Genomic DNA, 57671 nt, shown 5'->3' with positions numbered 1-57671 from the left:
GGCGGCCGTCATGGCCTCGAGCTGCACAACCAGCCGCCCTGCGACGTCACGTGCCCGCCGACGCTCACGCGAGATGCTTTTCAGCCCGCCATGCAGGCACAACAGATAGCAGCGTGTCTTGCCGCGGTCGCGCAACACGCTAGCTGCGAGCAGGCACCCTAGCCAAGGCGTGTGCTCGAGTGGTTCAATCGCGTCCCAAGCATCCGCGGCGATTGCAGCCGCCAGAGTCGGCGGCAAATTGCGGGTCGCATCGACGACGGCGCGCCAGTCATCGATGCGGCCGTCCTCGTCCCAGTCCGGATCGTAGACGAGCGAGTCCCGCTCTGGCCACGACCGAAGCTCGTCGGCAAGTCTGCGCTCCGCCTTGGCGTTGGCGGCGTCGACCGCGGCGAAGGCTGCGGCTAGATGGAGATCGGTGTTCATGACGCCAAGCGGTCCGTCGAAACCCACCGCGTCCCGCTCTGCGTCCTCGTTGAGCCCGAGACGTTCCTCAACCTCTTCTCGCTCACCCCGGCCCCGAAGGTCAGCCAGTCCGGAAACCGACAGCGCCCAATTGGGCTTTGCGTCGGCAATGCGCCGACGGGCGCGCAGCACGGCGTGAGCCCGGGTCAGCTCGTGGGTGGGGGCGCGGACGTCCATGCCGGCGTCGTGGAGCACGAGGTCATCGAGGTGGACAAGTTCGCCGTCAAGCCACAGAGTGGCGCAAGCGTCGGCGAAGTGCATTCGGCTGATCGCACCGTCACGGATTGGGCTTTTGGCCAGTCGCTCGTCGAGGCGGGCGACAGCATCCTCGGCCGCGGCAAGCGGCCCCGCGAGCTGAGCCCAAGGCATCGGATCGGAGATTTTGTAGCCCGAAGACAAGGCCTTAATAACCTTAAGAGGAAACGGCGAAACGGAACCTAACACACCTTTATGTTCCGTCACAGCGAGGCCTGTTCCCGCTCTCCTCTCGCTATCGATAAGCACGCCTTATCGGTAGGTGGCGCCGCAGTGCGATCAGCACGCGCAGCGCTGTAAATCACCAGCGTCAAGCTTCAAATCAACCACAAATCGCCACTCGTGCCAACCCTGCCCTGTTCCGGACCAGCCGCACCTTTCCGGTGACTGTGCCCTCCCGGCAAAGCAGGCCGCCCGCGAAAATCCGGCTTCGCGGAGGCAAGGTGAAGCGTAGGTAAAAACACCCCCGGAAATTGACGCCCGCCGGACCGCCCTTGCCCGAAGGGAGAATGGCGTCCAACGAGCCGTGCGGTCTCAGGCTGCACCGGGACTGCGGCAATGAGCATCAGCTAGCTAATCTTCGAGCCCCTCCGCGGTCGCGCTGACCCAAAGATTAGTGCCGACGCCACGACACCCCCTTCCCCACGGCCTGCGGCGACGTCAGACGCGTTCCGATTTGCTGCAGGCGAGCCAATAGCTCGCGTGCCTCGTCTCAGTCGCTGATGAGCGCGATGAAGGGCGATGCGCCGATGAATCTCCTCATACAGGCCGTCGCGGATTCCTTTTGGTGGGCCGTCCGCCGCGGAGTTGCCCCCCTTTTGGCACATCCGGGCAGAACTGGACGCCACGGTCGAGGAAAAACGACGTCGGCTCGATCTCGAGTTCATGAGCGCGTGCCGATGCACTGTTCGGGTGAGCGGACCTTTTTCCACCACCGTCAGTTCCCGCGCCATCGCCTCGGTCTGCGAATTCTCGATATGGCTATGGCATGCTCCTCTAGACGCAACCATCCCTAGGTGATTCCGATACAGGGAATACGGGAGCAGGCCCCGTTAGTAGGACCGCCAAGGTCGCTGGCCTTCCAGTGACGGGCGGCCTCAGGTCGACGTGCGGCTCTTTGTGGTGCTGACTGGAACTTTATGGTTAACGGCTGATAAACGCCTCCCCTATTCCTCCGTCCTTTCCGCTTCCCTACCCTGCCCTTTCCGTCTCCGGAACACGAGGCGCGCTTTGTTTCCATTGTTGCCGCCCTAGCTGACCTCGATCCGTCCCGGACGACCACAACCTCGCCGATGCCCTCGCCCGCGCCTGCGTGGTTTCAAGACAACCGAACCGAGACCCGCTGGGGCAAACCCTCGGCGCGGCGCGACCTGGATGCTGGAAGGCGCCAAGGAGGCGGAGCTGAGGAAGCCTCCGTCGACTACATCTGCATTCGCCCTCGGCTGCGAGCGGGAAATGGGCTGCACCGCCCCTGATCCGCATTGTGGCCCGTTCCGCGAAGATGAAGAGATGCCGTTCCTTCCGAACTGGATTGGCCGAGACCGGTTTCGGCGACACTGATCGCCAGACCGGCTCCGGTCTACCTCTTGCCCGTCGCGCCGCCATTCCCTGCTGCTTTCTTCGTCCCGCCAGTCGCGTGGAGCGTGGGACCCAGCAACCCGGGATGGCACGGCGGATGATCCGCATAGGACACCCGCGAGGGATAACAGGTCCTCAACCCCGTGCCTAAGCTCGAACGCCTGCCGCGCGAGGTCCACTGCTTCCGGGGTGTTGTGCCGCTTGGGAGCCGACCGTCCGCCAAAGCCCTTGATCGTCACGCTATGCGGGCTGACGTCGCGGTCGTGCTGTGCGAGCGCGACATGTTCGCAGCCGACGATCATGCGGCTTCGAGGGTGGAACGGCGGCTGGGAGCGCGCCGGCTTTAGCGGTGAAAGAGGGCACTTTCCCTCGCTGCAGCGCTCGCCGAGTCGGCTCGCCATTCCAAGCCAGCACGCGACGAATCGGTGCAAACGCAAGCGCCTGCATCTGGTGATGTGCTGGACGACTTGCTCGTGCGTGACGGTCGCGGGGCTCTCGACCTGCCATCCTTCCGACCTGCCATCCCCCGCGTCTGCACGGTCTCGACGCGGGCGCCGCGCAGCGGATGTTGCGGTTGCGGCTGAGCCGAGCGCGCCAGGGCTCAACGCTGAATTTTGATCCGAATGGGTCGGTGATAGAGTTCGAGCGCGAGTCGATTGTGGGAACTGCGTGGGGAGAAAGTTGACCGCGGTCAACTTCTGTTTAAGAGCGGCGCCTTCGGAACCGCAGCAGCCGCGCAGGCTACGTGCCGAGAGTTGACCGCGGTCAACTTCAGACCAACCCGCGGCCGATTCGGACCGTTAAGGATTGATTTACCCTTTAACTGTTGCGAGACCGGCCAGAATCGGGCGTAATAGCCACGCTTTGCGCATGCCGTGTACCCGAAATTCGTAACTACGCGAGAAAGCCGTGGCCCTGAACGACCAACAAGCGATGGCGTCAATCACGCCTGGCGCGCCGCAGGCGATCCACGACACGATCGCGGCAGACGCGCGGGAACTGTCGGCGAAGCTGCACGCCCACCGAACGAAGCTGTTCCCGCCAAAAGCACGCAAGCATCTGCGCCGCTTTACATCTGGCGAAGTCGCTAAGCTCGTCGGCATTAATGACGGCTACCTCCGCCAATTGTCGCTGGAGGGCAGGGGCCCTCAGCCGGACACCAGCCCATCGGGTCGAAGGTCGTACACATTCGACGATATTCAAAGTCTTCGTGCTTATCTCGATGAATCCGGCAAGGGTGCGCGCCGATACCGACCGTATCGCGTTGCGGGCGAACAGTTGCAAGTCATTGGCGTCGTTAATTTCAAGGGAGGGTCCGGTAAGACCACCACCGCCGCGCATCTCGCCCAACATCTCACGCTACAGGGCTATCGAGTGCTCGCGATCGATCTGGATCCGCAGGCCTCGCTCTCCGCGCTGCACGGCTATCAGCCCGAGTTTGATGTCGAGGAAAACGGAACTCTGTACGGCGCCATCCGCTACGACGATGCGCGTCGCGAACTGAATGAGATCATTCGGCAGACTTACTTTTCGGGGCTCGACATCGTTCCGGGCAACATCGAACTGATGGAATTCGAACATGAAACCCCGAAAGCGCTAGCTGCGCGCCAGTCGGGTGACCCGCTGTTCTTCGCCCGCGTTGCCCGTGCCCTCGCCACGGTCCAGGACCGCTACGATATTGTCGTGATCGATTGTCCGCCTCAACTCGGATTTCTCACGCTTTCTGCGCTCTGCGCAGCAACGGCAATTCTGATCCCTGTGCATCCGCAAATGCTCGATGTCATGTCGATGTGCCAATTTCTAATCATGACATCCGACCTCCTTGCCGTCGTGGCCAAAGCAGGCGGCAACATGAATTACGATTGGATGCGCTATCTCGTCACGCGTTATGAGCCCGGCGATGGACCGCAGGCCCAAATGGTCGGCTTTATGCGCTCGCTGTTTGGCGACCGCATGGTCACGAACATGATGCTGAAAAGTACGGCGATCTCGGACGCCGGCATCACGAAGCAAACGCTCTATGAGGTCAGCCGCGATCAGTTCACACGGGCTACCTACGACCGCGCCATGGAATCGCTGGACAGCGTCAATGGTGAAATCCAAAGCCTCATCCAGGCTGCGTGGGGGAGGGCCTAATGGGTCGAAAAAACCTGCTTGCGGACCTCATTGATGACAAGTTGACCGCGGTCAACGAACCCTCGTCAGGTGAGCCCAGCGACAATCGCAGACCAACCCAGCCAACACTCGGGTCGCGCGGAGCGGTCGGCGCCATGAGCCGTTCACTCGAGATGTTGTCCGCGGAGCGCGATGCCGCCAAGGCGTTGACCGAGCAACTCACCACCGGTCAAACCGTCGTCGAGATCGCCCCAGATTTGATTGACGCCTCGATCGTTCCCGATCGTATGACGAGCGTGGACGAGAAGCACTCCGCTCTCGTTGAATCGATCCGCGCCAATGGGCAGTTGGTTCCGATCCTCCTTCGCCCGCATCCGTCCAGCCCGGGCCGATTTCAGATTGCCTATGGCCATCGTCGCGTTCGTGCGCTCGCCGAACTTGGCCGCCCTGCGCGGGCCGTGGTCCGCGACCTTAGCGACGAAGACCTGGTGGTGGCACAAGGCAAGGAGAATGGTGAGCGGGAGGATCTGTCCTTTATTGAGCGGGCAACTTACGCCGCTGCGCTCGAGGATCGTGGATTCAAGCGCGAGATCATCATGGCGGCGCTCAGCGTCGACAAGACGGAGCTCTCCCGCCTCATCACGGTCGCGCGGGCCCTTCCCCGGAGCCTACTCGATGCAATCGGACCAGCGCCAAAAACCGGCCGCCGGCGCTGGATGGAGTTGGCGGAGCGGCTTGTAGGCCGCCACGACCAAAAGGTGTTGGCCGACAGCGTTGCCAGCGATCGGTTTGAGCGCGCTACTTCCGATGAACGGTTTGCGATAGCTTTCGCCGCGCTGGCGCCCCGCAAGCCCAAAGTTGCACGGCCGACAACCTGGGCGGACGACGGAGGCAAAAAGATCGTGAAGATTGAACGTCGCGCAGATCGCATCACGCTAGCTGTAGATGAAAAGGCCGCGCCTGCGTTTGGAGACTTTGTTATTTCGCGGCTGCCGGAACTCTACCGGGCATTTCTCGATGGAGGCACCGATGAGTGACATCGGGCGTCTTGCCGCTTTGGATATGGCGCTGCCTGGACCTCACACGGTCGGGCAGCGCGATGCGTACCCGCGTTTCCGTCCTCTCACCGTAGGAGCATAGCGGAAAAGAAAAAAGGCCCCCGGAACGTCTCCGTCCGAAAGCCTTCTCTCGTCACGTTTGGCGACTGACAGAGAATCACTTTCACGAATCGCAGTCAAGCGTCTTTAGCGACGGCACCGTTTTGGTGAGCGGATTTTCTTTGCCCGCATGAGGCAAAGACATGCAGTCACACTCCCCAACGACGCCCTTTGGGCGGCGATCGCTGACGCTTGCCCATGTGGCAAGCCAGATGGTCGCAACCGAACGTCCGCCCGAAAAGATCGTCCATAAGTGGAAGATCTTCCACGCCATCTGCACGGCACGGCCGCGCCTTGGCGTGTCGGAACGCTCGCTCTCGGTCTTGAACGCGCTCTTAACGTTCCATCCCGAGACCGCACTGACGGGGGCAGGCGATCTGATTGTCTTCCCGTCCAATCATCAACTCAGTCGGCGGGCGCACGGCATGCCAGCGTCAACGCTGCGACGTCACCTCTCCGTGCTGGTCGACGCGGGCCTGATCGTTCGGCGCGACAGTCCCAATGGCAAGCGGTATGCGCGGAAGGACAATGCCGGCGACATCGAGCTCGCCTTCGGCTTCGATCTGTCGCCGCTGGTCGTGCGCTCGGAGGAGTTCGAGAGCCTGGCAGCCGATATCGAAGCCGAGGCCCGCGCACTCAAGCTCGTACGAGAGCGCATCACGCTGTGCCGGCGCGACATTGCGAAGATGATTGCAACTGGCATCGAGGAAGCCGTTCCGACGCGAAGGGGAGGGCAGGGGCCTGCCGATTGGCAGGTTGTGCACGCCGCCTTCCGCGCGATCGTCGACCAGATTCCGCGCACGGCCACCCGCCAGCAGCTCGAGCCGATCGCCGACGAGTTGTCTCAGCTTGCCGACGACGTGCTCAATCTTCTGGAAGAACACATCAAATCCAAGAATCCGAGCGCCAATGAGTCCCACCCTGAGCGCCACATACAGACTTCAAATCCAGATACCCCAATTGATCTTGAACCTGTCTTCCGAGAAGGCAGGGCGACGGGAGCTGAGCCTAAACCTCAACCGTCGCGAGTCGGGGAGGGGGCCTATCCGTTGGGAATGGTCCTGAGTGCGTGTCCCGACATCGTCGATTATGCGAAGGGTGGGGTTTCGAACTGGCGCGATTTCCTCGCTACCGCGGCCGTTGTGCGATCGATGCTGGGCATCAGCCCGAGCGCCTGGGAGGAGGCGCAAAAAGTCATGGGCGAGGTGCCCGCAGCCATTGTCGTCGCGTGCATCCTGCAGCGCGGGACGGCGATCAATTCCGCCGGCGGTTATTTGCGCGGTTTGACGCGAAAAGCCGAGGTCGGCGAATTTTCGCTTGGCCCGATCCTGATGGCGCAGATCAATTCTCGCCGGCGAGACAAGCAGCGGGCGTGAGGCGATGAGGCGCCGCCCAAACCTTACGTTTCTCGTGGATCGAAGAGGCCAGTCCAACCGGCTGCTGCGGTGTCGACGCAAAGCTGTTCGCAGAGATCGTCATGGCAGAAACTCCCCCCAAATCCTCACTCTGTTTTTCCAGCCTCGTCATGGAGGCGCCGCTGAGCGGCTGATGGAGGTGGCGCGGTTCGCGGACGGGGGCCGAGCCCTGGGACACTACTCCCGTTGGATGGGAGATGGTCGAGCACGCCGTTCTGGGACAACAGACATTTCCGTCTGGTGCAACTCAGACGGTAGCATCCAGCCGCAGCCGAGCAGCGACAGTCTTTTTGAGGAGCTTCTGGAGAGAGGCCAATGACGAGATGAGATCGGTGCCGCGATCGACGGACCGTTCCGCTCGATGCGAGTGGGTGCGGTTTTCCTTCGACGGCCGGCAGCCAGGCCGGCAACGTTCTCAACAGCACCAGTAGTATCGATCTACGTACAGCCTCGCAGAAGATCAAGATCTCCAAGGCGAGGCGAGTACCTGTCTATCTTAAGCGGGACGATGCGACGCCTCAAGGAACGCACTTCCTCTCCATCGGATAGGGCGGGATTGACCAGCAGCATCGTGCTTGGAATGACAGCCCTTTTTCAAATGGACATGTTCGAGGGAGGAGTGATCGATGCTGCGCCGCTGCACCAGGGCGCTGACCTCTTCCTGCCGCTGCTCGAGAAGTGGACAGCCATGGAAGACTATGAACCGGTCGACGGGCTAAACTTGGCCGAGGGATTGGCGCGATTTGGATCCCAGGACGCGTTGTCGGCGATCGAGCGGAGATTGAAGCAGGTGCTTGGTTTGAACGATATCGATCTCTAGATTCTGACACGGCAGCACACGTTGGGCATGCACTGACGACATTGCGTGAAAGACAGCATCTTCTGCCGCTTTCATTTCTCGAGAGAGTGGTCGCCCGATGGTCCTACAACGAGGCATCCGGAGCCGTCTCTATGATCGCCGCGCACGGCACGCAAACCGCGCTAGATGTATTGCTGGAAATCCACACGGGCGCCACCATCTCGCTCAAGGGAGCGGTTATGGATTCGCTAGAAACGCTGGCGGGCCGGTTGGGCGTACGAATTCGGCTGACAAGCAAGGGCAGACTTGAATCAGCAACAATTGAAGTAGCGAGAATCGAAGATACTACTAGGAAGTGGGACGAACCTCCGCGTTAGTGGGCGCCACAAAGCAATACGTTCTAATCTTGATCCGAAGGCCCCTTATGGTCTACTGTCCTTAGTCCTAGGACAACGGACGAGAGCGAATCCGTATGAAAAGTCAAGACGTTGTTATATTGCTGAAGCTCGTGAGCCTTGAGCAGGCCAAAAATGAGGGCGACCCGCATCTTGGGGAGGCTGCGCATAACGATGACCCGTACTCAGTACGCAGCCTGGAATCAGCCCTTGGTATCAGCAAGACAGAGGTCAATGCGTCGATTAACCGGAGCGTTTCGTCGGGCCTTGCGGTCAAAGATCGGGAAACCGGCCAGGCAAAGCCCAACCGCCGCGATCTCTATAATTTCGTGGTGCACGGATTGAAGTTCGTTTTCCCGGCTAAACCGGGTGCGATGACCCGGGGCATCCCCACCGCCTTTGCGGCCGCCCCGCTTAAAAATCTTCTGATCAGCGCAGGAGAGTACATTTACGTCTGGCCGTACGCCAAAGGCAAGGACATGGGGCAGGCGGTAGACCCGCTGTTTAAAAGCGTACCCCAGGCCATTCAAAAAGACGATCGCCTGTACGAGTATCTGGCCCTTATCGATGGTGTCAGGCTTGGACATCAAAGGGAGGCTGGGCTCGCGGCCGAGCGTTTATCGGAAAGGCTTCTCAGAAAATGACCACCGTTAAAGGCCAGTTGCTTCATATGTTGCAAACGGTCGCGCAGTCTTTGGGAGATGAACTGCGCGAGCGGCTGGTGTTTGTTGGCGGTTGCACAACAGCCCTTTTCATTACGGACGAGATCGTGCTCGAAGGCGTTCGGGCAACCGATGACGTGGATCTGATCGTTGATCTCGTCGGACATGCGCAATGGGCTCAACTGCAAGACGAGTTGCGTCAGAAGGGGTTCGTGGAATCTCCGGAAGACGAGGTCATTTGCCGCATGCGGCTCGGCGACCTCAAAGTCGATTTCATGCCGGATGATGAAAGCATTCTCGGCTTTAGCAATCGCTGGTACGCCAAAGGCATCGAGACGGCGGTCACGTGTCACCTGAACGAGACATTGAACATCAAGCGCCTCACGCCGGAACTGTTCGTGGCGACAAAGTTGGAAGCATATCTCGGCCGCGGCAACGACGATCTCCTAGGCAGCCGTGACATCGAGGACATCCTTCTCGTCGTTGACGGGCGAGAGGAACTCGTGGCTGAAATCCAAAACGCAGACGATGATGTTCGCTGCTTCATTGCAGAGAAGTTCAAAGCGCTCTTAGGTCATGAGGATTTTGATCATTTTCTCGACGGCAATATCAAGGGACCTGAAGGCCGGGTCGATATTGTACGAGAGCGCTTTGTTGCCACAAGCCGGAGCGATGCTGGCGAGCAAGAGGGGAATGGAGATCAATAGGCACAGTGAGCAAGGAAAGAGGACGCGCGATAACCCGGATTGCGGCGGAGTCGGAGTGCGCGCCGATGCCGTGTTATGTCTCCTTCTCGACGCTTCAACCAACAAGCGGTGACCTTGCCCGTCAGATTATCCACGATGTCGTAGGCTGGTGCGTCGCCACAGACGAAGCCGCAATGGCAGAAAGCCTCAGCCGGCAATTGCGCCGCACTCATCGCAGTTTATCTCGGCTATTTCCGCGGGACAGCGTGAGCTACGTGCTCGCCCAACGTGGTGAACCAACGCCTGCGACTCGCCTCGGTTTCGCCCACGCTGCTCGAGGTCTATGCCGACGAGGGCATGTCGCTCGAGCAGTTGATGGCCTCCGCCGTCACCGCGGATCACGGCCGCCAGGAGCAGGTCTGGCAGACCATCTCCGGCTCTTGGCAGAAAGAGCCTTATCAGATCCGCCGCATGCTGACGGAGAAGTCGGTGCGCGCCTCCGACCGTCGCGCCATGTTTGTTGGCTAGATGCCTACGAGGCGGCCGGTGGCGTGGTGCTGCGCAACCCGTTCCAGTCCGACGACGGCGGCTGGCTCGAGGACGTCGCTCTGCTCGACGGTCTGGTCGCTGAGAAGCGAAAGGCAGAGGCGGAAACGATCGCCGCCGAAGGCTGGAAGTGGATCGAGCTCCCAGGGTGCGAAGCTCATAGGCCAGTACGACAGCTCAGCGCTTTGTCGCTGGGTGGCATCCGACCGCTCGCCTGGACCTGCGCAGCAACACGCGCTTAGCCCTACGTATCTTGCGGCCGAGAAGTCGATTGGATGACTCCAGTTCTCATGTGATCCATCGTGAAATCCGAACCTGCCATCGGATTACTTGATCTCCGTCACCAAACGATTGCGTCCCAACGATACTGCGTCGGCCGCACAAATGCTGACCTCCAGTGGATAGGGACAATGACACTCTCAGAAACGAACTTTCGCTTACTTCGAACAATCAAGAATGTTGTTTTGACTCTTGCGTCGGCGTCTCTCGCGTCGAGTGGGGCACAAGCTGCTGACCTGCCAGTCAAAGCCAGAGCAGTGGAGTACGTGAAGGTTTGCTCACTGTACGGCGCTGGCTTCTACTACATCCCTGGCTCGGACACTTGCATCAAGCTTGGCGGATATCTGCGCGCTGACGTTGTCGCGAATAGCAACAGCGATTTTGACCCGGCCGCCAATGGCGTAGCGGGAGCACGCAACCGTCTAGGCAATAGCTACACTTGGCGCGCGCGTGAAGGACTGAGCATCGACACGCGCACCGCGACTGAGTACGGCCTCGTTCGCACCTATTTCTCGGGCGTGTTCACCTGGACGTCAGGCGGCTATACTGGCGCCGGCACGAGTGCCGTCAATGGGGCGACCGCTTACACAACGTCGACAGCTTCACAGGTCGCTGGTGGTTCGCTCGGCGTCTACTCCGCCTTTATCCAGTTCGCAGGCTTTACGATGGGTAAGGCCGTCTCACAGTTCTCGGCGCCCTGGACCAACTATCCAGGCAACGAGTTCGATGATCTTCCGGGCGGCGGCGGATGGGTCACCGGCGTGAACCAGTTCACCTATACCGCTGACTTCGGACAAGGCATCACGGCCGCTTTCTCAGCCCAGGATCAGGTCGCCTACGGCACGACCAATCTCTGGAATGTAAGCGGAGCAACGGCGGCCGCTCTCGCCACCGGTGCGTACGGTACTAACAACATCGGCGGTTCATCGTCTCCAGACCTCATCGCGATGGTTCGTATTGACCAGGCGTGGGGTCTCTTCCAGGCGTCGTTCGCGGCGCACGACAACCATGCTGGGTACTACGGTGGCGACGAAGCGACCGGGCATCCGGACGACAAGTGGGGCTGGGCTGCTGCTTTGGCCTTGTCAATCAAGAACATCCCGACTGGAGCCGGTGACACGATCAACGTGTCAGGCGCTTATACCAACGGCGCGACCCGCTACAACTTCAACGATTTGATGCCAACCACTTACGCGATGTACGGCGGCACGGGGCTGGCAGGTGCTTATCAGAGCGTCGGCCTGGCGGGCTTGTCTGACTCCGTGTTCGTTGCCGGTGCGGGCCAGGAGCTAACCACGACGTACGGCTTCCATGCTGGTTACACACACAACTGGGATCCTCATTGGAATAGTGCCATCTACGGGGGCTGGGGCGCCGTTCGGTATAACAGCGCAGCCAAGGGCTACATCTGCGGTGCATTCGTAGCCAACCTTGCGCTGTCGAGCGGCAATGCTGGCTGTAATCCTGATTTCAACTATGGGGTTGTTGGCGTCGTCACGCGCTGGACGCCGGTCAAGAACCTGACCTTCACGGCAGATCTCGCCTACACCATGCTCGACCAAAAGTACGCGAGCGGAAGTACAGTGACACTGCCTGTGCAGTCTGCGGTCGCCAAGCCGGCGGCCCCCTACGAATTGAAAGATCAGAGCACGGTGACCCTGCTCTTGCGGGCTCAGCGGAACTGGTGAGGCTCTGTCTAAACCAGCGGAAGGAGAAAAGAGGGCTCAAAGAACGAAGAAAACCTCCAAGGAGGCCTCCGGCATGCCCGCCGGGGGCCTTCTGCAATTCGTATCTAAATCAGGGCTGAGTGATACGGCTGCTTTCAAACGACGTTGAAGGACCTTTTTCTTGGTCCAGAGGAAGGGCCGAGCTTCGCGTTGTGGGCTTTGCTCTCACGTTCAAGAAAAGCGGGCGCCAGGTGAGATGTTCAGCAAATTGGAATGCTGCTACGACAATGTTATGCCGTCTCCGCAAGGGCGGTCTTCTTACAAAGACGAACGAGCCACCGGCAAAAAGCGCGAGACATTTCGGGATTATCGCCTCGGTCGACAGCATAGGCGCGATACTGCATGCCGCTGGGAGTGCGCGATCGTGGAATCACATTGAGAGCTCCACCACGTACCAGGTCACTTACAATGATTTCGGGCGCGACGAGAAGACATTTGCCCGTCATCACCGCCGGCAGGGCCAGGTAATTGTGATCATATCGCGCTCCCGATTTTATATCCTTTGGGGTCAGGTTCATGGCCCGCAGCCATGTCGGCATTATGTCAGGCCGGGATGTGATGTTCAGGATGGGTACTGTGCGAACAACCGGGAGGCTTTTGCCATCGACGTGATTTGGTGAGCCCACACATACGAGTTGCTCGTTGTAGATTTCCCAATCATCTGCCGGCTCGATTACGGAAAGATCCCGTGTGATCAAAATGTCGTAATCGTCGGACGACGTCGGTTGCGAAAGTGAGCTAATCACATCCACAACTACGCCGCCCATTTCATTAGAAAAAGCTTGGAGATTTGGAATCAGAAAGGCGTAAGCGAAAGTCGAGAGTGACGTGCGGACTACAATCCGATTGGTGTCTCGACGATTCCGTCGGCGCATTCTCTTGGCGGTGAAGCAAACGGTATCTAGCGGTTCTGCAACCGTGTTCGCAAAAAGCCGTCCGAATTCCGTCAATTCGCTCCGCCGGCCGCGACGCTGCATGAGGTCACTGCCCAGATACTCCTGCAGCACGGCGAGGTAGCGGCTGACCGAACTCTGGGTCATTCTCAAGGCGCTAGCCGCGCGGGTTACGCTTCCCTCGCGCGCAATTGTGACGAATACCCGGATCGCATTGAGTGGCACTTCATCCGTTTCGGTAGCCATTTTGTGCTCCGGAATTTCGGGCATGCCCGTCAGTTCTCGCAGGAGGGCATTGCCCGAAATCAATAGTCCATCACATTATTCGATGTTCGTAGCCGGGTTACTAGATACCAACTGCAGGTCGCGCGCGAAAGCGATTTCGCTCAGACGCGGTGCAATCCGTGCGAACGAGCTCACTTCTAGGTGCGCACATTGGTTTCCAAAGGCGCGACGAAATCGTGCCGTTAAATCGGCTGGCGTGATCGCTCTTTGCGCGGTCCCCCTTCTGGAGGAGAGGGGCGTTTACGGCAATTGGCGAACAGCAAAAACTGCGCCCGAGCAGAGCTCAGACGCAATGACGCCCTGGACAAGAGATCTAGCGAAGGAAGCGAGCTTCGGCCGCCTTGACGCTATCCACGTTCTGGAGGTCGAAAATCTCCTCGACCGGCAGAATATCCTTGTGGACGTTCTGGACGCCGCCATCGGCAATGATTCGGCGGAAGGTCTCTCTCATCGCAGTTGCAGCAGCGCGGATACCGTAATTGCCGTAGATCATTACGCGGATATTCCCGAGTGCTTTGACCCGCTCGGCGTCCAGATCCGGGTAGGCGTTCGGCACGATCGCTAGCGGCACCGATCCGCCCCAGGCGCGCGAAAAGCTTTCGATCTCTGATGCATCCTTCTTTTTCGAATGGATTAGCACCATTCCGGCGCCGGCCTCTTCGTAAGCTTTTGCTCGGCGCAGAGCTTCAGTTTCGCCAAGACCCGCAATCAGGGCTTCGGTGCGGGCGATCACGAGAAAATTTGGGTCTCGTCTTGTCGCAACAGCGGCCTCGATCTTGCCCTGGAACTCCTCCACGCGAAGCAGTTCCTGGCGTCCGCCAGCCATAAGGCTCGTCACTTTCGGAAAGGTTTTGTCTTCGATCACCACAGCGCTGGCGCCAGCTCGCTCGTATTCCTGAACGGCGTGGATCACGTTGATTGCATTGCCATAACCGGTGTCAATGTCAGCGATGATCGGCAGCGTCGTGCGTCCAGCGATCGAGCGCAGCATGTCGAGATGCTGGGTCATCGAGATCAGGCTCATATCGGGCAGACCGTAAAGCGCGGAGAGTTCGAAGCCCGATGCCCACAAAGCATCGAACCCGGCCTCTTCGGCCAGCAGAGCCGAAAGAGGGCTATGGGCGGCCATGACATGGATGAGACTGGTCTCGTTCAGGCGAGTACGAAGGCGTTTGACGGAGGACATCGGGCAACCCTTCTTTCGCGGATTCGGCTGGCCTTCACTGAGCGGGGTCACCTCGGCGCCCTGATCGCGCAATTGGGCCGCGCCAGCGGTCATGATCTTGGCTTTTTGAGGGACGGACGACATCTGAGTCGGTCTAAAACGAGAGACAAGAGTCAGCACCTGAGTGAAAAGCGGAAATCTTGCCGGTTTCTAATTGCTCTTAAGCGGGCCAACCAATGGTGTGATCGCATTCCTACGATCTAGTGATCGAACATGTCGATGTTGGTCTCGTGGCTCGTTTCATCTCAGACTTGCCTCGAGCGTCAAAGGGGGGAACATCGCTCTGCGCCACGGTCGATCACTCGAGGTCATATTTGGTTGCGCTAACAGTGAGAGCGCTGACGTCTCTCTAGTTAGGCAGCTTCACTCACCCCAATGGGGAGCGAGCCAGTTCCGAGGAGGCACCTTTCTCTGCCCGGAAGCCTCATGTCATCTCATATGCGCACGTGAACATCGACTTACTCGATGAATGTCATCGCAGCGTAGTATTTCGCGGCTCTAACGTCGGACACGTTTGGCAAGCACGAGATCAGCGATCTTAGTTTTCGACCGCTGCGAGGATCTGCTGATCGCCGCAAGGTCAAGGCTGTGCGTTCCGTACTGATTGAAGCGAATTCCGGGAGACGGTGATGACCCGCAGCCATCTGACACGGCGAGAGGCTTTGACTGGTGCGGTCGCAGTAGGCTTGTTGCCGACCGCGAGCACCGCCTGGGCTGAGAGCGACGGCAAGAAACCAGCCCGGCGGCGATTAAGAGTTGGCATGTCCGGCTTTCCCCGCACGTTTGACCCAGTCATCGCAACCGACACCGCCATTCGGCGGATCATGCCACAGCTGTTTGATAGCCTCATTGGCTTTGACCACGCCAATGGGATGGCGCTGCGGCCGGCATTGGCCGAACGTTGGGAGCGAGTTGATGCGCAGTCGCTGCGGCTGTTCCTGCGCAAAGGCGTGGCGTTCCACGACGGAAGCCCGCTGTCTGCCGAAGATGTCGCCTTTAGCCTCGGGCCCGACCACCTCTTAGGACCGGGCCGCAGCGGAATGTCCGATGCGCTGCAGTCGCTGGACCGGATCGACAAAGTGGATGTCGTCGATCCCTATACGGTCATTGTCCACGCCAAAGGGAACGACGCACTGCTCGAGCAGCGTCTGGCTTCCTGGGGAGCGGAGATCGTCTGTAAGCGCGCGTTTACCGCCGCGGGCTCGTGGGAGCGCTGGACGGCAGCTCCTGTAGGGAGCGGTCCGTACAAGCTCGTCAATCACAAGCTCGACATCCATGTCACGTTGACTGCGCACGATGCATATTGGGGCGGGCGGCCACCATTTGAGGGCGTCGAATATCGCATTATTCCCGAGCTTTCCGCGCGCGTGAACGGCCTTCTTGCCAACGAGCTCGATCTCATCACTGACATCCCACCCGATCAATTCGAGCGTATCGAGAAGCGGGCCGATCTCCAGGTCTCGGGCGGGCGAGTACAGAATATCCGCTCGCTCGTGCTCGACCAGAACGATCCGGTGCTGAAAGACGTGCGGATCCGCCGCGCGATGAGCCTTGCGCTCGATCGCAAGCTCTTGATCGAGAGCCTGTGGGCGAACCGTCTGCCGATTCCGAATGGCTATCAACTCGCGAGTTATGGCCAGGGCTACATCGAGGATTTCCCCGCGCTGCTTTATGATCCTGATAAGGCGAAGGAGCTGGTCGCTGCGGCGGGCTACAAAGGAGAGCCGATCATTTATCGGCTCCTCAACAACTACTACCCCAATCAGATCTCTGGCGCGCAAACCATGATCGAGATGTGGCGTGCAGTCGGCCTGAACGTCAAAATCGAGATGATGGAAAACTTTGCCCAAGTTCAGCGCCAGCCGGTGCGGGCGATCTTCGACACCTCCAACACGGCGTTGTTTCTGGATCATCTCGGCCATCCCTGGCGTGAATACGGCCCCAGCGGCGCCCTGCCGAAGTCGGTCGGGGTCTGGAAGAACGAGGAGTATTTCGCCTTGGGCGCGCAGCTCCAGGAGACCGCTGAGCCCGAGCAGCGCCGTCCAATCGTCCGCCGCATGCTCGAGATTATCAATGACGTCGATCCACCCTGTGTGATTTTGCATGTGTCCGGCCAGTTCTATGGCAAGCGGCGCGACGTACCCTGGTTGCCGGGGCTGACGCTCGATCTCAATTTCGGCCCATTCAACAGCGCCCTGATCCGGACCTGAATCAGTATGAATGACGCGTTCCTCCGCTTGCGCGCAGCTCCACCACGTGGGCTGCCCGGCTCCCGCAATTCCTACGACGCCGCCCGCGAGGAGCAGCCGCGTCGACGCTGGCAGGACAGGGAGCTCAGATGACACCACTTCTTGAGATCACAAGGCTGCAGGTCGCTTTCGACCAGGTGCCGGTGCTGCGTGGAATAAATCTTAGTCTCCGCCGTGGCGAAGCGCTGGGCATGGTCGGCGAAAGTGGTTGCGGAAAGTCGGTGACTTGGCTTGCGGCGCTTGGCCTCTTGGGGGCACGCGCCCGGACGGCAGGCAGCGTACGCTTTGCTGGCGAAGAGCTTCTCCATGCTCCCGCCCGTCATCTGGAACAGGTGCGTGGTGGCCGAATTGCAATGATCTTTCAGGATCCGACCAGCGCGCTCAATCCCGTGCGTACCGTGGGCGATCAGATCGGCGAAGCTCTGCAGCTCCATCGTGGGATGGACAGGCGCAGCGCGCTCAACGAAGCGCGTCGTCTGCTGGATCAGGTCGGCATTCCCGATGCGGCGCGACGGCTTGGCGGCTATCCGCACGAGTTTTCCGGTGGGCAGAATCAGCGGGTCATGATTGCCATTGCGCTTGCGGGACAGCCCGACATCCTCATCGCCGATGAACCCACCACGGCTTTGGACGTCACTATTCAGGCGCAGATCCTTGAGCTTCTGCAAGAGATTCAACGCGAAAGAGGCATGGCGCTGGTCCTGATCTCACATGATCTGGGCGTTGTCGCCGAGATCTGCGAGCGCGTGCTGGTGCTTTACGCCGGGCACATCATTGAAGAAGCACCCGCCGTGCGTCTGTTCGACCATCCCACTCATCCATATACACGCGGGCTTGTTGGGGCCCTCCCGAATCTGGACGGGCCTCGGCAGCGCCTCGCCGCCATTCCCGGTGTCGTTCCGAGCCCGGCGGACCTTCCGCCAGGATGTCCCTTCGCGCCACGCTGCGACCTGCGCACGGACCGGTGTGGCGAATGCACTGTCGAATTGACGTCTGTGGAGGATAATGCCGACCACAGAATTGCCTGCTTGCATGTCACCGGCCAGCGGTGCCAGGACGAGACCGTCGCCGCATGACGATGACGGTCGCACCGCTTCTCCAAGCCGATGGGCTTGTCCGACGATATTCCTTGCGCCAGGGCCTGTTTCGGGGTCACTCGACGGTCCACGCCGTCAATGGACTGTCGCTGTCTCTGGCCAGCGGTGAGACGCTCGGACTTGTTGGCGAATCGGGCTGCGGAAAATCCACCGCCGGCCGGCTTCTCATTGGCCTGGAACGACCGGATGCGGGCACCGTCAGCTTCGGCGGAGAAGAGTTGCCGGCGATGGGCGATATCCGTTGGCGGCATCTCAGGATGCGAATCCAAATGGTATTTCAGGACCCGCTGGGGGCGCTCGATCGCCGGTTGACGATCGGGGCGCAAATCGCAGAACCGCTCGAAATTCATCAGATCGGCAGCAAGTCCGAAAGAGCGGACCTGATCAATAGGCTCCTCGCTGACGTTGGCCTCAGAACCGATCACGGGGCGCGCTATCCTCATGAACTCTCAGGTGGCCAACGCCAGCGTGCGGTGTTGGCACGGGCACTCGCGACTGATCCGGACCTCATCGTGTGCGACGAGCCGGTGTCCGCGCTCGACGTCTCGATCCAGGCTCAAGTGGTCAATCTTCTGCGTGACCTGCAGGAGCGGCGGCGCATGGCGATGATCTTCATCAGCCATGACCTGCGCGTCGTTCGGCAGATCAGTGATCGCATCGCCGTGATGTATCTCGGCTCGATCGTCGAAGAAGGCTCGCCCGATGCAGTTCTGCGCGCCCCCTTGCATCCGTATTCAAAAGCGCTGGTTTCTGCCGTACCCAGGCCTGGACGGCGTAGCGAGCGGACGATCCTGCAAGGTGATCCGCCCAATCCATCGGCGCGGCCCGCCGGCTGCGCCTTCCATCCACGTTGTCCGGCGGCTCTTCCGGCCTGCGCACGGATTGTGCCCGAGCTCACATCCGTAGGCGCAGGACGCAGGGTCGCTTGCCATTTGATCAACAGGGATGGTCTTCAACTTGGGAGCGTCGCCTGATGACCCGCTTCATCATGGTTCGGGTGGCTCGCGCCGTGCTCACCATAGCGATGGTAGTCACATTCGCCTTCGTGGTTCTGCGAGCCTCTGGCGATCCCGCTCGCGCGATGCTGTCGCCTGAAACGTCGGCCGACGCGGTCGAGGCGTTTCGCAAGGCTTGGGGGCTCGATGCACCACTCTGGGTCCAATACGTAAAATATCTTCTTGCGGTCGTCCACGGAGATCTCGGCCAATCCATGCGGGACGGGCGTACTGCCGCCACGGTTGTTGCCGAACGCATCCCGGTCACGCTGATGCTCACTGCTCCGGCACTCGCCCTCAATCTTCTCCTAGGCGTTCCGGCCGGCATCTATGCAGCCCTCAAGCGCGACAGTTTCACCGACCGCCTGGTGATGATGGTGACGGTAGCGGGCTTCACCGTGCCTTCATTCGTGCTCGGGCTCGTACTCGTGCTCGCCTTTGCGGTCGAGCTTCCCTGGTTTCCTTCAGGGGGCGCAGGCAGCGTGCGCCATATGGTCCTGCCGGTGGTCACGCTTGGCCTTGGCGGCGCGGCCGTTCTGGCTCGTTTCACCCGCAGCGCCATGCTCGAGGTGCTCGGGCAAGCCTATATCCGCACGGCGAGTGCCAAGGGTGTGCCATGGCGCAGAGTCGTGACGGGTCATGCCCTGCCCAATGCCGCCATACCAGTGTTGACCATCGTGGGTTTGATGGTAGGCAACTTAATCGCGGGGACGGTGCTCGTCGAAAGCGTCTTTTCCTGGCCGGGAATCGGCAGTCTGCTCGTCGTCTCCGTCGTAAGTCGCGATCTGGCTGTGGTCCAATGCATCTTGCTGCTGGTGGCAGCCGCCATGATCGCGACGAACCTCGCAGTCGATCTCCTTTACGGTATGTTCGATCCGCGTCTGCGCGATACGCGCTCTGCTGGAGGAGCGTAGATGGCGGAAATGTCTGCCGGACAGATGTCGTTTGCTCACGTTAAGAAGAAGAGAGTACTTCGTTGGCGCAATGTTGCTGTGCAAGGCGCCATCGCTTGGCTCGCGCTCATGCTCGTGATCGCGATCCTGGCAGATCGTCTCGCTCCCTATGATTATGCCGCACTTGATCTTCGGCATCGTCTCGCTGCGCCTATTGGCTTCGGGGGGCACGTATCGCATCTGTTCGGCACCGACGAGCTTGGCAGGGACCTGCTGGCTCGTTTACTGATATCGATCCGGATGAGCCTTTTCATTGCTTTTGGAGCCACGTTGATAGGCGCATGCCTGGGTACCACGCTCGGCTTTCTCGCCGCCCATCTCCGCGGCTGGGTCGAACAGGTCATCCTCGCATGTGTCGATTTCCAGGCCAGCATGCCGTTTCTCGTTCTAGCGCTCGCGGTACTTGCATTCGTGGGTAACTCTCTGCTGCTCTTCGTGGCCCTCCTTGGCCTTCATGGCTGGGAGCGCTACGCGCGCGTCACGCGCGCGCTCGCGATGAGCGCGAACACGCAAGGCTATGCGGTCGCCGTACGCCAGCTGGGCGCGGGACCTTGCCGCCTTTACCTGCGCCACATCCTACCGAACATCGCCTCAACCCTGATCGTCACCATGACTCTTGCCTTTCCGGACATTATTTTGCTCGAGAGTGGTCTGAGCTTCCTTGGTCTGGGCGTGCAGCCGCCGCTCACCTCTCTTGGCAATATGGTCGGCCATGGTCGTGACTATCTGACCCGCGCGCCCTGGATACTCGTGCCCTCTTCGCTGATCATCTCGCTCACCACACTGTCCATCTCGCTGGTCGGGGACTGGCTGCGCGATCGCATGGACAAGACATTATCGTGAAAGCCTCTGTGACCCACCCTGTTACCCGACGCGTCATCCTTGTCAGTTTCGATGGGCTCCGTCCCGATCTTATAAACGCTACAGCGACTCCTCATCTTCACAGGCTGCAGCGGCAGGGCGTGACCCTCGCCCGGAATGCCACGGTCTATCCGAGCGAAACGCGGGCAGCGATGCCTAGTCTTGTTACCGGCGCATCACCCGGGCGCCATGGCATGGTCGGGAACCAATACCTCGACCGCGCAGCGGTGCCGTCCCGCTACGTCGACACGGCGGATGACCAGCTGGTCGAAACCCTGGATACGTTGAGCGGCGGGCGTCTCATGGGCGTGCCATCGCTCGGTGAGGTTCTTGCCGCCCACGGCAAGACGCTCGCGGTGCTCGCCTCGAATTCTGCCGGGACAACCCGCTTGTTCAACCACAAGGCGCGCACGCTCGGTCATCCCACAATCTCGGGGCACTTCGCTCGGCTCGCGACTTCCCGATCTCTTCTCGAGGCGCTGAATGCTCGTATCGGTCCACCCCCGGCGCCCCCGCCTGCAGGAACGCCCGACCTCGCAGCGCAGAGCTATCTGACGGCGGCTTTGCTCGACATCGTCTGGCCACAGCTTCGGCCGGACGTCACCATTCTCTCCTTTGGCGAACCGGACAGCTCGTCTCATTACTGCGGCACGGCAGGGGTACGGACCTTGGAAGCGCTCGCCTGGGCCGACCAGCAATTCGGTCGCGTTCTGGACTGGTGGGAGGCTGAAGGTCGGCGGCAGGACGTCCACATCATTGCCGTCTCCGATCATGGGCACGTGAGCGTCCATGCGCAGGCTGACGTTCACCAAGTGCTCAGAGATGCCGGATTCCGTTGCGGCTCGGCGCCCGGACAAGACGTAGATGCGATACTCGTTCCCGGCCAGGTCGGAGCCATTTATCTGGCAGACCCCTCGGAGCTGAAGATCCGGCGGGCGGTCGCAGCAATGACCAAGGCGCCGTGGTGCGGACCGATCTTCACCGCTGGACGAAATGACGTCGACGGCATCGCGCCGGGCAGTTTTGCGCGACAGCTTGTGATGGCAGATCATGCCCGTTCCAGCGACATCCTGTTCTCCTATCGCGCCGATAGTGAATTCGATCCATTCGGCCTCATCGGCCGAACCTGGAGCAACGACGCGCCGATCGGACTGGGAGTACATGGCGGCTTGCATCCTAAAGAGTTGGCGGCGGTCGGCATTCTCGCCGGACCTGCCTTCCGCTCGGGCAGCCTTTCAGAAGTTCCGTCGGGAATCTGCGACATCGCGCCGACCATTCTGCATCTCTTGGGAATTGTCGCCCCTAGCCAGATGGATGGGCGCGTCCTCAACGAGACGTTTGCGACATTGCCCCAGGCTGCACCCGCTTCGGTCGTAGAGACCGTCTATGAAGCAAGCTCCTCCACTTACCACCAAGTCTTGCGCCGCATACAGGTAGGAGCCGCAGCCTATATCGAAGGCGGCTTTGCGGAGAGCGCCGCGTGAGTGTGGTGGCTCTTCCCGCCTCTTACAAGCGACGATCCAGAAGGTCTACTCTCATCGTAGGCTCGCCGCTCATTCCTGCCAGGCGTCGGCATCCAGAACATCATCTCGGGACAAGCGCGGAGCCAACGAAGCGCGCGCCTATGCGACCTCTGGCCTTGCCCTGCGCGGGATTCGAAAACTGGCGCGCTACGAGGTCGGCACGCTGCTTTCCCACCCGTTCGGCGCCGGCTGGCGAGATCAGCATGACAGCGCGGCTCGGCGCTAGCGGCAGGGCCCGCCTCAGGAGATTTGCGGCTTATCCGGGGGCGGAGTGAATCTGTAGACTGCCTTGCCGCCCATCTGCGGGTTCTCGTCGAGCTCGCTCGTGTCGTGCAGCGAGATGCGCGGCAAACGGCGCTTGATCCTGCGCCGGACTTCCGTCTCCGGGAATGTCAGCCTCTGAAAAAAGTCCAAGGTCCTGCCGCTCTTATCGGCGAGAGCCTGGGCCGCCTTCACCCACTCGCCCGCAATCCGCCTGCGCTCCATCTTGATGGCGACGTCGAGGTCGCCGAGATCACCGCTGTCGGTGAGGTAGGAGCCGAACACGCGCACCTCAGTGACATAGTGAAGGAGCTCGCCGTCATTGTTGATCCTGGCAACGCGCGCGAGGACCTCAGCGAGCAAAGCCTCAGCGGCCGCGCGGTTCATGCGAGGAACTAGGGATTTCATCCCGGTCGCGTGGCCCTCGTCGGTGACCCGATAGACCGTGCGGCCGTCGCTCTCCCGGCGGTCGTCGCAGATGAGCTCCTGCGCGAGCAACGCTCCGATCAGGCCGTGCGTCTGAAGGGTAAAATCCGGCACTTTGGGCAGGCGCACCCCGAAGATCTTGCCGCGGCTGCGTGCGGTCGTCCAAAGGCGCAGAGCGTGACCGCGATTGGATGCATCGAGCTTGCCGGTTTCAATCAACTCATTGATGGTTGCGCGCCACCATGTCCTGAAGAGGTGCTCGTTGACCAGATCGGAAAAAAAGCCATCGGAGTTCGTGGCATCGGCCAGCAGGTCGCGGACGAGCTTGGCCGGTTGCCCTCCGATCCGGGTGTTGCGGTCGAGTTTCGGCGCTTCCAGGTGCCCCGCGATGCCGGCTAGCTCTTTCGGAAACAACCTTGCCTCGATCTGCGTGTATTTCGCACCTGCGCATCGGGCGAAGCTAGAGGTCCATTGGCTCAAGCCGGTGAAGCCGACATAGACGGCTTCGTCCCCGTGCCGGTGCACAATCAGGCGCAGCCAGCCAGGCGTGCTAGTCTTCTCATAGAATCCTTGCTCGGACTGCGAGGCCTTGACGGGACAGCTCATGACTTCGTCGCCTCAGCGAAGCTTTCGATGGCCTCCTGGAGCCGCTTTCGGAATTTGCCGGGGACGTCGAGTGCGTAGCTGTCGAGCATATAGAAGGTGTTGGCGCGCCAATGCCGCGCCGTTTTCTTCGGGTTGGTGAGGCTTGTCACCTCGAATTCGATCTTGTTGGCGCCACGCGGATCGGCAAGGACAAGCCAGTCGTCCTGGACGAACCTGTAGGTCCGAACATTGCCCTCGATGATGATCTCGAAGCCGAGATCGTGTAGCCGCTGCTCGGCCTCACCTATCTTTGCTTCGCCTCGCGCGGGGCCGCGCCACTCGTTCTGGTACAGAAAGGCCGGAGGAGCTTGCGCGGCGTGTTGCACCATCGGTTCCAACTCCCGTCGCTTCTGCTCGCGCTCCTTTTCGGCGCGGTCACTGGCGAGCAACGTTTCGTGCAGGTAATCGGCCGCGAGCTTGAATGCCGTGCCGAGCACCGTGCATTGGTGCATATTGCCATAACCCCTCAGGTGACGTTCCAGCCCGCCTGGGTAGGCGAACCCGCCGCGCGCGCCGAATGCGGTCGTGCCATCCCCACATAACGGGCATGCCGCGCGCTCTTCGATGCCGGGATATGAGGCCTGCGCCGGATCGACCTTGGCGTGCTGGATCACGGCTCCGGCGGTATCGCGCTTCCATTTTTCCCACTCAGCCCTCGTTGTGCAGCCATAATAGCTGAACAGCAGGTCAGCAATCTCTTGAGGCTGCAGTCGGATCAGGTCATGGCGAAGGTCGGACAGCTCGCGTCGTAATGCCTTGATCTCTTGAGCCCGCGGGTCGATCGGCGGCGAATAGTTGGGTCGGTATGTCCTTTTGGGCATGATAATGCTCGCGCTCAAAACACTTTTACGCATCTAATAATAGCCGGAATCCTTTTTTCGCGCTGAGTAACTAAAAAAGGCTTCTCGAACCGAACGAAAACCAGAACGGGGCCGCGTTAGCTTCCTTGGCGGCGGCTCACCAAATGCTTGGTGGACCACGCTCATACCTGCTCGACCTCCCGGAGAGTAGTCGCACGTACTTTCGACCGATCGAATCCAAATGATACTGGGCGTATATCGGACGCGACGCTATCCCGAAGTTGCTTGTTGTAATTGCTAAAGAATTTTGCTACTACTTAAGGTGCGGATCCGAGGATACTTTCTTTAAGCTCTTTGCGTCTCCATACGGTGGTGGTTCTCTAAGAACTTCATAATTCCTCTTTTCGTATGGATGGAGTGGTCTTACATCTTGCTGTAGATGAGAGTCGCGACTTTCGAGAGACATGGCATCAAATGGCAGTGAAGAAATCTAGTAGAGCGGCGGCTAAAAAGTCCACCGCCGGTTCCGGGCATTCGGGCAACTTGGTTGGAGCAACCTTCCGAATGTTACCTCCCGCGGAGGTGAAGAAGGCCGCAGGGGGACGCTGGGTCACAGTAGGCGAAAGCAAGAATCCCGGCGTGAAGCGGATAAAAAACCTGTACAAGACGGCTGGTTACGATCCGATCGGGGCGACGCCAGACGGAGTCGTCATCGTGAAGCCGCCAGGTAAGCCACGCGGATTCAGTGTGCAGCGCCTAGAGAAGGCCATCACAGGTGTTCGCGGAAGATCTTAATGTCTCGCCCATCTGCGGACCTGGCTGTCTTCATAAATTGTCCCTTCGATAAGAAATATAGACCTTTTTTCGACGCGATAGTTTTCACTGTCGCTCGCTGCGGCTTCCAGCCTCGTTGCGCGCTCGAAAGTATCGATAGCGGGGGGACCCGGATCGAAAAGATCATGAAGCTGGTCGAACAATGCCGGTTTGGCATTCACGATCTTTGTCGAACTGAGCTGGATAGTACAAGTCGACTACCGCGGTTCAACATGCCCCTTGAACTAGGAATTTTCTTGGGAGCGAAGCGATTTGGAACAGCGCAACAGCGTCGGAAAAGTTGTTTGGTGTTGGACAAAGAGAAGTATCGATATCAGAAATTTATCTCCGACATCGCCGGGCAAGACATACAGTCGCATAACGGAAATACCAATTCTGTCATAGCTCAGGTCCGCGACTTTCTTCGAGCGGAGTCAAATCAGAAAGTTCTTCCTGGCGGGACTGTGATAGCCAAGGAATATATGGAATTCGAAAAGCAAAAGCGCAAGATTTGCAAAAAACTCGACTTGGACCCTATCGCATCGACTTTTACGGACCAAGCCTACATTATCGCATACTGGATCAAGCAAAAAGCTGTCGGCTGATCTGCTGCTTCACTCGAAAGCGAGCCCATCCGCAAGTCCCATTCGCGGAGTTTCGTGGGAGATCGATTGCTCCCGGCGCGGTCGCAGCCAATCTTCGCTGGGCAGCCGATGAAGGAGCGGTCATCAAGGAGGACCGCGGCACGGGTGCGTGCATCGATGTCGCCTATCCGACGATAGGGACGTGAAGGCTCAAGCTCTATAGCCGGCCCACATGGTTGGCTTTTTCCCATTTAGACTCGAGATCGTCTGCAACGCACTTAGGCAGTGGAGGCGTCCCGTGGTCGAAATAGCTCCGGAAATCGACGTGAACGCGCATGTTGTCCGGACGATAAGGTGCCATCCGATCATAAAGCAGGACGTGGTCTGTTTCGAACCGTTTGTAGACGGATTTGTGCATTGGTGACGCGGACTCGCCGGTCTCCGGATCGACAGGAAGGTGGCGCACACCGGCCGTGAGGATGCTGCCCGCTTGCTCATTGTGTTGCGGTCCGGCGGGGTCTGGAGATAGCCGCAAGACGCTGCCATGATGCTTGAGACCATCCGGGACGAGCGACGCGCCAGCGACCATCCATTTTAGCGCCACGTCCGACAGGCGCGCTTCATTCTCCAGATAGCCACCACCAACGTCGGCGTGTACGCCCGGAAACCAGACTTGCTCGAAATAGAGATTGCCGTGAGCATCGCGTTGGTCCTGCTTCTCGGCTGTCGGCGACCAGTGAACCCGTTTGAAATCGGCGCGGTTCTCGTCGATCGAAATCGCATGTTTGGCGTAGCCGACATTGCGGTTCAATGTGGTGTCATAGAATTTGTGCTTGGGGGGCGCCAGGTGCAGGGTCATGAGCCGCTTGGCCAGACTGTAGCCCGGCATTGGCGGCGCGAGCTTGAGATAATTCCTCAGAAACGCAATCAGTGCGGCTGTGATGCCGAAATAGCTCAAGATGCGCGCTACCCATCCAGCCCACGGAAAGTAAGGCTCGAGCACGCTGCCGCCCGCATGCAGTCCGACCAGGATGGCGATGCCAATCGCTACGAACGCAGAGCCAAGATATCTGTGCCCGAGAGCCGCGACGGTATCGAAGACGCCGATGAAATAAGGAAATACATTGGCCTGTTCGACCTCGCCAACGGTCTGTGAACTGCCATGCTCGCGCCGGAATTGCGCTGCGATGGCATCCCGCGTTTCGAGCAGGAATTTTCGGTAACCTATGGTGTCCTTCCGGGTGTAGGAGGGCAGAATTGGTAAACATTCTTGACCGCGTGCTCGGCCAACTTCTTGATACTTTTGGAGTCGCGGTTGAGGGGAGAACCATCGGGCAGGTATTGCGGGATGCCGCATTGGGTCATCACGCCGGCGACAGATCGAACCGTATAGGCGCCGCGACTGAAGCCGATCAGATAGATTCGATCGCCCTCTTCGTAGAGAGCGATGATCGCCGCGTAGCAATCGACGATGTTGCGGGTGATCCCGAGGCCCGTTGCCATGCTGGCCAGGTTGTAGAGCCACCGCATCCAGCCAGTCTTGAAGTGGCCGCCGTCGGAAGCCGACCCCAGACCAGGATCGTAGAAGGCCACCTGTGCTGATGGGTCAACCTTGGTATCAGGACCAACGCGACAAGCTCGGTAGAGCTTGTAGACGTTCGTTCTAGCCTCGTCGAAATTGATGCCGCCGGCCTGGCCGGTGCCATCTGAGAAGATCACAATGTTCTTCGGCATTTCACCCCATCCCGAGTGTGATAGTTCCGAAAATGTATCATAGATTGTGCCTGCGGAATACTTGGGCGGATCGTGCTGCTGCATATTCTGAGCGGCGCTGAGCTGGTCGGAGCCGAACGCTTGCCCGCAGTTCGGACGCGGCGATCGACACGCTCACCCGTCCGTCTGCAGCAATCACGCACGGCGAAAGGCGTAGATCGCGTTCAACGGAGGCGGCGCGTCCAGAATGTGCATTCGAGTTGCGTACTGCCGTGACATGTCGACGAACTCGCCGATCAGATCGGGTCGGTGATTTCTCTTTTGAAAGGATGAGATCCGCAGCACGAGCATTGGCTTTCAGTTGCTCCAAGCTCGTTGCGTTGGGAATGACGCGGACATTGGCGTTTTGGCCAGCACCCAGGCAAGGGACCAGGTTAGATCGACCGGCCCGCCGAGATGCGCCCGACATCGTGCCACCCAAGCAAGGATTGCGGCCCGACGTCGATATAACGTTAGCGCCGCTCCGCCGAAGGCGGCTGCGCCACGGGAGATCGCAGGCTTTAGAGCGCCTTGGGCAAGCCTTCTCCGATCTCATTCCCGAGGCGGCGCGCCCCGGATCAAAATGAGGGAGCTATGGTTCCGGTTCAGCGCCTTGGCCTGGCCGATTAGTTGTGTGCCCTCCAACCCGACGCATGATTTCGACCCGCGCGCCTGCTGTGGCGCAGTTATCGTGCATTATTACGTGAGTGCGCGACGTGCACCGAATCAGCACACGGCCTATTCTCCAACGGAGTCGCTGATTCTCTTCTTCATCGGCCAACGTCGGGCAGCCAGGAGATACATCATGAGATTCTGCGATCCATCGCACTGGTTGCAGACTCGTCGCTCTCCTGCTTGCGACGGTCGCTTTAGTGTGGATCCAAGTGACCATTGGCCGTCCTCCGAGAAAGACGAATCAGCCGAATCGCGCAGCAGCGGAAGCGTGTCGCGATTTTGGGCTCCTGGTACAGGATAGTCTCCGCAACTAAGCTAGTAAAATTGAAGGAAGTGCCATTTTTCTGCGGCAGTCTCGGTGCCTCAGGCAGACAATAGGGAATAAGCGCGTGGAAAGTGAAGTAGAGCCTATAGAGTCGCCCGAGGCATTTCTTGCGACATTGGGAGTAGGCTTGACGCAGAGGGAGGGTGTCGATGCCGGCTTGGCGGATATCCTGAAGACGCACATCCTGAAAGCGCAGCCCGCGCAGAACGCCGTCGCTCAGGCCAAGGACGCCGTCCTGAAACTCGCAGGCGAACGTGCCAATCCTCCGAACGCGGGGCTGGCCAATGGCTGACTCTTACTTCCTTCAGTCCTTGGAGCTTTCCGGGTTCCGCGCGTATCTCCAACCGAAGACATTCGATTTCAGCAAGAAGCGCTGTCTGGCGATCTTTGCGCCGAACGGAAGCGGCAAGTCCAGCGTCATCGATGCGCTGGAATTCATGTTCTCCAAGGATGGCACACTCGAAAGGCTCGGGCTGCGCACTATCAACAACCAGGCCGGGCCGGTCGCACTGGCGCACAATCTGGCGGAGGAGGCGAAGATCGCTCCGGCGGTCACGATTGGCGTCGTTTCGGGCAAGCATGCCACCAGCGGCAGCCGATCGGCGATAGGGGCGAAGCGGCCGATGCCGGCAGTGGCCACGACTGTGAACGCCTGCTTCGCGGTGCCACCAATCATCCGCGGGCACGCGCTGCGCACCTTCGTCGAAATTCATACGCCCGAACAGCGCTACACGGATGTCGCCAATTGGCTGCAGCTCGGCCCTTTAGTCGAGGTGCAGAAGAATATTCGCGCGCTGCGCACGCAGGTAAAGGCGGCGTCGGAGGACGGGACGGCACTGCAGCGTGTAGATACCCAGCTCGCTAGGGAGGCGGCCCAGGTGGTGAAAGCCTGGGATTCGGCGGCGATACTTGCTTACGCCAACATGTCGGTGTTAGCTCCGCTCGACGCGTCGCTAGTGCTGGCGGCGCTGACGGCTGGCGATCCGGCCTATCTCGAGCTGGAAGCGCGCGCTAAGGCCGAAGAGAACAAGATCGGGCTTGCAGGCCTGCGTCAGATCCGCAATGCGGCGGCCGCCTTATGGGCGGAGCTAACGGACGCGGAGAGCGGCGAGGCCGTCGCCAGCGGCGCGATTCCGACCTTTGATGGGGCCGTGGGGGTGCTGTCGGCCGCGCTTGCCGAGGAAGCGGAAGAGCGCGAGAAGGCGGCGAGCACCGTGTTTCAGGCTTTGTGGAAAGCCGCGGAGCCGCTTTTCGCCGAAGGTGCACCGGCCCCTGCTGTATGCCCGGTCTGTGAAACGCCCGTAGCTGAGACGGCGGCGGGCAGCGCCGAGGCGATCCGGGGTCATATCGCCAATCATCTGGAAGAGCTGGCCGATTATGCCGACGCCAAGAAGGCGCTCGACGCGGCCAAGACTGCTGCGACCAAAGCTCATACCCAATTGGTGGCTGCGTTGCCGGGGCTCATTGGCCTCCTCGGCGAAGATGAAGCGGAACTGAAAGCCGATCTCATCGCGTATCAAGCCGGCATAGCCGGCTGGCCTCAGGCTGGCGTGCCAGCCTCGGCGGATATCGTTGCGGCGATCGCCAAGCTGCTCGCTGCGCTCGATCAGACCATCTTCGACATAGAGTCGAAACAAGGGGACCACACCTATATCAAGGCCAAGACGACGGTCGATCGGCTGCTGGAGCTACAGAGAGAGCGGGACCTCGCCCTGCGGACGCGAGCTCAGCTGGGGAAACTCTCTGATGCCTTGACGGCGCAGGCGACGATAATCTCGGCCGAGATCCGCAAGAAGGTGCAGGCCCTTCTCGACAAACTTCAGACGCCGATGAACGACATCTACGAGCTGATCCAGGGCGCTGGCGCCGCGCCAATCCGGTTGGAGCTGCCGGCGGAAGACGACACGAACCAGCAGCGGCTCAACCTCCTGATCGATTTCGCCAAGAATCGCACTGGCGTGCAACCGGGCGGCTATTTGAGCGACTCACAGATCCATTCGGTGGCGCTGGCGTTGCGGATGGCGGCGATCCAGCAGTTTAACTTCGGCGCGCCCATCATCGCACTGGATGACATAGTTACCTCCTACGACGCCGATCATCGGCGCACCATTGCAGGGCTCATCGCCACCATGTTCGATGGCAGCCAAATCCTGATTGCCACCCACGACGAGCGGTTCTTCAACTATTTGAAGGACCAGCTCGAGCCAAAGGTGTGGCACTTCACCCGGATTATTGGTCTCGATCCGGCCTACGGGCCGCGTTTCGCCGACCACAAGGTCAGCGACGAAATGGTCGAGGCGCGTTGGGCTGTGGGCCAGTCGGCGGCCAACGAGATGCGTCAAGCCGAGGAAGAATGGCTTCTCGGCGTCTGTCGGGATTTCGGGGTCAGCGTGCGGATCCGGTCGCTGGAGAGGGCCTATTCTTACGAACGCAGCGAGTTGGCCTCCGCGCTTGCCGGCCTGCTCAAGGATGCCAAGCTCGCGCCTGCGCTGGTGCCGGGGGTCAACAACCGCTTCCTCGACAGCTTGGTGAAGGGCGAGATCGAGAATTTTGGCAGCCACTTCCAGGACGGGCTTTATGGCGGCGGCTCGATAGGCGACGAGAAGGCGCGCTGGGAGGAGTTCAAGGCTTTCCGCAGCCAGTTCGCCTGCAAAAAGTGCAGCCGGAAAAAGTTCCAGAGGCCTTTTACTCTCAAAAAGCCAGTATGCGCGCATGATGGTTGCGAGGCGCAGTTCGAGTTTGCGGTAGTGCCGGCAGGTGTGGCTTGAATGGGAGGCCGTTCAAAACCCTGGAGCTGGCGACGCGCAGCTTCGAAAAGCAAGGCGGCGCCACCGCTTTCTTCAAGGCCATGCTTAACCGCTACCGGCCCGGTGAGCGGGTGAGGGACGAGGATGTTTGTCGGCGCAGTCGAGCACGCTTGGACCATGCGGATTGATCCACAACGCGAACACCATTGCTCACTTGCGTCCTTTGACCGCCGGTTGCGCCATTGCCGCCTTTTCCCGATCCCGATCAGGAAAAGCTCAAATTCGTTAATCGATGAGGGAAGGTTGGCTAGCAGAAGCTTGCGAATTGCTCGGATCGCGTGATTGCGCCGCCTTTGCGAAGAAACGATCAGCGTTTTAGCCGACAATTAATCAACTACCGGGGGGCGGTGAATCCTTGGCGAAAAAGAGGCTTCGACCGGCATATGGGAAAATTCACACGTCTGCAAAATTGGGGAGTCTAAGTCCGGCGGCTGGTTCTAGATGCCGTAATGGGCCCTGCTCCGAGGAAGGGGTCATGATGGTGGCTGTCCCCCGATAGATGATGAAACGGGGTCACGACTTGAGTCGGCCCCAAGCATCTAGAGACGGAGGACAGCCGTGGAGAACTATGCCGGAATCGACGTGTCATTGGAACTGTCGAGCGTGTGCGTTGTGGATGCCCAGGGTAAGATCCTGAGAGAGGCGAAGGTCGCAAGCGAACCCGACGCCTTAGTTGAGTTCTTTGAGACGCTCGGCTTTGCAGTGGAGCGGATCGGGCTGGAGGCTGGGCCGCTATCCCAATGGCTGCATGCGGGGCTGAGAAAAGCAGGATTCGAAACGGTTCTGCTGGAAACACGGCACGTAAAGGCCGCATTATCGGCGATGACGGTAAAGACTGATCGCAAGGATGCCCGCGGGATAGCCCAGTTGATCCGGATGGGCTGGTCCAGCCGGTGCACGCAAAGTCGGTCGGTGCGCAGGAGATCCGGGCACTCCTGATCGCGCGCAAACAGCTTCTCGGGCGACTTATCGACGTGGAATTAAGTATTCGAGGGATTTTGCGTGGCTTCGGGCTGAAGGTTGGCCCGGTGACGCGGAGGAATTTCGAAGCGCGGATCCGAGAGTTGGTTACTGGTCAGGCGACATTAGAGCGCATTGCCGGTGCGATGCTTTCGGCGCGATCTGCCTTGAAGGCAGAGTACGGAAGGCTGCACAAGGCTGTGCTGGCAACTGTGCGTGACGATGCGGTCTGTCGCCGGCTTATGACCGTGCCGGGCGTTGGTCCCTTGGTGGCCATCACCTACAAATCGGCGATTGATGAGCCTCATCGCATCGCGAAATCGAAGGCGGCAGGTGCGCTGTTCGGGCTCACGCCAAAGAAGTACCAATCGGGAGAAAAGGACGTCACGGGCGGAATCACGCTGGCCGGTGACGAGATGGTGCGCACGGTATTGTATGAAGCCGCCAACGTTCTGCTATCGCGCATCACGCGGTTCTCAAAACTTAAGCGCTGGGGGATGGACGTCGCCAAGCGGCGAGGCTCGAAGCGCGCAAAAGTTGCCTTGGCACGTAAGCTTGCAGTGATCCTGCATCGGATCTGGGTCGACGGCACAACTTACCGATGGGCTGAAGCGGGCCCGATCGCAGCATAGAGCACGAGGAGAAGAGCCGGAATGCAACCGGGCTGAACAGAAGCCCAGTGCCCGAAGTCCCGTCGCCGGGACGGTGGATGCGGTGAAGCCGTTACACGCCCAGTGGCCGTCGTCCGACGAACCACGCGTATCTAGATAGGCTCACCGCTCCCTCTGACAGCATGATGTGGCGGCCAGGCGTTGACCACGGACAGAAGCATGAGCTCGGCGGCGCGACGTTCACCGGGAGGCTTGACATCATCGGGCCCATTACAGAAGGGTCTGTACCTAATTAGCGAGTTCTGATTCCCTCGTGCCAAGTTGATTCGGCACGGGGGACTTCGATGCGCAAAGGACTGTTCTGGCTCAACGACAAGCAGTGGGCTCAGATAGAGCCGCATCTGCCAACGAACCAGACCGGCCCGGCGCGCCAAGACGATCGACGCATTATCAGCGGTATCATTCACATGCTCCAGTGCGGCGCACGCTGGCGCGATTGCCCGTCCGACTATGGCCCTTACACGACGATCTACAATCGGTTCATCGCTGGGCTACGCGCGGACATTGGCAGGCGATCTTTGAAGCGCTCGCCCGCTGCGGCAAGGACCGAGTGGCTTTGTCGATCGACTCCACCTCGATCAAAGCGCATCGCTCGGCGAGCGGCGGAAAAGGGGGGAGTGTGAACAGGCGATCGGCCGCTCGCGCGGTGGGCGGACCACGAAAATCCACGCGCTGAGCGACCCTGATTGCAAACCTTGCGCATTTCATCTCACTCCGGGACAAGCCGCAGACATTGCCGCAGGGCCGGCCCTTTTGAAGCTCGCGCCGCCCATGTCTTCCCTCATTGGGGACAAAGGCTACGATGGCGACGGCTTTCGCGCCGAAATCGTCAATCGCGGCGCGAAACCCGTCATTCCAAACAAATCCAACCGGGTAACCCTCCACAGCTTCAGCAAGCGCCTCTATAAAGGGCGCAATGTTATCGAGCGCTGTTTCTGCCGGCTCAAGGATTTCAGGCGTGTTGCTACTCGCTACGACAAACTTGCCAGAAACTTCTTGGCCGCCGTCCACCTCGCCGCTCTCGTCGCTTATTGGATCAATTGAGTCTGAACCCTAGCATTACAGTTGCTTTTTTGATTTGAAGTGGGCGCGTTGAGCGGCAGCCTGGTGAGCTCTGCGCCAGAAGGACCATGCGATGATGTGTGCGGGTTGAATCCGCTTCCGCGCAAGTCTGATAGCAATGCGGCGGATTTCCTGGATTGACCAACGGATCAGTGGTGGGGTGGTTATGTTTTGGCTTTTGCCGGGGGGCGCCGTTTCGTTTTTTTGGGCGGTGGCGGATTAGCGCGATGTCGGATCGCGGCCATCATGGCGAAGGCGAGCATCACCAAGGACACATGACGGTGCCAGCCATGCCAGGATCTGCTCTCGTTGTGATCGAGCCCGAACTCGTTTTTCGCCGTTTCAAAGCTGTCCTCGATCGCCCATCGATGGCCTTCGACCGCGACCAGCGTTTCAATGGCTGTTCCCGCTGGGCACCAGGTGGTGAAGAAGGCGAGGTCATCATCGGCAATGCGACGACGGATCAGTAGACCGCGTGTCCACAAACCGTCATTTGCACTGTTGGACTGCTCGGCCTCGAGATCCGCCAATTCGAGATAACACCAATCGTGCAGCCGCGGTCCTTTGGTTCCGGCTCCCGCCGACAGGCGCTTCCAGTCGGATGAGCGCCGCGTCCGGGCGAGGTCTGCAGCCGTACCGGCGACCGGCGGTCGCTTGCCCCAGGATCGAAACACATGAGCGCTGCTGACCCCAAGCACGTAGCCTTTGCCTGCCCGACGTAGTTGCTGTTCGATGTTGCCAACACCGTAGACGGTATCACCGGCAACCCACTTGAATGGTACAGACCCGGCTATCGCGCGTGCGATCATTCTCGTCGCAAGCTTTGGTTTGGTCGCAAAGCCGACATCGGCAGGCACATATGTGGCTTCCAGACGATCTGGATCGTCGGTCCATTCCTTCGGAAGATACAACGCGCGATCGATGAACGCATGGCCATGACGCGAAACGTAGGCAGCGAAGACGCCGATCTGGCAGTTCGTGATCTTTCCTGCCGAACCAGTGTATTGCCGCGCCACTCCGCATGACGCTTTGCCCTGTTTGAGAAAACCGGTCTCGTCGATCACGAGCACCGCATCGTCATCCGCCAAATGCTCGATGACATAGTCGTGCACGATATCGCGCAGGGCATCAGCGTCCCAGTCTCCACGACCCAGAATCGCCTGCTGCCGCCATGGGCCGGGATCGCCAGCCGCCTCCGCGCGCATCCAACCGGTCTTGCGCTGCTCATCTCCGAGCAGACCTTCCAGGAACAGACCTGCATTCGTCGCAACACGCTCTTGCGTGAACAACGGACGTATCCGTTGCTTGATCTCTCGAAGCGACGCCGCCCACAACGCAAGCGTCGCCTCAACCGACGCGGCCCGCGCCCACGACATTCGAATCATGGTTGCCCATGGATTCAGAAGCCCGCAACAAAAGCAACTGTAATGCTAGTTCTCTTTAACGAATCTGCGCGCGGCTCCCCGGATCGAAACAGAATGCCGCGCGCAAAGCCTCATCGCATGGACAACGAAACACCAAGCTTCGCGGCTTTTACCTTGGTCGCACCGGCTGTGCGCTTCAAAGCCCTCGCGATTCTTGTAACACCAGCCTTGGTCTTGGCCATCTGTTTCATTTGTCGCACGTCATCCTTCGTCCACTCGCGACGAACGAGTTTCGTTTTCTTGGCCATAGTGTCTCCAATCGCATTTGGCGGGGTCGGGCTTTTATCGTCCGCAACATAGGTTTTCAAGTTAACAACATGAAAATCCCACTCTGCGGGCCGACACGCGGCTTGGTTTCAATCAATCACCAAAGAATTTGAACTTTACTGTCATCGTGTCCGGCTTCCCATCAAAGCCTGTGAGGCTTGGGACCGCTCAGAAAAGGCGCTCGAAGCGCTTGCCAACCGTGGCATGACCTACCTTGATAGGTTTGGTGCCCCGCGCGCAAGGCCGGAGGTCGGGATCGAACGAGATAGCCGCTTGGCATTCGCCCGGCTTGCCCGCGAACTCGAGTCGTGCCTTTATTTGGGCGCTAGTGCCCAGATGTTCTTTGATCGGTACCTGAGAAGATAGCCGCCAATTTACTCGCCTCACCAATGGCTTCTCTAAGAAGCTCGATAATCACGTTGCGGCAGTTGGGTTGTACGTTGCGCATTGCAATCTGTGCCGCACTCATGAAGCCCTGCGCACGACGCCAGTGAAGGTGCTGGGGCTTGCTGGCAGGCGTGGATCATTGCGCAGCTTGTGGACGCCGCGCTTGCGGTCGCCCCTGCGCTGCCCACCGAGACCCGCCAGATCGCCGCCGGAAGTTCACGGTAATTCAGGGCGGCAAGAATTAGCCGTTGCGTGGAGGCGCGAGCAATGATGGTAAAAGATCATTGCTCGCGTATTTCTCTACCACTTTGAAAAGTGGCTCATAGTTTGAACGCTTAAATTGGCCATCATAAGCAACGCCGATCCTAGCGGCCATCTTGTGTAGAGTGTCGTAATGCTGTGGGATGTTCTTATCCAGCGCTTCCAAAATGTTTGGAACGAACGTGTCTCTCGCCGAGGCGGCATCGATTCTTCCGTCCAGTATTGCAGACGCTATTATTTTCAATTCGTTGAAGTAAAGTTCTCCAGCCGTTGACACGATCTGAAAATCAGAAAGAGTCGCGGGATCTGTTTTCGCACAATACGTCCCAAGCGCGCTAACGTATTCGAGGTATCGCTTTTCCTTTTCACGCTTGTGAGAATTGCCGTTTTCGTACAGGCGCTGCCTATGAGCGCTCCGTTCAGAGGCCGTCATGGTGATTCGATTAGCCAAAAACCCAGCCACCCCGCCGACCACGAACGTTGTCCCCGGCGCGGTAATGAAAGCCCACAGTTCGTCTATCGTCACTTCTTGTCGCCAGCCTGCTGCAATAATAGAGCGATAGTGTCGGCCTCCGAGGCGTAGACCCGAGTCTTATAATCGGTAAATAATTGCTTTGCGGCCCGATCTCCGGCCGCGTCCGGGCTGTGTCCTTGTCGGATAAATTCTCTGGTCAATCGAGCCCATTCGTCGGCTCTATCGGGTGACGGGTCGTGTCCGAGTCCAAACTTGATCTTTAGCCCATGCCCAATACTTGCCATCACATCCTCCCAAATGCCCACGCGGCCCGATGCCGAGTTACAAGTATCATCGGGAGACCATTCGGGCGAGTTGTGGAACCTGAGTTGTCCACCTCGAATGGGAGGAAGGGCCATCATCAGTGGCCCGTTTCGAACCCCACAGTGGCCTATTCATACCAATACCCGGCGGGGGTGCTGGCCTATGCTATTTTAAATTGTTATCGTCACAGAACACTCAATTAGATTGAGGCGATGCTGATTGCGAATGTCCCCGACAAACTAACCCGCGAGCAGGTTGAATTTTGGTTCGGGCAGTGCCGTAAATCATTGCTGGGAATCCAGGTGAGCGAGCCGTGGCCGGTCTCACCGACACCTCGCCGAGCTAACTGAAAAACTAGACGCCCTCAAAGAGTAAGGCCGGCTCAGTTGGCGGCCGGTTTCAGCTAGGCTCGCTTTCTCTGACTTACGCCCAAGTTATTCACAGCCACGATGGGCAGTAGCATTCAATCCGCTCCATGCCCAGCCCTGGATAAGTTGCACATCGCGCTCACTTCTAGCTACTCCCTGCCGATCTCGCCTGAGATGGCGCTGCCGAATAACTCGCCGTGCTGACCATTGAATCGCGACATCTGCATCTGCTCGATGGGGAAGTAGTCGGTCGGGCTCGTGTTGATCTTGATGCCTGGCAGGAGCAGACCGAGCTCAAAGTTCTTTAGACTCGCCGCCTGCCTCATGATGTTTTCGCGCGTCAGGTCGTCGCCGCATTGCCTCAGGACCTGGACCAGCGTTTGCGCCATGGCGTAGCCATAGACCCTGAAGGTAGACGTCTTGTCGCCCTCGGGAAAATACTTGTCCATGAAGGCCGACCACTCCTTGATGGCGGGATCATCATTCCAGGTCGGATCGGTCGGATCCTTGATGTAGTTCGAGGAAAGGACACCCTTCGAATTTTCTAGACCGCCGGCTTCAGGACGGAGCCTACGGAATTGGAGATGCTGGCGAGAAACAGCGTCGGCTTCCAGCCAATCTCGGCGGCTTTGCGGATTGCCTTGCCGCGAACTTGGGCGAGGTCTCGTCGAAGAAGATATCTGCGCCGGAGGTCTTCAGCGCAACCACCTGAGAGTCGACCGTGGGTTCCGTCGGGTCGTTGGGTATTTCGGCGATGATCATGCGCTTCGCGGCTTCCGCTCCAAGGCCGTCTCTCAGGCCCTTGAGGTAGTCGCGGCCGGAATCGTCATTCTGGTAGAGCACGCCGATCTTACCCTGTGGAAGGTTCTGCAGGATGTACTTGGCGTAGATCCGACCCTCGGTCTGGTAGGTTGGTTGCCATCCCATAGTCCAGGGGAAATTCTTGGGATCTCCGAACTTGGTGGCACCGGTTGCCACAAAGAGCTGGGGTACTTTCTTGGCACCAAGGTATTTCTGGATCGCGTTGTTGGTCGGCGTACGCGGTGCACATATTTGGTGCCGATGTTGCCGATCTGCGCGTACGGCGTTCGTGGAGAACAAGAATTAGGGGCGACGGCTGCGTCATTGCCAGAGGAATTCTCCGCATCGATCGTCGGCGGGGTTGGATCTCATTTGCAGCAACTGGCGAGCTTTGAATGCCGGCCCTGTTGGTTTGAACCAACATGGAGGGGGTGGAAGAATTCGCGTTTTCTAGTGCAGGATAGGCTTCGCGCCAGCGATGTATTACATCGCGATTGGGATTGGCGTGCATGGCTCTGATCTCGCTTCACGTCTCCGACGAGGTCGCTGCGGAGTTCTCAGCTCTTGCCGCCACCCAGGGCGGCAAATCCGCTCTGCTTCGGCGTCTCATTGCCGATTCACTAGCTACACCAGCGCCGCGCATCTTGGCGTTGCCGGTCGGGCGGCCGGAGAAGGTGACGGTGCGATTTCGCGAGAGCGAGCTGCGGCAGCTCGCGGAAGTGTCACATCAGCGCGGCATGACCCGAACCGGATGGATCGTCGCACTGGTGCGCTCGCGGTTGGCCTCACCGGTGCAACATTCCCCGAGCGAGCATGACGCACTTCGAGCAATCGTCCGCGAGCTTAACCGGATCGGCGGCAACATCAACCAGATCGCGCGCGCCGCAAACACCAGTGTTCTGCAGGGCAGGGCGGTTGAATCCGATCTGTCCGCAATTCAAGAGGCCAAATTGGTCATTGAGAAAGAGCTCGCGCACGTTCGTAATGCGCTGAACGGCAACGCGGATTATTGGGATGGATGGCGATGAGCCGGCGCTCGCCGCGACCGACCGACTTGGCCTCGGAACTTCCGCCGATCTCGTATGTCTGGGAAACGCCCAATCGGCGCCCGCGGCGGGCCGAGTGGGATATTCCCGATCCGGCCGCTGCTGGCCGCCTTACGCCGGCGATGCGTGCAAAGCTCGAACGCATCGTGCGCCGAGCGCCGGAGGTAATGGTCAAGATCACCGGCCGGACCAAGAGCGTAGCACATCTCAAGTCGCACCTGGCATACATCACGCGAAACGGCGAGCTCGATGCGGAAACAGAGCAGGGCACGACGCTGGCAGGTCGTACCGGATTGAAAGACCTGCAGCAGCAATGGGATGATGATGCCGGTCTCGACAACAAGCGCCGCCGCGACGGGTCGCTTTCAGTCAACATCATCCTGTCGATGCCGGCTGGCACCGATGCCGTCGCAGTCAAGGATTCAGCCCGGGCATTTGCCATCGAGTCGTTCGGCTACAATCACGACTACGTCTTCGTCCAGCACCTCGACGACAAGCATCCCCACGTGCACTTGACCGTCCGGTCCCTGAGCCACGACGGCAAGCGACTCAATCCCCGCAAGGCGGATCTTCAGGCCTGGCGGGAACGATTTGCTGGCGAACTCCGGCTTCGCGGGATCGCGGCGGAGGCTACGCCCCGCCGAACCCGCGGACGGGCTCGAAAGGCCGATCGCGGGGCGGTGCTCGCTTTGCGCAAGCGAAAGATCACGCCCGAGGTTGAAAGGCTCGCCCGTAAGGAGGTGCTTTCGGAAGTGAGGGGCGGCAGGACTGCCAAACATCCTTGGAGCGAACAGATTAAGTCACGCCAGGACGCTATCCGCCGGCGATAGATCGACTATGCCGCCGAGCTAGAGCGGTCTGGAGTGGCAGAAGATCGCGTGCTAGCGCGACAAATACGGCAATTCGTCAACGAGATGCCGGCTGTCGAAACCCGGCGGCATGCGCTGAAAAGGGCGCTTTCGGAGCTGGCCAGTAGCCGGCGCCGAGACGCGAAGAAGGACATGGATGCAGCGGGGCGCGAAAAAACACGAGGCGATGAGCGGACTAGATAGGCGAGCTCAGATCGGGGGTTCGATCGCAAGCGCGGTTTCGCAAAATTCTCGCGATTCCGTAGCAACTTCGGTAGCATCGCGGCCGAACGCCAACAGTGATCTAGTCCTTGATTCGGCTGCGAGCTCGAGTCCTTCGGATTCACTGCATCGCGCCTGCGCACTATCAAAAACAGTCTCTTACGTCTTGCCCAGACCAGATGCTTTGGCGGCGAGCACGCGGCAACAGGATCCTCAACCCTCTCAAGACTGAAACAGGGGTTCGATCCCCGCCGGCAAGCCGAGGCGGTCGCCAACGGCTACGAGGATGCGCGACGGCGGGCTCGGTCCCCTGGGGTTCGACTATGTCGAGAGCGGTCAATTACTGATGCTTCCGCCCGAAGCCTGGCTGGACCGGGTCATCGCGCTGGATAAGCCGGAACTACGGAACGATGCCGCGGCCCGTGCTGCTGTCCTCGGGACCCAGCCTCGTCCCTCCTTCCAGCTTTCCAAGCTGTTCGAGGAGTATGATGGTCTTGTCAAAGATGAGACGAAGAAATTCTCGCCGAGTCAAATTCGTATCTGGCGGAACAGCCGGGTGCGTGTGGTCAAGGAGCTTGTCGATGTCGTTGGTGACAAACCTGTCACCCGACATCGGAGGTGGCCGCCGACGCGCCAGCGGCGGCGGATGCCCAACATGCTATTGATAGGGGTTCGGTGGCGCTTGACAGCGGTGGGTTGTGGAAGCGAGCTATTGCCCTAAGTAGAAGCCAGCAGCATGACACGCACCGTTCGCCGGACCAACATCGAACCCGACCGGCCACAGGACGCAGCGCCTCGCCCGTTTAGCGATTTTGTGGCCGCGCCAAACCTTGTGCTCCTGGGCGACCCCGGCGCCGGTAAAACGCATGTCTTCAGGGCGGCCGCCGCGGCCGAGGGCGCACGGTTTCTGAAAGCCCGGACCTTCCTCGCCATGCCAGCCCACATGCTGGCCGGGCAGTCGCTGTTTATCGACGGCCTCGATGAGCAGCGCGCGGGACGCACCGATCGGGACGCTGTTGATGCCGTGGTGACGAAGCTCTTCGAGGTCAATCCCGCCAAGGTGCGGATTTCCTGCCGGGTGGCCGATTGGCTCGGGGAAAGCGATCTTGCGGCGCTGCAACCTTATTTCGAGCAGCACGGCGAGACGCCCGTCCTCCTGCTCCAGAGCCTTTCCCGCGGCGAGCAACTGGCCGCTCTCGCTGCACAGGGCGCGGGGCAAGCCGAGGCGGATGCGTTCCTGACCGAAGCGGTTGAGCGCGGTCTCGGCGATTTTCTCGAGAACCCGCAAAACCTCATCATGCTCTGGCGCGCGGTGCAGGCGGGTAACTGGCCAGCGACGCGCAAGGCGCTCTTCGAAGTTTCGACCGGGCTCTGGCTCCAGGAGTCTAACCAGGAGCGCGCGCGCTCGGGCAGCGGCTCCTACTCCGCCGCCGAACTGCGGCCCATCGCGGGCGCGGTGTGCGCCGCGCGCCTTATCAGCGATGTCGAGGCCATCAGCCTCACGGATCAGGAGGGCACGGAAGACATCCCGGGCTATCGCTCGGTCACGTTCTTTCCGCCGGAGAAGGTGCAAGCTGCGCTGGGCCGCCGGGTCTTCGATGCGGGGCCTGAACCCGAGACGGTCGATTACTCGCACCGCACCACGGCGGAATATCTCGCGGCTGAATTTCTGGCGACGCAGGTCAACGAGGGCCTGCCCTTCGGCCGGGTGGTCGCGTTGATGGGTGTCGATGGGCATCCCGCGGCGGAATTGCGCGGGCTCCACGCTTGGCTCGCGGTACATCTGCCCGCGCATGCCGACGCGCTTATCGAGGCGGACCCTTATGGAGTCTTGACCTATGGGGATGCAGCTTCGCTCACGCCTTCATCCTGCGCCTGCCTTGTGCGGGCACTCGACAGGCTTTCGAGGGAAAATCCCTGGTTCCGTTCGGGCAACTGGGAGTCGAAAGCCATCGGCGGTCTGGCACGGCCCGACATGGTCGGGGAATTCCGCGCCATTCTGAACAATCCCAATTCGGGCTTCGGCGTGCGTTCGGTTGTTGTGGATGCGCTTGCGCTCGGCCCGCCGATCCCGGCCATGCTCCCGGACCTAGCGACCGCGCTCGCACGGCAGGCCTCACCCATGGCTGAGCGCCTGCATGCATTGACCGCGCTGCTGCGCTACGCCGTGGCCGGCGAAACCGCCATCGGGCAGGTCTTCGGCAGCCTCGGCAAGACCACCAACGACCTGCGGCTCCGCGCAGAAATCATACGGGCCTTTTATGGTCGCCCCTATGGCGCGGCAGACGTCGTGGCGCTTCTTAACGACGCCCAGACGGGTGACGAAGCGGCCAGCACGGGCCTGTTCTGGAATCTTGCGGACGATATTCCACTGGCTGACCTCTCGGCTGTGCTTGATGGCATTGTCGTCCCGAATGAAGAAGCGAGGGGCTTTGACCGGCGCGCCTGGGAGGCCGGCACCTTCTACGCGCGGATCCTTGTCCGCGCCTGGCGCGCGCCGGGTCCCATGGACCCAGCGCGAGTCATCAACTGGCTTCGCAAGCGCGTCGCCTTCAAGGGCGGAAATAACGAAAGCCGGGCGCGCGACTTGCGCGTCGCCATGGGCGAAACGCCCGAGCGGCTCACAGAGCTGGCGCTGCATTTCTTTCGGACTGTGCCGCTGGATGAGAACCGATGGCTCTCCTGGCATCGCTTTCGTGAGGCGCTGCTGTTCGAGCTGAACACGGACGCATTGCTGGACCTTGCGTTGGCGGAGTTGCTCGCTACGGCGCCGGGAAGTGACCGCCGCGTGTTTCTCTGCGACATCGCGTTTAGCCTCTGCTATCACGCCACGGAACCACACGCGAGCCAGGTGTTCGATCGGCTCTTTGCACTGCCCGATGTGGATGCGGCGCTTGCGGCCACCCGCACGCGGGCAACGGTTTCGAACCTGCCGGACAGGTATTTTGAGGGGCGCACGAGCCGAGAGGAAGTCGATACCGAGGAGACCCGCGAGAAGCAGCAGCAGGACTTTGACCGCAATGTCGGGCAAATCCGGAGCGGCCTTCATGCAGGCTGGCTGCTTCATATCATGCGGCTCTATTTCGCGCAGTACAACGACGTGGACCGCGTAGCCACGCCCCGTGCGCGCGTCGCCGCGTGGTTTGGCGAAGAGAGAATCGATGCCGCGCTCGAAGGGCTGGCTGCGTCGCTCTCACGCGACGACCTGCCGCCATTGGCCGAAATAGTGAGCTCAACGGCTCAGCAGCAATACGCCGAATGGTGGTATGTGCTCGCAGCGGGTTTGAATGAGCGCATGTCGGCCGGGCAGGGCCTCTCAAACCTGCCGGATGATTTTCTGAAAGGAATGCTCGTCTTCGATGTTGCCCATCCGGTCTATGTGCCGCGGGACGGGGTCGAACACGTGATGGTTCACCCCTGGCGCAAAGAATTGCTGGAGCAGCGCCCCGAACTGGTGCGCGACGCCTATCTGGAAATGGCGCGGGCTCGCCTCGCAAGGGGACACGAATTCGCCGATGGGCTTCACGAACTTCTGACTGATGTAGCTTTTGAATCCTATCGAGCCGATATCGTGCTGGGCCTGCTCCGGGACTATCCCAACGCATCGCCGTTTCGCCTCGACGAAATGCTGAGCGCGGCCATAAAGCTCCCAGTGCTGCATGACCGCCTGCTGGCATTGGCGCAGACCGTGCTGGCAGGTAGCGTTGTTGACCAACGGCAGCGGGATCTTTGGCTGGCCACAGCTTATATGCTCGCGCCGGCGGCGTTCGAGAACGATGTTCGGCAACGGGCCGGGGCCCATCCTGCCTTCGTGTTTGACCTTCGTGACAAAAGCGGTTTTGCCGGGAGGGGGCAGCCTCCGCAGCCCTTGCCGTTGCCCATGGTTGAATTCATGGCCCAGTTGGCGGGCAGCCATTTTCCCAATGCATCGCATCCGTCCAGCGGCTGGAGCGGCGACACGAATGCGTGGGATGCGGCCGATTGGGTGCGCTCGCTCATCAGCGCGATTTCTGCATCGCCAAGTCAGGCGGCGACCGACGCACTTGAAAGGTTGCGGGACGACAGCCAACTCGCCTCGTACCGTCCTCATGTTCTTCATGACCTCGCAAACCAGCGGCAGCGGCGCCGGGATGCTGATTATGATCGGCCGAGCTGGCCGCAAACGGTGAAGGCATTGGCCAACCTGTCCCCCGCGACCGTGGCCGACCTTCACGCGTTGCTCGTCGCGCATCTTGTCGATCTCAAGCATCGCATCGCGCGAGCGAACACGGATATTTTCAAGCAGTTCTGGAATCTCGACTCTCATTCAAAGCCGGATAAGCCTCGCCCTGAGGAGGCATGCCGCGACGATGTCGTGACGCTAATGCGGCCGTCTTTGTTGCCGCTCGGTATTACGGTCGAGCCTGAAGGCCACATGGTGGCCGACAAAAGGGCCGATATCTCGGTGGCAATGCCGTCGCGCAAGGTGCTCTGCGAGCTGAAGCGTGACTATCATGCCGAGGTCTGGACGGCCATTCAGGGGCAGCTTGAACGGTTTTATGCGCATGACCCCGATGCGAAGGGGTTCGGCGTCTATTGCGTGTTCTGGTTTGGGGACAAGAGGCCGTATCCCATCCCCGCTCCACCGAACGGCATGAACCGGCCGCAATCCGCCGCCGAGATGGAGCAGATGCTCATCAATCTCATGCCGCAAAACATGCGCCAGCGCCTGGCCGTCATCGTCATCGACGTGTCGGGCGCAGTATAGCTGCGCTCGATTGGGCGAGATTGCGTGCTGACCTGCGCGGTCCTTGATAAGTGACCATTTTTGTTGCTTGATAAAGCGTTCCAACCTAAATGATTTCAGGCAGTCGTGGCTCCCAAATACCTTGCGCATTTCCCAAAGCCGTTATTGGAAGACCTTGTGAACGGCCGATGGCTGCCCGTCATTGGGGCGGGCATGTCGCTGAATGCGCAATTGCCACCGCCCGCCAAGATGCCGCTATGGTCTGAGCTTGGCAAAAGCTTCGCCGACGAACTCCAGGACTACTCACCGACCAGTGTTCTGGACGGCATTTCGGCCTACGAGCATGAATTCGGGCGGGCCCGTCTCATCGAACGGTTGGCGGAGCTGCTGCATCTCGATCGGGTCCACCGGGTCCCGCGCATAAGGAGTTTGCAGCCTTCCTTTCGATATCGTCTGCACAACGAACTTTGATTTCCTTCTTGAGAAGCAGTACGACCTCGACCGGCAGGATAACCGGACGGTTCACCCGGTGGTGGACGAGGACCAGCTTTCCATCAATGTGGGGGCAGCGGGTACGCTTCTTCTCAAGCTGCACGGAGACGTGCGCCACCCCAAGCGGTTGGTGGTCACCGAGGCCGACTACGACGGTTTCCTTACGAACTATCCTTTAATCGCGACCTATCTTTCGAACCTTCTCATCACCAAGACCGCCGTGTTCATCGGGTACAGCCTCGACGACCTAGACTTCCGGCAGATCTGGAATGTGGTGGCGAGCCGCCTCGGCAAAACGCGGCGCATGGCATATGCCATCATGGTCAATGCGAAGCCCGGCGACATCGCCCGCTTCGAGCGTCGTGGGGTCAAGGTCGTCAACCTGCCGGGTACGCGCGAGAGGTATGGCGCGGTTCTCGCCGAGGCTTTTGTCGAACTGCGCGAATATCGCCGTGAGCACGCGGGTCCCACGCTGAAGGCGACCGAAGAAAAGCCGCTGGAGCAGTTTCTACTTCCGCGCGACGCCATGACCCGACTTTGCCTGTTTGCGACGCCGCTCGATGTGCTTCCGTTCTACCGCGAGAACGTCTTTCCACTGGCGGAAGCTGCGCGATTCGTGCCGGTTACGGCCGCAGACGTCGTCAATCTCGGCGACAGCGTCAGCGCGAAAATCGATACGCTCATTGATCGCGCCGCCGTAATGGTGGTGGATGCGAGCTCATCCAATACGCAGCTCGAATTGGGGCTTGCCCTGGCACGCGCCAAGGAAACGAATGGTAGGCCAAACCGGCGGCGGCTTGTGAGGTTATCCCCGTTCTAACGGAATTCTCTCAGTTGTCGGCTCCGAACCTTGGGCTATTGGTTTTTCAGCGTCCGGCGGTCCTGTCAAGAGAGCCCGTTTGTGCAAGACCTTGGCAGGCACCTGCAACGCCTAGCGGACGCAATGGGCCTCGCGCAGCGCCAGGAGCCGCGCCGGCTTCTTGAAGCCGAGGAGTATCGCGCGGCGGTTATCGCGGCGATGACGCTTCTCGAAACAACCTTACGGGAGCACCTGAGCAAGCCTGCGCGGGAAGCAGTTCGGCGGCCGATGTCGATCCGGCAACTGCTCGGCTTGGCAACGGAGCACGGCGTCGCCTTTGACGGTCATGATCAGGTGATGGGATGGACGAAGCTGCGTAATGATGCGGTTCACACGGGTAAGCTGGTGACGAGGAACGACGCGAAAGCCGTGGTCGAGGGCGTCGAACGGATTATCGCGGCCTTATGACGTCGAGAACCAGCGCATTGCTCTCGGCCGCGCGCGAGCTGCCACCGGGCGATGATGCGCTGTGGCGGGGCCGCCGGGTTATCTGGAAAAGAGCCGGACTCATGGGCTCCGGCCCTGACCGCGTGGCTCGGACCATCCTTTCGCGCGAACGCGATGCAGCGGCTGCGGCCGGGCAACTATCGAGAAATCTGCTGGGATGACAGCGAAAATGCTCGATCAGTTTGTCCGGCGTCATACGTGCCCCCATTTGCCAGCGGATAGGTTATATCGGCGAGGCACGCCGGGAGAGGCCAGAGTCTGTGCCTTCAGAAGTGGGGTCGCGTCTTCTGGAAAGTCCGGCCGGGCGCCTATGCGCAAGCGCAGCAAGGGGAGGCTTGCCCTGCGAGGCCGGTTCGTGTGGTTCGAGCCGCCCCGGCTGGTCTCTGGCTTTGTGAAGACGGGTCTGTCTTCTGTTAGAACTCAGGATTTCGCCGGTGTGAGTGGTGCGCGAGCGTTGGCCTGGCCCTTCGAAGCTTGGATGCCCCCGCGCTGCCGCGTGGTGGCAGTGGTGCGGCCGGGTCGGCGGTGCCAGCAGCGCAACAACGTCCTCGGGCGGGGTCAGGAGGAGCTTGCTCTGGTCATTGCCGCCGTCATGCCATCGTAACCGTGTGGCTAGGGTTTGGTGGAAGCAAAGCCTTCGGCGGGGGTAAAGCGTTCGACGCGAAAGTGCCTTCCGGGATTGAGGGCGACCTGGTCGGCTGCGAGCCAATGAAAGCCATGTGCCGTGGCAAAGGCTTCCGCGCTTGTTCGATAAATAGGCTCTCGCGATCGACAAGCACGACACGGGCACGGAAGTCCTTGCTACGGCGGATGCCGGCGTATAGCGCCATGATCTATTGTCCGACGTTCGCCCCGGACGGTGAGGTACGATGACTAGGAAGATTGTCTATCTGGATCAGAACAAATGGATCGCACTGGCAAAGGCGGCAAAGAATCCTGATGAAAAAAGCGAGGCCCGTTCTGCACTGGAATTTCTGGTCGGCGAGCGAAAAGCCGACCGCGTATTACTTCCTTTGACGGCTACAAACATCTACGAGACGCACAAAGTCAATAATCCCGAGCGGCGCTTCGATCTGGCGTATTGCATCACAACGCTCGGCGAATCTTGTGTATTCCGAGGTAGGCACAAGCGCCTCGAAATGGAGGTCATCGATACTGTTCGGCGCGCGTACGATTTGCCGCTCCCGGCGCGGGATGCCAATTGGTTTCTCTCGCAAGTTTTCTACGAAGCGACAGCGGAGTGGGATGATCTGCGTCTAGGACCAGTTGTATCGGAAAAGATGTACGAATTTGCAAAAGGGAATCCGCAGGAATTTTTGTTTCGGTACCTGATGGAAACACCGGAAGACATCCGGACCACCGCCGTCCAGCGATTTTCGAAGGGGATGGACGGCATTCGCCAGCACGTCGAGGAACGCCGGACAAGGCATGCGGGTGAAAAGGAGTCGATGCGGCGGAACATCCAAAATGCCGTGCTGATGATAAACAAAATCGATGAAATTCAGGCTTGGGTCTCTAAAGCGGCCGTTCCTGACGTTTCAGTGCGCGACATCCTTGAAAAGCACGCGCGGCGCATCATGAACGAGACGCCGACCTACGCCATAGAGCGCGAGCTGGCATTGCGGCTGGAGGGGCAGCACAACCGACCCATCCAGGAAAATGACTTTCGGGACATGCAGTCCTTTTGCGCGGTTATCGCTTATTCCGACGTCGTGGTCGCGGAGAACCAGTTCTCGAGTTTGGCGCGGCAAGCCGGCCTCGACCGCAAATACGGTACCGTTATAACGACAAGCTTTACAGCGATGATGGAAACGAGGTCCGATACCAATTGATCTGGAGTTGGAAAGGCACCTAGGAGCGCCCGATTACATGACCGTCCTTTCATCACAAAAACGTTCAGAAATTGGTCCTGATCTCACGCAACGGGTAATTGGCCGCGGCTGGCTATCCATGTCTTTGCCGCGCCTCTCAGAAAGCTTCGAAGAGGATTTGCTTGCGCTTTCAAGATGGCTTGGTGAGCCTGTCTCCGGGCGAAAACGTGCTGCTGTGGAGTCGTTGCGACTTTTATCGCGCGAGGCGGCTCATCCGCGCTCACTTAGTGCTATTCATGGCCAACAAGCATTTCCTATGCACACTGATGGGGCGCATCACGTCTGTCCCCCGCGCTTTCTCGTAATAGCGTGCCGGTCTCCTGGCAAAGCCGATGTGCCTACGCTACTTACCCGATTCAGCAATCTTGCATTGACCGAGGATGAAGCGCGACAGTGCGAGGCGGGGACGTTTCTAGTACGAAACGGGCGTCGTTCCTTTTATGCAAGTATCACCGATCGCGCGCGCGAGTTCATACGCTTTGACCAGGGCTGCATGACGCCGGTTACTCGGGAGGCTGCGGCGGCACTCGAGGCGATGCGTGCGCGGCTCTCCGGGTGCGAAAAGGTCGAAGTTCATTGGCGGGAGGGCGACGTGCTTATTATCGACAACTGGAGGGTGTTGCATGGGCGCGGGCAGCTTGCGCCGTTCGCTTCACCGGACCGGCATCTTCAACGAGTGAGCATTCAATGACTAAGCAGATTGCGCCAGCGCTTTCACCCGAGGCCCTGCTCGGAAAGTCAAAGGCTTATATCTCTCGGGCTCTTGCCGCCAAGAATACTAAGGACATGGGAGAATATCAGTTGTGGGCTTCACTCGCCCTTGAGCTTCTTGGTAAGTGGGCGCTCGCCGAAATACACCCTTGTCTCGTTGCTGACCCACAAGGAAATGCACTGTTGGCCGCGGTTGGAATAAATGTTGCCACAGACATAAAAACCATTACCGCGAAGACAGTATTTGAGCGTCTGGGCCATGTCTCCAAGCGTTTCGACAAAAAGACGGAAGAACACTGCACGACGATGAGCTTGAAGAGGAACGCCGAGCTTCATTCCGGTGAGGTGCCGTTCGCAGCGGTCCTTCCGGGGGCGTGGGAGGGCCGTTTCTGGCACACGGCGGCGGTCATACTCGATATTCATGGCAAGGACATCGAAGTCTGGCTGGGCATTGATCCGGCCAAGGCGCCGAAGCAACTCATGGCGGACTATACACATGCCATAGAAGAAGCCGCCAAAATTCGGGTGGAAACGGCCGCTGACCAGTTTGCAAAATTAACGAAAGCAGAACGAAATGCTGCTCAAGCGCATGCGAAGGGAGCGGATCCTCTAGACATGCGTCGCAGCTTCAAGATGTTCGCCGAGAAAGTCTGGGCGATAGAATGTCCGGCTTGCAAGTCAAACGCGTTTCTCGCCGGAGTTTGTTACGGGGAGGAGGCCTCAGATGATGACAACGACCCCTTCGAAGAACTGGTTGTCGTGCTATATGTCGCCGAGGAGTTCTACTGTCCGGCCTGCGGACTGCGCCTTGGCAGCCGGGAAGAAATCGAAGCAGTGGACCTTGATGTTGAGCACACGGAAACAGAGGCTCGCCAGCGAGAATATGAGCCTGATTACGGAAACGATTGAGTTTAGCCACCTCTCACGACCTCTTCCATGAACCTTCCAAGCCTTATTACCAGAAGCATTGAGATCGCCGATCGGTCTTTGCGGAGCTCATTCCCCGAGGACTATCACAATCGATGCATGTATGCGGCGTTTGGTTTGGCCGCGCTCCTACAGGATGCCGGTATTTCTGCGCGAATCGTGGGTGGCGATTTCCTGGCATTTGTTGTTTCGGCTAGGGCTGAAAGAGCGGGGACAAGGCTTTGGTTCGGGAAAAAATGAGCCATCGCACTATTGGGTCTCGCTTCCGGAGACGCTCGTCGATTTGGGTCCCCACTATTTGCCGCGCGGGTCAAGTTTCGAGGCGCAGGAGATTCCATTTGTGGCCTGGTCGCCGGCGCAAGCGCTGCCCAAGTTTCTTCGATACCGCCCGGAAATTGAGTACCATCCGTCGGGTGTCCTTCAGTCAACACCGGAAATCGTGGCAAGGATGGAGGCATTTCTGGCCAAATGCCGCGCGCGCTTCGCTGAGCAGCGCGGCCAGCCGAAGCTGCCCACATGGGTGCTCACGGGCGAGGCCTCTCTCCGTGATGCGGCTTCGCGCGGAAGCGGCTGGGCGCGGAACGCCATTCGGTTTTCGACCGGAATTCAGGACGACCAATTACCCTTTTAGGCTCTCCAGTTATCTTGAAAGCGAATACTGCTTCTCCACCCACTACGCAGCTATATGAGATATACCTTGTTAAAGCAGCTTCTCCTGCCAAAGAACGCAGATCTCATCGAAGTTATCCGCATACTTGGCCTTGACTGCCGCGATGGCGGCCTCGGTCTCTTTCTGTAGGATGCTGTATGTGCTCATGTTGAGGTAAACAACAAGCTTGCATTTACCTGCGTAGCCTTTTGCGATCTTTCGCTCGATGGCCTTCTCAAGCCGTTCCGGAACTGCAAGTGCTCGGGTTCGCCAATCCTCGGCCGTCTCCTTCTTCGCCTCTTTGCCTTCGCGGTATTCATCGCCCCGCCGCCGTCCTTCTTCCAGCACTTCTGTGATTTCGATGTTTACAGAGGCCTTAGGTGATCCGGTCTGCCCGTCAGGCCATTGTGCGGACTGGCCCACAAGACGCACCTGCTCGGTCGGACGGAACTTCACAAACTCCGCTAAAACCATCGCATCAAGGAGAAAGGAGGCTTCGGCCCGGTTGAATAGCTTGTCCGATTTAATCGGCGCAGCAAGTTCTTCGACCTTTGCGATGAACTCCGCAGGTGTCTGCCAGCGTTCAAGGGCTTTGCGCCCGTCGGGCAAAGCCTCCAAACTCTCTTCGAACACGTAAGGCTCCTCAATGTTGCAAAACGAAAGCGTTTCCCGAAGGCGGTCAGGTTGTTTCGTCGGAATACGGCTATGGTCGGTATAGTTTCACAGCCGCAAGCGAGGCTCCGTCTTCCACAACAAAGGCTGTGCTCTGCCGGGCTCGCGTGACGGCGACGTACAGCTTGGGGATCTCTTTCCCGGCGTCGGTGAGCTTTCCGCTGCCGAGATACTTGCGCAACGGCCCATGCGGATAAATGAGCGTTCTATCGAATGTCATGCCCTTCGCTGCGCCAAAATTAATGGGCCGACCAGGGATGTCGCTGTATTTTCGGCTGTATCGAAGAGGCTGAGGCGCGTACTTCGCGCAATAGTCGGCGACATGCCTGTTCTCGATTGCAAAAACGCCGTCGTGACCGGTTGTGACGGCGTTGCGTGAGACCGTCTTTTGCGCGCCCGGAAAGAACAAGTCCGCGAAATCGCAAATGTCTTGGACACAGCGGTGGCTCTCGCTCTGATAGTGGAGGGAGCAAAGTTTCGCCGTCTTCCACTCCTTGAACTTATCGACGATATGGCTGCGTACAAACTTCTTGTTCTTGCGGGAATCGTTTGTCGTATAAGTTGCTTGTCGATGGTCGCCTACTAGTACGATCTCGCTCTTTGACTTGAGCAGGTGTTCGATCAGATCGAGATCGTAGCCTGACAGGTCCTGGCTCTCGTCGATAAAGAGCCTTTGAAAGATTTGCTCGAACCGACGAACCGGCTGGCCTCCCGTCTGTCGAATGATTTCGCAGGCAAACTTGGAGACTTTGTCAAGGTAAATCATTCCGGGCTTTGAAAAATAGTGTTGCCCAATATTCGTCGCTTTAGCAAAGCGTGCCGTTTGACCTCGCACGAATAGCAAACGCGATACCCGCGGCTTATAGAGTTGCGTTTGATAGGGTCGGATGAAGTGGCGCAGCAAGAACGCATACCAGGTGCTGATGACGGTGTGAGCGGGAACGGCGCGGTGGCGCTCGCACGCAATCTTCACCAGTTCATCAGCACCATTTATTGTGTAGGTAATGAGCGCAGCCTTACGGCTTGCGTCGCCACATGCGTCATCAACGATGGTCGTCGATTTGCCGGATCCGGCGCATGCGAGAATAATGCGATTAGCGGATGGCATCATTGATATAAGCCGGAATGACGAACACGTCGGCGCTATCAAACAACTTTAGCGCGACGTCGGTTTTGTTCGATTTCATGTAATTTAGCAGGGAAGCGTCATCAGCATGTTTTGTCCCAAGAAGCCCATTAAGCGTCGCCCGGCCGTTGGCATGCAATAGCTGTGGTTCCAGGGTTTGAAATTGATCGTCCTTGCCGACGCAAACCTTAATATTGGGCGATTTGACGTATTCGGCGTAGCCGGCAGTCTTCGTGGCCTCTTTCCCGTCGTTGTCTGTCACCACGGTGACGTCAATCTTCAGCAGGCGGGCAATGTCGAGAAAGCGTTTAAAGGCCAGAGAGTTGACCGAGATTACCTCGACACCCTTGTCGAGCGGCATGGCTTTGTGAACCTGGTAAAAGGCCTTCTGTACGACCAGTTCGTCCGATGGACCTTCGACCAAGATGCTGCGCTTCGCGAGGATCATTCGAAGCGTGTCGTAACCCGGAAGTTTTTTGAAATAGGCGTAGGTCGTCTCCGGCAAATCCTTGAGGCGAACACCGCTCCTGCCATCGAACATAATCGTATTGTCGATGCCGAGCTTGTTGAGAACAAAGCTGCTGTGCGTCGTTATGATAAGCTGGCGTCCTTCGGACTTCGCGATGATCTTCCCGATCAGCCGGTTTAGATTCGTATGAGAAAGATGATTTTCAGGTTCTTCCATCAGGAAAATATCGCAGGTGTCAGACGCCTCCATGGCAAGCTTTACCTTAACGGCGTTTTGTTCGCCCTTTCCGACAAGCGTGAGCGGGATATCGTCGAGATGGGGCATCACGCCCGCTTCCCAGCTTGCGCGCGACGTCACGTCCATGGCAACGGACAACGTTTTGTCGGAGACCGCGCCGGTTTTTGAGGCCAGCTCGGCGTTAATCGCGCTGATGCGCGCGTCGCCTTGAAATTCATCGCGCAATTTTCGGTAGGACAGGGCCAGCTCGACTGACTGCACTTTGGTGAGATAGTCTCGAACAATCTCCAACACGTACCGGTTGGCGGCGTGCATGTTTGAGATCGAGCTCGGGTCTATCAGGACAGACTTGACTGGAATCGCCTTGGACGTCAGGGGATCGCCAGCAAAGCTCAGCCATTCGATCTCATAATACTCGATCGGAATGCTGTTCAGTTCGGACGGGCTCTTCACGTATTCCCGGTATTCATCCTTGAAATTGTCATCGAGCTTGATCTTCAGGCAGATGCCGGGCAGGTCCAGCATCTCGCTGTTCATTGTGCCTTTCAATTCAGCCAGTTCCGGCTCATCGCGAAAATATAACTCGATGAGGATCTCAGGTGGCGGCTTCGGCTTCCCGCTCTTGTGGCCGTCAATGAACTCGGTAACAGCCTTGGTGCTGAACAGGAATGGATGAAGCTCGTAAGCGGCCGGACGACGGGCAAGCTGGCACCTGAGCGCAAGATTAATCGCTTCAAGAAGGGTCGATTTCCCCGATTCATTGTCCCCGACGACGATGTTTGTACCAGCGCCCAAAGTGAGGTCAGTATCGTGTAACGTGCGGTAATTGCGCACGATGACGCGTTCGATTGTCAAAGAATCCCCCCGAATCAAAACCCGCAAAGTTTCTCTGCTTCGCGCGCTGGTTGCAAGTCTCCTACAGTAGAGGTCGGTAAACGGGAAAGCTGTGGACAGGCCTGGCTGCCATACTAAGCGCAGACGCATCCATGGTTGGTTTGTTTTAGAGTTGAATAGGACCACCCGTTGATCGACGGATCTTTGTCCCTGCTTCATGTGGGGCCATTCGCACCTGCCGATCGTCAGCTCGACCTGCGGTCGCGCGCCTACATCCCGCAAATGCAAGAGGCGTGGGAGACGTCCCGCACTCCGGTCCTGACCGCAGGCGGGGATCTTGAATCGGAAAGCGGGGGATTGCCGAAGCAAAATGCGCAAAACCGCTCCTTCTGGCTTGACCCTCTAAACGGGCTCGTTCTAATTTTGTTCTCATAATGCGCGGAGGCCGATTCGCCGTCGGCCCTAGCCATTTTTCGAATGACAACAGCAGCTGCCCCGATGCACGAGATCATCTGTCCTCACTGTGACAAGGCCTTCAAGGTCGACGAGTCTGGTTACGCGGATATCCTGAAGCAGGTCCGGGACGCCGATTTTGCACAGCAGCTCCACGAACGGCTGGAACTGGCCGAGCGTGACAAGCACAGCGCTGTTGAACTGGCCAAGGCCCAGGTGAGGAACGATCTGCAGAAGACTGCGGCGGCCAAGGACGCAGAAATCCTGGAGTTGAAGTCCAAGCTTGATGGGGGTGAGGTCGCTCAGAAGCTTGCGGTCAGCGAAGCGCTCAGTGCCGTGGAAAAGGAGCGTGATAGGCTCGCGAACGCGCTGGCCGAGTCCGAGCGCGAGAAGAAAGCGGCTTCGGAGCTTGCCGAAGCGCTCCTTGCCAGCGAGCAGCACAAAATCGCTGCCGCCAAGGAAAAGGAAATCCAGGAGCTGAAGGCCAGGCTTGAGGCCGCTGAGCTTCAGAAGAAGCTCGCCGTGACCGAAGCGGTCGGCGCCATCGAGAAGGAGCGCGATGAGCTGAAGAACGGCATCAAGCAGGTTCAGCTTGAAAAGCAGCTCTCCGAGCAATCGCTCAAGGACAAGTACGAAACGCAAATTAAGGATCGCGATAACGCGATCGAGCGGCTGAAGGATATGAAAGCGCGTCTGTCGACCAAGATGGTCGGCGAAACCCTCGAACAACACTGCGAGACCGAGTTCAACCGGGTGCGGTCGATGGCCTTTCCGCGGGCCTATTTTGAGAAGGACAACGACGCGCGGGCCGGCAGCAAGGGCGATTATATCTTCCGCGACGCGGACGAGGCAGGTACCGAGATCATCTCGATCATGTTCGAGATGAAGAACGAAAGCGACAAAAGCGCATCGAAGAGCAAGAACGAGGACTTTCTCAAGGAGCTTGACCGGGATCGGACCGAGAAGGGCTGCGAGTATGCCATCCTGGTCTCATTGCTTGAACCGGACAACGAACTCTACAACGCTGGCATTGTCGACGTCTTCCACCGCTACCCCAAAATGTATGTTATCCGGCCGCAGTTCTTCCTGCCAATGATTACGCTTCTGCGGAATGCGGCGATCAACTCGCTCAAGTACAAGACCGAGCTGGCGCTCGTGAAGGCGCAGAATATCGAGATCACCCAGTTTGAAAACCAGCTGGAGACCTTCAAGACCGCGTTCTCGAAGAACTTCGACCTGGCATCCAGGCACTTCCAGACCGCGATCAACGAGATCGACAAGTCCATTGATCATCTGCAGAAGACAAAGGATGCGCTGATCGGCGCGGACCGCAACCTGCGCCTCGCGAACGACAAGGCCCAGGATGTGACGATCAAGAAGCTGACCCGGGGCAATCCCACCATGGCGGCGAAGTTTGCCGATCTGAAAAGCTCACCCGCTGAAGCCGCGGAGTGAGGCAACCAGGGCCAGGCGGATTCAACACCATCCGCGCGCGATTGCGATGTCGACGCTCTGAGTCGACAGAGGTTCACGGATACATGTCGAGGAAGTAAGTTCGCGGAAGCCGGGTACGGGTGGGCAGTGAACTTCCAGGTGACGGTTCTCAAGGTGCTGGTCAGCTATCGAGACGGGTTCGCCGCAATCGCGGACCCAAGCGCGATATGGCGATTCTGGCGACCAGCGGATTGGACTGGGCCGAACGGACAAAGCGATTGGCAGCCCGCGTGCCCGACCTGGATATCTTCTCCCAACGTCTTACCGAGCGGATGAACGGCGGCTGGCGTGTCACTGAGAAGGGAGGCGCGGTTCTCGAGATCATGGAGGCTCGAGCCCGCACCGCCCAAGCAACGGAGCTGGATGTCCGCGCGGTCGAGGAGCCGACCCCGGCCTCGACTCTGAATATCCCTTCAATAGCGCCAGTTCGACGCATGCGGAAACGAAGCCGACGCCAACGCGACGCTATCCGGCGAAGACAGCGACTGCGTCGTAACAAAGTTCAATTAGGGGCCTAACCAGCGAGGCTCGGCCTCGGAAAGGCGGTTCCAGGGGCCGTGGAGGGAGGTTTCCTCTGGGTTTACGTTGACTTAATTTTGCTTAGTTGGACTGCGCAAAACGGCCAGAGCTGAAACCTTGAGGATGGTTTGAAAAGGTGCTAATTTACTTAGTATGGCTAAGCAAACCAATAGAAAGCTAAACAAGCTCGAAAGGACCCTTCCGCAGGGACTTCTGGTCGATGCTGCCTGGATGGAGCGGCATGGATATTCCACCAGCCTGCGCAGCCAATATGTATCAGCCGGCTGGCTCGTTCAGCCGGCGCGGGGAACCTTCAAGCGCCCGCTCGGCGAACTCTCGTGGCAGGGCGTCGTCGTGTCACTCCAGCGACTGCTCGGCTCCGATCTCGTCGTCGGCGGACGCACCGCGATCGAAGCACAAGGCTTCGGCCATTACCTGAGCCAGACGGGTCCTTCGACCGTGCATCTATACGGAACGCGGCCTGCTCCTGGCTGGCTCGGCAAACTCCCGCTCAAACAGAAATTCTGCGTTCACCGCACGCAAAGTCTATTCACAACGCACGGGAGTCTGCCCGAATCAAAGTCGGGTACGACGCGGGAAATACCGGCACCATTCGACTGGTCTCTCACGGTGTCGACGCCCGAACGTGCGTTCCTCGAACTGCTTGACGAATTGCCCGGCCACGAAAGCTTCCATCAGGTCGATGCACTCGCGGAAGGCTTGAGCAGCCTGAGTCCCCGGCGGCTGCAAACGCTTCTGAACGACTGCAAAAGCGTCAAGGTCAAACGATTGTTCTTCTGGTTCTCGGAGCGGCATCAGCACGCCTGGCTCAAACAGATCGACAA

The 57671-nt window shown here is 59.3% G+C and carries 45 protein-coding genes and 5 pseudogenes (2 of these 50 cut by a window edge); 36 read left to right on the top strand and 14 right to left on the bottom strand.

The features are described from left to right. Positions 1-906: the 5' portion of an RHE_PE00001 family protein gene (locus IVB54_RS40115; RefSeq protein ID WP_247477383.1), read on the bottom strand. Its footprint begins 255 nt before the window's first position; only the first 906 of its 1161 coding nucleotides appear in the window; it begins with the start codon at positions 904-906; its stop codon lies off the left edge, out of view. A 2322-nt stretch (positions 907-3228) separates the two neighbouring features. Between IVB54_RS40115 and repA the strand changes: the two genes are divergently transcribed. The 8 genes and pseudogenes from repA (at position 3229) to IVB54_RS40075 (ending at position 12037) form a co-directional block, all read left to right on the top strand. After that, positions 3229-4431 (top strand): plasmid partitioning protein RepA, encoded by a 1203-nt coding sequence (gene repA, locus IVB54_RS40110; RefSeq protein WP_026233724.1) that lies wholly within the window; start codon positions 3229-3231, stop codon positions 4429-4431. Further along, positions 4431-5447, top strand: coding sequence for a plasmid partitioning protein RepB (repB, locus tag IVB54_RS40105; protein WP_247477385.1), 1017 nt, complete (start codon positions 4431-4433; stop codon positions 5445-5447). The genes repA and repB overlap by 1 nt, the downstream gene beginning before the upstream one ends. A gap of 263 nt (positions 5448-5710) precedes the next feature. Further along, positions 5711-6943 carry a plasmid replication protein RepC gene (repC, locus tag IVB54_RS40100; protein ID WP_247777631.1) on the top strand — a complete coding sequence of 411 codons (1233 nt, stop codon included), beginning with the start codon at positions 5711-5713 and terminating at the stop codon, positions 6941-6943. A 595-nt stretch (positions 6944-7538) separates the two neighbouring features. Further along, positions 7539-7802, top strand: a complete 264-nt coding sequence (locus IVB54_RS40095; RefSeq protein WP_247403380.1) for a hypothetical protein — start codon at positions 7539-7541, stop codon at positions 7800-7802. A 451-nt stretch (positions 7803-8253) separates the two neighbouring features. After that, entirely contained in the window at positions 8254-8820 is a 567-nt protein-coding gene (locus tag IVB54_RS40090) for a hypothetical protein (protein ID WP_247403383.1), read from the top strand. Next, positions 8817-9545: a hypothetical protein gene (locus IVB54_RS40085; RefSeq protein WP_247540982.1), complete on the top strand. Its 729-nt coding sequence runs from the start codon at positions 8817-8819 to the stop codon at positions 9543-9545. The genes IVB54_RS40090 and IVB54_RS40085 overlap by 4 nt, the downstream gene beginning before the upstream one ends. Before the next feature lie 267 nt (positions 9546-9812). After that, positions 9813-10213 (top strand): annotated as a pseudogene (locus IVB54_RS40080) (DNA-binding protein); the annotation flags it as partial. Between the two features lie 267 nt (positions 10214-10480). Continuing rightward, positions 10481-12037, top strand: coding sequence for a porin (locus IVB54_RS40075; RefSeq protein ID WP_247477401.1), 1557 nt, complete (start codon positions 10481-10483; stop codon positions 12035-12037). A gap of 269 nt (positions 12038-12306) precedes the next feature. Here IVB54_RS40075 and IVB54_RS40070 read toward each other — a convergent pair whose 3' ends face one another. Then, positions 12307-13215: a LysR family transcriptional regulator gene (locus IVB54_RS40070; RefSeq protein ID WP_247282215.1), complete on the bottom strand. Its 909-nt coding sequence runs from the start codon at positions 13213-13215 to the stop codon at positions 12307-12309. 352 nt (positions 13216-13567) lie between these two features. After that, on the bottom strand, positions 13568-14440 hold the full coding sequence (locus IVB54_RS40065) for an isocitrate lyase/phosphoenolpyruvate mutase family protein (RefSeq protein ID WP_247777646.1): 873 nt from the start codon (positions 14438-14440) through the stop codon (positions 13568-13570). Positions 14441-15108: 668 nt separating this feature from the next. On the opposite strand from IVB54_RS40065, the gene IVB54_RS40060 reads away from it, so the two are divergent. From IVB54_RS40060 to IVB54_RS40035, 6 genes are all read left to right on the top strand, one after another. Further along, positions 15109-16689 carry an ABC transporter substrate-binding protein gene (locus IVB54_RS40060; protein WP_247777630.1) on the top strand — a complete coding sequence of 527 codons (1581 nt, stop codon included), beginning with the start codon at positions 15109-15111 and terminating at the stop codon, positions 16687-16689. 128 nt (positions 16690-16817) lie between these two features. Beyond that, positions 16818-17804, top strand: coding sequence for an ABC transporter ATP-binding protein (locus tag IVB54_RS40055; protein ID WP_247477404.1), 987 nt, complete (start codon positions 16818-16820; stop codon positions 17802-17804). Beyond that, positions 17801-18799 carry an oligopeptide/dipeptide ABC transporter ATP-binding protein gene (locus IVB54_RS40050; protein WP_275996000.1) on the top strand — a complete coding sequence of 333 codons (999 nt, stop codon included), beginning with the start codon at positions 17801-17803 and terminating at the stop codon, positions 18797-18799. Before IVB54_RS40055 ends, IVB54_RS40050 begins: the two co-directional genes overlap by 4 nt. Next, entirely contained in the window at positions 18799-19734 is a 936-nt protein-coding gene (locus tag IVB54_RS40045; RefSeq protein ID WP_247540975.1) for an ABC transporter permease, read from the top strand. Before IVB54_RS40050 ends, IVB54_RS40045 begins: the two co-directional genes overlap by 1 nt. Before the next feature lie 24 nt (positions 19735-19758). Continuing rightward, on the top strand, positions 19759-20616 hold the full coding sequence (locus IVB54_RS40040) for an ABC transporter permease (RefSeq protein WP_247477412.1): 858 nt from the start codon (positions 19759-19761) through the stop codon (positions 20614-20616). After that, the gene (locus IVB54_RS40035; RefSeq protein ID WP_247477406.1) at positions 20613-22118 is read left to right on the top strand and encodes an alkaline phosphatase family protein; all 1506 of its coding nucleotides are present in this window, start codon (positions 20613-20615) and stop codon (positions 22116-22118) included. Before IVB54_RS40040 ends, IVB54_RS40035 begins: the two co-directional genes overlap by 4 nt. A 279-nt stretch (positions 22119-22397) precedes the next feature. Here IVB54_RS40035 and IVB54_RS40030 read toward each other — a convergent pair whose 3' ends face one another. Further along, complete coding sequence (locus tag IVB54_RS40030; RefSeq protein ID WP_247777629.1) at positions 22398-23258, bottom strand: hypothetical protein; 861 nt, start codon at positions 23256-23258, stop codon at positions 22398-22400. Positions 23259-23446: 188 nt separating this feature from the next. Further along, a complete protein-coding gene (locus IVB54_RS40025; protein ID WP_247777628.1) occupies positions 23447-24343 on the bottom strand; it encodes a hypothetical protein in 897 nt (298 codons plus the stop codon). 905 nt (positions 24344-25248) lie between these two features. On the opposite strand from IVB54_RS40025, the gene IVB54_RS40020 reads away from it, so the two are divergent. Continuing rightward, positions 25249-25707, top strand: coding sequence for a hypothetical protein (locus tag IVB54_RS40020; RefSeq protein WP_247477846.1), 459 nt, complete (start codon positions 25249-25251; stop codon positions 25705-25707). Positions 25708-25903: 196 nt separating this feature from the next. Here the strand turns inward: IVB54_RS40020 and IVB54_RS40015 are convergent, their stop codons facing one another. Continuing rightward, positions 25904-26644 (bottom strand): DUF2235 domain-containing protein, encoded by a 741-nt coding sequence (locus IVB54_RS40015; RefSeq protein WP_346658866.1) that lies wholly within the window; start codon positions 26642-26644, stop codon positions 25904-25906. 57 nt (positions 26645-26701) lie between these two features. Here IVB54_RS40015 and IVB54_RS41890 point away from each other — a divergent pair, with 57 nt between their 5' ends. Next, the gene (locus IVB54_RS41890; protein WP_346658865.1) at positions 26702-26842 is read left to right on the top strand and encodes a hypothetical protein; all 141 of its coding nucleotides are present in this window, start codon (positions 26702-26704) and stop codon (positions 26840-26842) included. Between the two features lie 68 nt (positions 26843-26910). Here IVB54_RS41890 and IVB54_RS40010 read toward each other — a convergent pair whose 3' ends face one another. Continuing rightward, complete coding sequence (locus tag IVB54_RS40010) at positions 26911-27420, bottom strand: DUF2235 domain-containing protein (protein ID WP_247777627.1); 510 nt, start codon at positions 27418-27420, stop codon at positions 26911-26913. 1145 nt (positions 27421-28565) lie between these two features. Between IVB54_RS40010 and IVB54_RS40005 the strand changes: the two genes are divergently transcribed. The 5 genes and pseudogenes from IVB54_RS40005 to IVB54_RS39985 all read left to right on the top strand — a co-directional run bounded on the left by IVB54_RS40005 (position 28566) and on the right by IVB54_RS39985 (position 33920). Further along, positions 28566-28730: a hypothetical protein gene (locus tag IVB54_RS40005; protein WP_247409343.1), complete on the top strand. Its 165-nt coding sequence runs from the start codon at positions 28566-28568 to the stop codon at positions 28728-28730. Then, positions 28723-31206 carry an AAA family ATPase gene (locus tag IVB54_RS40000; protein ID WP_247480366.1) on the top strand — a complete coding sequence of 828 codons (2484 nt, stop codon included), beginning with the start codon at positions 28723-28725 and terminating at the stop codon, positions 31204-31206. The genes IVB54_RS40005 and IVB54_RS40000 overlap by 8 nt, the downstream gene beginning before the upstream one ends. A gap of 597 nt (positions 31207-31803) precedes the next feature. Then, positions 31804-32837: pseudogene (locus IVB54_RS39995) on the top strand (IS110 family transposase). A 323-nt stretch (positions 32838-33160) separates the two neighbouring features. Further along, complete coding sequence (locus IVB54_RS39990; protein ID WP_247777626.1) at positions 33161-33499, top strand: transposase; 339 nt, start codon at positions 33161-33163, stop codon at positions 33497-33499. Further along, the gene (locus tag IVB54_RS39985) at positions 33411-33920 is read left to right on the top strand and encodes an IS5 family transposase (RefSeq protein WP_245286348.1); all 510 of its coding nucleotides are present in this window, start codon (positions 33411-33413) and stop codon (positions 33918-33920) included. The genes IVB54_RS39990 and IVB54_RS39985 overlap by 89 nt, the downstream gene beginning before the upstream one ends. 182 nt (positions 33921-34102) lie before the next feature. Here the strand turns inward: IVB54_RS39985 and IVB54_RS39980 are convergent, their stop codons facing one another. Further along, positions 34103-35323, bottom strand: coding sequence for an IS701 family transposase (locus IVB54_RS39980; protein ID WP_247285483.1), 1221 nt, complete (start codon positions 35321-35323; stop codon positions 34103-34105). 110 nt (positions 35324-35433) lie between these two features. Beyond that, complete coding sequence (locus tag IVB54_RS39975; protein ID WP_247478256.1) at positions 35434-35610, bottom strand: hypothetical protein; 177 nt, start codon at positions 35608-35610, stop codon at positions 35434-35436. A gap of 386 nt (positions 35611-35996) precedes the next feature. Here IVB54_RS39975 and IVB54_RS39970 point away from each other — a divergent pair. Further along, positions 35997-36119 (top strand): annotated as a pseudogene (locus IVB54_RS39970) (transposase); the annotation flags it as partial. Positions 36120-36257: 138 nt separating this feature from the next. Here the strand turns inward: IVB54_RS39970 and IVB54_RS39965 are convergent. Both IVB54_RS39965 and IVB54_RS39960 read right to left on the bottom strand, forming a co-directional pair. Then, positions 36258-36803, bottom strand: coding sequence for a hypothetical protein (locus IVB54_RS39965; protein WP_247478257.1), 546 nt, complete (start codon positions 36801-36803; stop codon positions 36258-36260). A gap of 769 nt (positions 36804-37572) precedes the next feature. Next, positions 37573-38461: pseudogene (locus IVB54_RS39960) on the bottom strand (ABC transporter substrate-binding protein); the annotation flags it as partial. 407 nt (positions 38462-38868) lie between these two features. Between IVB54_RS39960 and mobC the strand changes: the two are divergent. From mobC to IVB54_RS39905, 11 genes are all read left to right on the top strand, one after another. Further along, entirely contained in the window at positions 38869-39252 is a 384-nt protein-coding gene (gene mobC / locus IVB54_RS39955) for a plasmid mobilization relaxosome protein MobC (protein WP_247777625.1), read from the top strand. Next, positions 39249-40100, top strand: coding sequence for a relaxase/mobilization nuclease domain-containing protein (locus IVB54_RS39950; RefSeq protein ID WP_247477077.1), 852 nt, complete (start codon positions 39249-39251; stop codon positions 40098-40100). The genes mobC and IVB54_RS39950 overlap by 4 nt, the downstream gene beginning before the upstream one ends. A gap of 526 nt (positions 40101-40626) precedes the next feature. Next, the gene (locus IVB54_RS39945; RefSeq protein WP_247482126.1) at positions 40627-41061 is read left to right on the top strand and encodes a hypothetical protein; all 435 of its coding nucleotides are present in this window, start codon (positions 40627-40629) and stop codon (positions 41059-41061) included. 15 nt (positions 41062-41076) lie between these two features. After that, a complete protein-coding gene (locus IVB54_RS39940; protein ID WP_247777624.1) occupies positions 41077-45087 on the top strand; it encodes a hypothetical protein in 4011 nt (1336 codons plus the stop codon). Between the two features lie 105 nt (positions 45088-45192). Further along, positions 45193-45537 carry a hypothetical protein gene (locus IVB54_RS39935; RefSeq protein ID WP_247477060.1) on the top strand — a complete coding sequence of 115 codons (345 nt, stop codon included), beginning with the start codon at positions 45193-45195 and terminating at the stop codon, positions 45535-45537. After that, the gene (locus IVB54_RS39930) at positions 45515-46378 is read left to right on the top strand and encodes an SIR2 family protein (RefSeq protein ID WP_247477084.1); all 864 of its coding nucleotides are present in this window, start codon (positions 45515-45517) and stop codon (positions 46376-46378) included. The genes IVB54_RS39935 and IVB54_RS39930 overlap by 23 nt, the downstream gene beginning before the upstream one ends. 123 nt (positions 46379-46501) lie before the next feature. Then, the gene (locus tag IVB54_RS39925; protein WP_247477058.1) at positions 46502-46825 is read left to right on the top strand and encodes a hypothetical protein; all 324 of its coding nucleotides are present in this window, start codon (positions 46502-46504) and stop codon (positions 46823-46825) included. Between the two features lie 908 nt (positions 46826-47733). Further along, on the top strand, positions 47734-48696 hold the full coding sequence (locus tag IVB54_RS39920; protein WP_247777623.1) for a hypothetical protein: 963 nt from the start codon (positions 47734-47736) through the stop codon (positions 48694-48696). A 37-nt stretch (positions 48697-48733) separates the two neighbouring features. After that, positions 48734-49426, top strand: coding sequence for a TauD/TfdA family dioxygenase (locus IVB54_RS39915; protein WP_247477054.1), 693 nt, complete (start codon positions 48734-48736; stop codon positions 49424-49426). After that, positions 49423-50355, top strand: coding sequence for a hypothetical protein (locus IVB54_RS39910; protein ID WP_247477052.1), 933 nt, complete (start codon positions 49423-49425; stop codon positions 50353-50355). Before IVB54_RS39915 ends, IVB54_RS39910 begins: the two co-directional genes overlap by 4 nt. Positions 50356-50476: 121 nt before the next feature. Further along, the gene (locus tag IVB54_RS39905; RefSeq protein WP_247477050.1) at positions 50477-51004 is read left to right on the top strand and encodes a hypothetical protein; all 528 of its coding nucleotides are present in this window, start codon (positions 50477-50479) and stop codon (positions 51002-51004) included. Between the two features lie 69 nt (positions 51005-51073). On the opposite strand, the gene IVB54_RS39900 is transcribed toward IVB54_RS39905, so the two are convergent. The 3 genes from IVB54_RS39900 to IVB54_RS39890 all read right to left on the bottom strand — a co-directional run bounded on the left by IVB54_RS39900 (position 51074) and on the right by IVB54_RS39890 (position 54381). Further along, positions 51074-51655 carry a hypothetical protein gene (locus IVB54_RS39900; protein WP_247477048.1) on the bottom strand — a complete coding sequence of 194 codons (582 nt, stop codon included), beginning with the start codon at positions 51653-51655 and terminating at the stop codon, positions 51074-51076. A 70-nt stretch (positions 51656-51725) separates the two neighbouring features. Next, entirely contained in the window at positions 51726-52805 is a 1080-nt protein-coding gene (locus tag IVB54_RS39895) for a UvrD-helicase domain-containing protein (RefSeq protein ID WP_247477036.1), read from the bottom strand. Beyond that, positions 52789-54381, bottom strand: a complete 1593-nt coding sequence (locus tag IVB54_RS39890) for an AAA family ATPase (RefSeq protein ID WP_247477033.1) — start codon at positions 54379-54381, stop codon at positions 52789-52791. Before IVB54_RS39890 ends, IVB54_RS39895 begins: the two co-directional genes overlap by 17 nt. A 477-nt stretch (positions 54382-54858) precedes the next feature. Between IVB54_RS39890 and IVB54_RS39885 the strand changes: the two genes are divergently transcribed. The 3 genes and pseudogenes from IVB54_RS39885 to IVB54_RS39875 all read left to right on the top strand — a co-directional run. Then, positions 54859-56268, top strand: coding sequence for a DUF2130 domain-containing protein (locus IVB54_RS39885; protein WP_247477031.1), 1410 nt, complete (start codon positions 54859-54861; stop codon positions 56266-56268). Between the two features lie 126 nt (positions 56269-56394). Next, positions 56395-56825: pseudogene (locus tag IVB54_RS39880) on the top strand (hypothetical protein). Between the two features lie 154 nt (positions 56826-56979). Then, on the top strand, positions 56980-57671 hold the 5' portion of the coding sequence (locus IVB54_RS39875) for a type IV toxin-antitoxin system AbiEi family antitoxin (RefSeq protein WP_247477029.1). Its footprint extends 106 nt past the window's final position; 692 of the gene's 798 nt are visible here — the first part of the coding sequence; its start codon is at positions 56980-56982; the stop codon falls past the right edge of the window.

The sequence above is a fragment of the Bradyrhizobium sp. CW1 genome, from assembly GCF_023100665.1.
Taxonomy (GTDB): domain Bacteria; phylum Pseudomonadota; class Alphaproteobacteria; order Rhizobiales; family Xanthobacteraceae; genus Bradyrhizobium; species Bradyrhizobium canariense_D.
Note: the sequence above shows the minus strand (reverse complement) of the source record. Positions and strands in the feature narration are given on the sequence as shown.

Excerpts from the sequence above, each read along its gene's own strand:
- IVB54_RS39980 (WP_247285483.1), bottom strand. The coding sequence starts at position 35,323 with ATGATTCGAATGTCGTGGGCGCGGGCCGCGTCGGTTGAGGCGACGCTT.
- IVB54_RS40065 (WP_247777646.1), bottom strand. The coding sequence starts at position 14,440 with ATGTCCTCCGTCAAACGCCTTCGTACTCGCCTGAACGAGACCAGTCTC.
- IVB54_RS39905 (WP_247477050.1), top strand. The coding sequence starts at position 50,477 with ATGCGGCGTTTGGTTTGGCCGCGCTCCTACAGGATGCCGGTATTTCTG.
- IVB54_RS41890 (WP_346658865.1), top strand. The coding sequence starts at position 26,702 with ATGCAGTCCGACCAGGATGGCGATGCCAATCGCTACGAACGCAGAGCC.
- IVB54_RS40020 (WP_247477846.1), top strand. The coding sequence starts at position 25,249 with ATGAAGCTGGTCGAACAATGCCGGTTTGGCATTCACGATCTTTGTCGA.
- IVB54_RS40040 (WP_247477412.1), top strand. The coding sequence starts at position 19,759 with ATGTCGTTTGCTCACGTTAAGAAGAAGAGAGTACTTCGTTGGCGCAAT.
- IVB54_RS39920 (WP_247777623.1), top strand. The coding sequence starts at position 47,734 with ATGACTAGGAAGATTGTCTATCTGGATCAGAACAAATGGATCGCACTG.
- IVB54_RS40025 (WP_247777628.1), bottom strand. The coding sequence starts at position 24,343 with ATGCGTAAAAGTGTTTTGAGCGCGAGCATTATCATGCCCAAAAGGACA.
- IVB54_RS40070 (WP_247282215.1), bottom strand. The coding sequence starts at position 13,215 with ATGGCTACCGAAACGGATGAAGTGCCACTCAATGCGATCCGGGTATTC.
- IVB54_RS39940 (WP_247777624.1), top strand. The coding sequence starts at position 41,077 with ATGACACGCACCGTTCGCCGGACCAACATCGAACCCGACCGGCCACAG.
- IVB54_RS40090 (WP_247403383.1), top strand. The coding sequence starts at position 8,254 with ATGAAAAGTCAAGACGTTGTTATATTGCTGAAGCTCGTGAGCCTTGAG.
- IVB54_RS39945 (WP_247482126.1), top strand. The coding sequence starts at position 40,627 with ATGCGCGACGGCGGGCTCGGTCCCCTGGGGTTCGACTATGTCGAGAGC.
- IVB54_RS39990 (WP_247777626.1), top strand. The coding sequence starts at position 33,161 with ATGCGCAAAGGACTGTTCTGGCTCAACGACAAGCAGTGGGCTCAGATA.
- IVB54_RS39950 (WP_247477077.1), top strand. The coding sequence starts at position 39,249 with ATGAGCCGGCGCTCGCCGCGACCGACCGACTTGGCCTCGGAACTTCCG.
- repC (WP_247777631.1), top strand. The coding sequence starts at position 5,711 with ATGCAGTCACACTCCCCAACGACGCCCTTTGGGCGGCGATCGCTGACG.
- IVB54_RS40085 (WP_247540982.1), top strand. The coding sequence starts at position 8,817 with ATGACCACCGTTAAAGGCCAGTTGCTTCATATGTTGCAAACGGTCGCG.
- IVB54_RS39895 (WP_247477036.1), bottom strand. The coding sequence starts at position 52,805 with ATGATGCCATCCGCTAATCGCATTATTCTCGCATGCGCCGGATCCGGC.
- IVB54_RS39975 (WP_247478256.1), bottom strand. The coding sequence starts at position 35,610 with ATGGCCAAGAAAACGAAACTCGTTCGTCGCGAGTGGACGAAGGATGAC.
- IVB54_RS40060 (WP_247777630.1), top strand. The coding sequence starts at position 15,109 with ATGACCCGCAGCCATCTGACACGGCGAGAGGCTTTGACTGGTGCGGTC.
- IVB54_RS40045 (WP_247540975.1), top strand. The coding sequence starts at position 18,799 with ATGACCCGCTTCATCATGGTTCGGGTGGCTCGCGCCGTGCTCACCATA.
- IVB54_RS39885 (WP_247477031.1), top strand. The coding sequence starts at position 54,859 with ATGCACGAGATCATCTGTCCTCACTGTGACAAGGCCTTCAAGGTCGAC.
- repA (WP_026233724.1), top strand. The coding sequence starts at position 3,229 with ATGGCGTCAATCACGCCTGGCGCGCCGCAGGCGATCCACGACACGATC.
- IVB54_RS39910 (WP_247477052.1), top strand. The coding sequence starts at position 49,423 with ATGACTAAGCAGATTGCGCCAGCGCTTTCACCCGAGGCCCTGCTCGGA.
- IVB54_RS40075 (WP_247477401.1), top strand. The coding sequence starts at position 10,481 with ATGACACTCTCAGAAACGAACTTTCGCTTACTTCGAACAATCAAGAAT.
- IVB54_RS39915 (WP_247477054.1), top strand. The coding sequence starts at position 48,734 with ATGACCGTCCTTTCATCACAAAAACGTTCAGAAATTGGTCCTGATCTC.
- IVB54_RS39925 (WP_247477058.1), top strand. The coding sequence starts at position 46,502 with ATGGGCCTCGCGCAGCGCCAGGAGCCGCGCCGGCTTCTTGAAGCCGAG.
- IVB54_RS40050 (WP_275996000.1), top strand. The coding sequence starts at position 17,801 with ATGACGATGACGGTCGCACCGCTTCTCCAAGCCGATGGGCTTGTCCGA.
- repB (WP_247477385.1), top strand. The coding sequence starts at position 4,431 with ATGGGTCGAAAAAACCTGCTTGCGGACCTCATTGATGACAAGTTGACC.
- IVB54_RS40000 (WP_247480366.1), top strand. The coding sequence starts at position 28,723 with ATGGCTGACTCTTACTTCCTTCAGTCCTTGGAGCTTTCCGGGTTCCGC.
- IVB54_RS40010 (WP_247777627.1), bottom strand. The coding sequence starts at position 27,420 with ATGCCGAAGAACATTGTGATCTTCTCAGATGGCACCGGCCAGGCCGGC.
- IVB54_RS40055 (WP_247477404.1), top strand. The coding sequence starts at position 16,818 with ATGACACCACTTCTTGAGATCACAAGGCTGCAGGTCGCTTTCGACCAG.